Source organism: Pseudomonas sp. BF-R-24, assembly GCF_019947335.1.
GTDB classification, from domain to species: Bacteria; Pseudomonadota; Gammaproteobacteria; order Pseudomonadales; family Pseudomonadaceae; genus Aquipseudomonas; species Aquipseudomonas jessenii.
This window is the reverse complement of record NZ_JAGYGG010000018.1, coordinates 55986-113656: the sequence shown is the minus strand read 5'-3', so window position 1 is coordinate 113656 and position 57671 is coordinate 55986. Positions and strand designations below refer to the sequence as shown.

Genomic DNA, 57671 nt, shown 5'->3' with positions numbered 1-57671 from the left:
GCGGCGGCAATCAGGGTGCCGCCGGTGGCGATCAGGTCATCGAACATCACCACCGAATCCCCCTCGCACAGGCTGTCGGCGTGCACTTCCAGGAAGGCTTCGCCGTATTCGGTCGCATAGCCCTCGGCCAGCACGTCGGCTGGCAGCTTGCCTTGCTTGCGGAACAGCACCAGCGGCTTGTTCAACTGATAGGCCAGTACCGAACCGATCAGGAAGCCACGGGCGTCCATCGCGCCGATGTGGGTGAAGTCAGCCTCGACATAACGGTGGGCGAAGCTGTCCATCACCAGGCGCAGGGCCGTGGGCGACTGGAACAGCGGGGTGATATCGCGAAAGATCACGCCCGGTTTCGGGAAGTCGATGACAGGGCGGATGAGGGATTTGATGTCGAAGGAGTCGAAGACCATCGTCGTGGTGTCCTGGCAGGGCTGCAAACGACGCAGTATAACGGCGGCTGAACCGTTTCGCTCAGCCGCAACGTTTTGTTTCAGCCTTCCAGTGAGCCACCGGCCAGGGCGCACAGCTGGATCGGGTCGATAATCCGGATTTCCTTGCCTTCTGCCGCAATCAGCTCGTTTTGCTGGAAGCGGGTAAAGACGCGGGACACGGTTTCCACCGCCAGGCCCAGGTAGTTGCCGATTTCGTTACGCGACATGCTCAGGCGGAACTGATTGGCGGAAAAACCCCGGGCGCGGAAACGTGCCGAAAGGTTGACCAGGAAGGTGGCGATGCGTTCGTCGGCGGTCTTTTTCGACAACAGCAGCATCATCTGCTGGTCGTCACGGATTTCGCGACTCATCACCCGCATCAGCTGACGGCGCAATTGCGGCAATTGCAGGGCCAGTTCGTCGAGACGTTCGAAAGGAATTTCACACACCGAGGTGGTTTCCAGGGCTTGTGCCGACACAGGGTGCTTTTCAGTGTCCATGCCCGACAGACCGACCAGTTCGCTGGGCAGGTGGAAGCCGGTGAGCTGTTCTTCACCGGTGTCGCTCAGGCTGAAGGTCTTGAGGGCGCCAGAACGGACCGCGTAGACAGAATTGAAGGTATCGCCCTGACGGAACAGAAATTCGCCTTTTTTCAGCGGTCGGCCACGTTTGACGATTTCGTCCAGCGTATCCATGTCTTCCAGATTCAGCGAAAGTGGCAGGCAAAGAGGGGCCAGGCTGCAATCCTTGCAATGGGCTTGATTATGAGCGCGCAGTTTTACTGGCTCGGACATTTCTTCAATCCTTGTGGGAATTCACACATAAGACGTAAGGGTAACTCACCATAGGATATCGAGGCCAGTCTGGGGCGCTAGCTTGCAGAATTAGATTACCCGTGAAAATCGCTGGCGACTGTGTTGTTCCAGGTACGCGTCGAACACCATGCACACCGAGCGCACCAACAGTCGCCCTGCGGGCAGGATGGTGATCCTGTCGCGATCGAGTTCGATCAGCCCGTCTTTGGCCATATCCTGCAGTTGAGGCCAGAGTTCGCCGAAGTGGCCTTGGAAATCGATGTTGAAGGCCTGCTCGATGTCAGCGTATTCGAGACTGAAATTGCAGATCAATTGCTGGATGACCGCACGCCGCAGCCGGTCATCGGCATTGCACAGCAGGCCGCGGCTGGTGGCCAGTTGCATGGATGCGAGTGCGTTCTGGTACTGGTTCAGGTCGCTGCTGTTCTGGCAGTACAGGTCGCCGATCTGGCTGATCGCCGACACGCCGAGGCCGATCAGATCGCAATGACCGTGGGTGGTGTAGCCCTGGAAATTGCGTTGCAGGGTCGATTCTTCCTGGGCAATCGCCAGTTCATCGTCGGGCAGGGCGAAGTGGTCCATGCCGATGTAGCGGTAACCGGCGCCGATCAGTTGCTCGATGGTGCGCTGCAGCATTTCCAGTTTCTGCGCCGGTGTCGGCAGTTCATCGCTGTTGATGCGCCGCTGCGGCATGAAGCGTTCTGGCAGGTGGGCGTAGTTGAACACCGATAGTCTGTCCGGTTGCAGGCGGATGACCTCTTCCACGGTGCGGGCGAAATTCTCCGGTGTCTGTCTCGGCAGGCCGTAGATCAGGTCGATATTGATCGAGCGAAACTGCAAGGTGCGGGCGGCATCGATCACCGCGCGGGTTTCTTCCAGGCTTTGCAGGCGATTGACTGCACGTTGCACGGCCGGGTCGAGGTCTTGCAGGCCGATGCTGACCCGATTGAAACCCAGTTCCCGCAGCAGGCCCATGGTCGACCAGTCGGCCTCGCGCGGGTCGATCTCGATACCGTAGTCGCCGGAGTCGTCGTCCAGCAAATTGAAGTGTTTGCGCAAATGCGCCATCAACTGGCGCAGTTCGTCGTGGCTGAGAAAGGTCGGTGTGCCGCCACCGAAGTGCAGTTGCTCGACTTTCTGCGTAGGGTCGAGGTGGCAGGCGATCAACTGGATTTCCTGTTCCAGTCGCTGCAAGTACGGCTGCGCCCGCCCGCGATCCTTGGTGATGACCTTGTTGCAGGCGCAGTAATAGCAAATGTTCGCGCAGAACGGCACGTGCACATACAGCGACAACGGCCGTTGGGCTTTGCGGCTGTCGCGCAGGGCATGAAACAGGTCGAAGGTGCCGACCTGGCTGTTGAATTGCACGGCGGTCGGGTATGAGGTGTAGCGTGGTCCCGCCAGGTCATAACGGCGGATCAGATCGGTGTCCCAACGAATGGCGTCGAGCATCATGCGGGCATTCCCCCGGATAGGCTGGCAGTGTCAGCCACTTTATGCGAGGGCGGGGTGGGGCATCTTGATTTGCATCAAGGTCAGAATCTTTGTCGTTTGTGAGGGCCTCATCGCGAGCAAGCTCGCTCCCACAGGTTTTGTGTACACAGCGACTCCCCTGTGGGAGCGAGCTTGCTCGCGATGGGCGCGCCGCCGGTTTAATGCCCCATCAACCAATGCTGATGCGGCCCCGGCAACGTCCAGATGCCAAACAACATCACCAGCATCCCACCCGCCATCCGCACGCTGCGCTTGCGCAACAGTGCGGTGATGCGCTCGGCGGCAAGGCCTGTCGCCAGCAGCACCGGCCAGGTGCCGAGCCCGAACGCGAGCATCAACAATGCGCTGTCCAGCGCGTTGCCCTGGCTGGCCGACCATAACAAGGTGCTGTAGACCAGGCCGCACGGCAGCCAGCCCCACAGCGCGCCCAACAGCAGCGCACGCGGAACGTTCGACACCGGCAGCAACCGGTTGGCGACTGGCTGGATATGCCGCCACAGACCTCGACCGAGGCTTTCGATACGGGTCAGGCCGCTCCACCAGCCGGCCAGGTACAGGCCCATGGCAATCAGCAGCAAGCCGGCGAGGATGCGCAGGAACATCGCCGCCGGGCTGCTGGCCACGGCCCATCCGGCCAGGCCGATCAGCAGTCCGGCACAGGCATAGCTCAGAATCCGGCCCAGGTTATAGGCCAGCAGCAGACGAAAGCGGCGGCTGCGTTGCTCCTTGGGAATCGCCAGGGTCAGCGCGCCCATCAAGCCGCCGCACATGCCCAGGCAATGGCCGCCGCCGAGCAAGCCGAGGATCACCGCAGACACCAGCAGTGGCGTCAATTCAAGCATGGGGTGGGGCCTTGTCGTCCGTTTTGGCCGGTTGGCCGCTGGCCTCGTCGACGGCGGCGGTGTGGTTCGGGTCCTGGTCGTCGAACAGGATGCTGTGGGCCGGGCCGTCAAGGTCGTCGTACTGACCGCTGTCCACCGCCCAGAAGAAGATATAGACGGCGATGGCCACGATCAGCAGCGCAGCGGGAATCATCACGTAAAGAGCTGGCATCTGGACTCCATGCCCGCGCGGCTCAGGCCGGCAGCGGGCGGGTTTCTGGCGTGGTGCCGGGGGCGGGCGCGCTCGGCATGCGAGTCAGGCGCAGCGCGTTCAGCACCACGGTCAACGAACTGATCGACATGCCCACCGCCGCCCATACCGGAGTGATCCAGCCGAGGGCGGCGAAGGGCAACATGAGGCCATTGTACAACCCGGCCCACAGAAGGTTCTCGATAATGACCCGACGGGTGCGCCGCGCCAGGCTGAAGGCTTGCACCAGCGCGTCGAGGCGGTTGGACAGCAGCACGGCGTCGGCACTGGTTTTCGCCAGGTCGGTGGCCGAGCCCATGGCGACGCTGATATCCGCAGCCGCCAGCACCGGCACGTCATTGACCCCGTCGCCCAGCATCAACACCTTGCGACCTTCCTTGTGCAGTTGTTGCAGGACCTGCAGTTTATCGTCCGGACGCAAGCCGCCGCGGGCTTCATCGATACCCAGTTCCGCCGCCACGCTGGCGACCATCGGCGAGCTGTCGCCGGACAGCAGCAGCGTGCGCCAGCCACGGGCCTTGCACGCGGCGAGCAGCGCGGGCGCATCGGCACGCAAGCGATCATCGAGGACGAGCCAGGCCAGCGGTCCCTCGCTGTCGCCCAGTAGCAGCCATTGGCCGGGTTCTTCGGGCATCGATGACACCATGGCGCCGCTGAGTTCGCAGACAAAACCCGGTTGGCCGATACGCAGACGCCGCCCATCAACCAGCCCCTCCAGGCCAAGGCCCGGTGTGCTGTGGACTTCTTCGGCAGCCGTCGGCGCACGACCGAAAGCGCGGGCGATCGGATGTTCGGAGCGGTTTTCCAGGGCGGCGGCGAGGCTCAGGCATTGATCGCTGTCGAGCGCGCCGAGGGGGCGGATCGAGCGCAGCGCCAGGCGTCCTTCGGTGAGGGTGCCGGTCTTGTCGAAAATTACCGTGTCGATCTGGTTCAGGCCTTCCAGCACATGGCCGCGGGTCAGCAACAGACCGAGTTTGTGCAGTGTGCCGGTGGCGGCGGTGAGGGCGGTCGGCGTCGCCAGCGACAAGGCGCACGGGCAGGTCGCCACCAGCATCGCCAGCACGATCCAGAAGGCTCGCGAGGCATCCAACTGCCACCACAACAGGCCAATCGCGGCGGCAGCGATCAGCGACAACAACAGGAACCATTGCGCGGCGCGGTCGGCGATTTCCGCCAGGCGCGGTTTTTCGGCCTGGGCGCGATCGAGCAGGCGCACGATGGCCGAGAGGCGAGTGTCCTGGCCCAGGGCCTGGACCTCGACGGTCAGTGCGCCTTCGACGTTCATTGTGCCGGCGGTGACCGCGTCGCCGAGGGTGCGTGGTTGCGGCAGGTATTCGCCGGTCAGCAGTGACTCGTCGACACTCGACTGGCCGTCGAGGATCTTGCCGTCAGCCGGGAGAATGGCGCCCGGATGAACCAGCACCTGATCGCCGACACGCAGTTCACTGAGCAGAATGCGTTCGCTCTGGCCGTCGGCTGTCAATCGCAGGCACGAGGCGGGCAATAGATTCACAAGCTGCGCGGTGGCGGCGGCGGTGCGCTCGCGGGCGCGGCGTTCCAGATAACGCCCGGCCAGCAGGAACAGGGCAAACATGCCGACGGCATCGAAATACAGTTCGCCGACCCCGGTGATGGACGTCCAGATCCCGGCGATGTAGGCGCTGCCGATGGCCAGCGACACCGAAACGTCCATGGTCAGGTGGCGGGTGCGCAGATCGCGCATGGCGCCTTTGAAGAACGGCGCGCAGCTGTAGAACACAATCGGGGTGGTGAGGAACAGCGCGACCCAGCGCAGGATGGTGTGCAGTTCGGGGCTGAGGTCGATGTTGAATTCAGGCCAGGTGGCCATGGTTGCCATCATCGCCTGGAACCACAGCAGACCGGCCACGCCGAGCTGGCGCAGGGCCAGGCGGTTTTCGCTGGCCAGTTGTTCGCTGGCCCGGTCGGCCTGATACGGGTGTGCGGCGTACCCGATGTGACGCAGTTCGCTGAGGACCTGGCTCAGCGGCAACTGCCCATCGGCCCAGCGTACGTGCAGGCGATGGTTGGACAGGTTCAGGCGCGCTTCGGCTACCGCCGGCATGGTGCGCAGGTGTTTTTCGATCAGCCAGCCGCAGGCCGCGCAGCTGATGCCTTCCATCAGCAGCGTGGTTTCGGCCAGTTCGCCATCGTGGCGGACAAAGGGCTGCTGCACATCGGCGCGGTCGTACAGCGCCAGTTCATCCACCAGTTGCACCGGCAGCGCTTCAGGGTTGGCCGAGGCTTCGCTGCGGTGCTGGTAATAGCTTTCCAGGCCACCGGCGACAATGGCCTCGGCCACGGCCTGGCAACCCGGGCAGCAGAATTCGCGGGTTTGCCCCAGGACCGCAGCGGTGAAGCGGCTGCCGGCCGGGACGGGCAGGGCGCAGTGGTAGCAGGGGAGTGGGGTGGTGGTCATGGAGTATTCACTAGTACTGCTGAATCTCTATCGTCGGATAGGGCCTCATCGCGAGCAAGCTCGCTCCCACAGGGATCATGGGTGTACTCAGGTTCTGAGCACGGCGGTGATCAACTGTGGGAGCGAGCTTGCTCGCGATGCGCGAAGCGCGCTTTTACTTCTTCAGGTCTTCAGCACCTTGCAGCGGTTCGTCACCCAGCAACAGATCCTTGTCATGGCTGACCGGTTCCTCTTCGAACATGCGCCAGATGTGCTCGTCCTGAGTGCCAAGCAACTCGACAAAACGCCGGCCTTCGATCTTGTCGCTCAACTGGCCGATGTAGCGGCCCTGTTCGGTTTCGCTGCGGGTCAGGGTGATCTTGCGATCCTTTTCCGGCTGGGTCGGCGAGATCAGGTTCAGCTCCAGGGTCTTGGGCTGGCTGTCGCCGCTCAGGCGCAGGTCAACTTCGCCAGTCATGCCGTCGAGATGAACGCTGGCGCGCATTTTCAGGGTCTGGGCCAGCAGCTCACGGTCGAGGGAGCGGTTGATGCCTTTGCCGGCCTCGTAGTAGTTGTCGTTGACCAGGTTGTCCGGGTTGTTCACCGCGATGGTCACCATGGACAAGGTCAGGGCCACCGAGCAGGCCAGGATCCCGATGATGATCCACGGCCAGAGGTGCTTGTACCAGGGGCTTGCGGCATTTGCTGCGGGCATGTTCAGTTCTCTCAACGATTCTGTGGGCCGATGAACCGGCTCTTGGCTTCAATGTGGACGCTGTCGTCATCGGCGTCCTTGAGGATGAATTTCACCTCGTTGGTGCTCGACGGCAGTTTTTCCGGTGCAACGGACAGCTCGGCAGGCTGGCTGACGATCTCGCCGGCCGCGACCTTGATCTCGCGTCGACCCTGCAATTTGAGATCCGGCAGGCCGGATGCTTCGAGCAGGTAGGTATGGTCGCGCTGGTCTTTGTTCATGATTTTCAGGCTGTAGACGTTTTCGATCCGGCCTTCGGCGTTCTCGCGGTACAGCACGCGGTCCTTGCTGACATCGAAACCCACCAGCGCACGCATGAAGAATGCCGTCACCAGCAGGCTGATCATCGCCAGCAGCACAATGGCATAGCCAATCAGGCGCGGGCGCAGTTTATGGGTTTTCTGTCCGGACAGGTTGTGCTCGGTGGTGTAGCTGATCAGTCCGCGCGGGTAGTCCATCTTGTCCATGATGGCGTCGCAGGCATCGATGCAGGCGGCGCAACCGATGCATTCGATTTGCAGGCCGTCGCGGATGTCGATGCCCGTCGGGCAGACCTGGACGCACATGGTGCAGTCGATGCAGTCACCCAGGCCCTGGGCCTTGTAGTCGATACCTTTTTTACGCGGTCCACGGCCTTCGCCACGGCGCGGATCGTAGGAAACGATCAGGGTGTCCTTGTCGAACATCACGCTCTGGAAGCGTGCGTACGGGCACATGTAGATGCACACCTGTTCGCGCAACCAGCCGGCGTTGCCGTAAGTGGCGAGGGTGAAGAAACCGACCCAGAAGTACGACCAGCCATCCGCCTGGCCGGTGAAAAATTCGAATACCAGTTCGCGGATCGGCGAGAAGTAGCCGACGAAGGTCATGCCGGTAACGAAGCCGATCAACAGCCACAGGCTGTGTTTGCTGAACTTGCGCACGAACTTGTTAGCGCTCATCGGCGCCTTGTCGAGCTTGATGCGTTGGTTGCGGTCACCTTCGGTGACTTTTTCGCACCACATGAAAATCCAGGTCCAGACGCTTTGCGGGCAGGTATAGCCGCACCAGACCCGTCCGGCGTACACGGTGATGAAGAACAGGCCGAAGGCGGCAATGATCAACATGCCGGACAGCAGAATGAAATCCTGAGGCCAGAAGGTGGCGCCGAAAATGAAGAACTTGCGCTCCGGCAGGTTCCACCACACGGCCTGATGACCGCCCCAGTCCAGCCACACCGTGCCGAAATACAGCAGGAACAACAGGGCTCCGCCGGTCATCCGCAGGTTGCGAAACAGGCCGGTGAAGGCGCGGGTGTAGATTTTTTCCCTGGAGGCGTAGAGGTCGACGCTGTTGTTCGCGTTCTTGGTGGGTGGAGTGACGTCGTGTACCGGAATCTGGTTGCTCATCATTGCATCCCACGGCAGTGGAAAAATGCCTCGGTCAGTACGTGCCGACCGCGGTCAAAAAGGGGTGTTGCAGTGGCGCAATGATACGCCTGTCGCTCTAGCCTGCGGGTGCGACCTTTGGTCGCGTTGGGAGAAAGCCGCGGATGGTGTAGCGAATGTAACAAAACATGATGCAGGTCAATTGACATCCGCAGTATAGCTGCCCGGTTGTCGGGCATCGACGCCATCAGGTCCTCCGATGGCGTCGCGGCGGTTTTATTTAACCGGAACGGTATGGCTGGCAACCGGATTGCGCCAGTCATTGCCGGCGATGACGTTGACGGTGAGGTGCTTTCTGTCGGGGGAAAAACTGGCCGACAACCAGCTTTGCCTGGTCGCCGAGCCACTCATGAAGAGTGGCGTATCACCATAGATGTAGTTGCTGGCCGGGTACCTTCCGTTCTGCCTGTTTGCATCGGCGGAAAACACGGCGGTCACGCGATAGTCCTCGAGCATCCGGGAAAACCTCATGATTTCGCGCTCCTGGACCGGCCAGTTAAACGGCTGGTGCAAGTTCAGCAGAATGATTTTGCCCTGGGCACGAGCACGTTGCAGGTCGCGCTCCAGCCAGTCCAGTGAGGCGCTGATCTCGTAGGCGGTCGTATTGAAAAGCGACTGAGTGGAAAAGTTGACGGAGTACGTGGGCTCGTTGTGCAGTTGGACCAGGTGAACATCGCCGTAGTCCCTGGAATACGCTAGGCTGCCGTACCAGGTCTTCGTGAAAACAGATGCCCTGGCGGAAAGGTCCATGGTGGCGACTTTGCCCCAGTAGCGATTCTTCAGGTCTTCGACGCTCCCGGCGGCGCAATCGGGGCAAGCTGCGACATTGAAGTCATAGTCGTGATTGCCCAGGCCAAAGTCGTAAAGGTTGTTGAGTTTGTCTTGCAGTACCGAATGGACGTAGGCGCGTTCTCCGGGATGCCCGGAAGCGGTCAGGTTGCCGTTGATCATCACCGGGACGGTGGCAGCTCCCCCAAGTTGGTTCCTGAAGTCGGCGATGCTGCTGTACTGGGCGTTGATCAGCCATTTTGATCGCGCTTCCTTGTCGGCTGCGGATTCGTGTTCTTTGTTATCGGATTTTTCACTGGAGGGATACTTCGGTTCCGCAGCAAACACCAGGTGTTGTGGCTGGGATTGGCTGGCCATCGAGTACATGACGGGAACACCGGTCAATACCAGTAAGAAAAGTAGTTTGCAGCTATTTGAAATGCTCATGGAAGTCCATTTCCGTTTTGTTGAAGTTGGTTGTCTTACAGTTCGGGGGTTGTCGAAATAGGTGAGTGTATGTGGCGGTTTTTGCCGAAGCAATCTGGCGTTGATGTTTAGTTGATAAGACATGTTTCCGCGATTGACTGGAAATTTGCTCTATTGGTTTTGTTGTTTGGTTTATTTGTGTGGTTGATTAGTGTCTGGCGGGACGCCGCTACTGCGGAGTAACTATTAATCGTTGATGAAATGGATTTTTATGAACTTACATGGAAAATATGGTCTGCTGGTGGCGACTGCATTCTCGTTGCTATGTCCCCTGCTCCTTGCCGTTGCAGCAACCGAAACACCGAAGCATCTGGTTCTGGTCTCGGATCCGCAGTACCCCTGGACCGATCTCACCGATGAAGGACTTCCAGGCAACGATGCGCGTGCGAAGGAGTTGGTAGAGTTGCAATATTCCGACATTGCAGATTTCAGGAGGCACAATGGCGGTGCATCCCGTATACCCGTGATGATCAATGGCGATATCACGGCGTTCGGTCATGGTGGTGAACGCTCGTATATGAAAGAGGTATTCGAGAGGAAACTTGAAGGTGTTTATGATTATGGGCTGGGTAATCATGATTACGCGAATAACGTTGACGACTGTTTTCTGAATAATTGCGCCGCGGGCAGTATCGTCGAACTCAAGGAACGTTATTGGGGGAAGGCCGATTCAATGGATCTTGGAATTAGAAGCTCAGGTCTGGGGAAGATTTATTATGGCAGTCTTGCCTATTCGAAGAACTTCGGTGATGTGCATATGGTGCAGTTGCATAACGAACCGACCTAAGCTGTGGAGTTTTCGTCCGGAAATCCACTGGGACCGACCGCTTTTGAGATCACGCCTGCACTCGATTGGCTTGAGCGGGATTTAAGAAGTGCCCGCCAGCAGGGCAAGATCATTATTCTTAATATGCACAAGGTGTATGACTGGAAAGGAACGAGTGAGCAGATCGCCAGGTTTCAGCAGATGATCGAAACGTACCGGGTGACGGCGATTTTTGGTGGACACGATCACTGGGGTGCCGGCAGCTGGTTCGATTGGGGAAAATCTGAGCGTTTTGGTTATGTGCCCGTATTTCTTAGCGGTTCGGCTTCTCAGCAAACGTATCTTATTGCCAGCTTTTCCGATGATAAGCAGTCGCTCGCCATTAGCGTTGTTAGAGGCAATAACTGGCCAAGTCGCAAGGTCGTCCAGACGATACCGGTCATGAAATAGGTATCAAGAACAAAACGGCCCCGCCAATTCACATTGGCGGGGCCGTTTTTTGTTGCTTCAAGCGTTTGCCTTACTCGGCGTCCGCTGCCTTCTCACCGTGAGACAGGCTGTAGACGTAAGCGGCCAGCAGGTGAACCTTGTCGTTACCCTGCATTGCCTCTTGCGCAGGCATCTGGCCCTGACGGCCGTAACGGATGGTCTGCTGCAGTTGAGCGAAGCTCGAGCCGTAGATGAACGCTGCCGGGTGAGTCAGGTCAGGTGCGCCCATCGCTGGCGTACCCTTGCCTTCCGGACCGTGGCACGCCACGCAGTTGGTGGCGAACAGTTTCTGCCCGGCAACCGGGTCGGCCTTGGCGCCTTCCGGCAGCTTGCGGCCATCGAGGTTGGTCAAGACAAACGCGGCCACGTCGGCCACGCCTTGCTCGCCGATCACTTCAGCCCACGCAGGCATCACCGCGTGACGGCCGCCCATGATGGTGGTCTTGATGGCTTGCGCGTCGCCGCCCCAGCGCCAGTCGGCGTCGGTCAGGTTAGGGAAGCCGTAGGCGCCCTTGGCGTCGGAACCGTGGCAAACCGAGCAGTTGGAGGCGAACAGGCGGCCACCCATCTTCAGGGCTTGCGGGTCCTTGGCCACTTCTTCGATTGGCATGGCCGCGAACTTGGCGAAGATCGGACCGAACTTGGCGTCCGACCTGGCCATTTCCTTTTCCCACTCGTGAACGCCGGTCCAGCCGGTCTGGCCGTTGGCGAACGGGGTCTGCTTCTCGTTGTCGAGGTAGCCATAACCCGGCAGCAGGCCTTTCCAGTTACCCAGGCCCGGATACAGAACCAGGTAGCCCAGTGCGAAGATGATGGTGCCCACGAACAGCATGAACCACCATTTCGGCAGCGGGTTGTCGTACTCCTCGATGCCATCGAAGGAGTGCCCGACGGTCTCGTCTGTCTGTTCGGTGCGCTGGCCCTTGCGGGTCGACAGCAGCAGCCAGGTCAGGGAAAAGATCGTACCGAGACTGAGGACTGTGACGTACAGACTCCAGAATGTAGTCATTCTTTGTTACTCCTAGAAGCTTGCTCGACGTGCTTGATGGCTTCGGGATCATCCGCAAAAGGCAGCAAGGTCGCGTCTTCAAACTCAGACTTGCGCTTGGGGCTGAATACCCACAGCGCCAGACCGATGAAGGCCACCATCACAACGACGGTGCCCAGGCCACGAATCATCCCGATATCCATTTAGATCACCGTTTGCTTTTGATGATGGTGCCCAGGCCTTGCAGATAGGCCACCAGCGCGTCCATTTCGGTTTTGCCCTTCACAGCATCCTTGGCGCCGGCGATGTCTTCGTCGGTGTAAGGGACGCCGAGCGTGCGCAAGACTTCCATTTTCTTGGCGGTGTCTTTGCCGTCGAGCTTGTTTTCCACGAGGAACGGGTAGGCCGGCATTTTCGACTCAGGCACCACGTTGCGCGGGTTGTACAAGTGCGCACGCTGCCAGTCATCGGAGTAACGACCGCCGACGCGGGCCAGGTCCGGACCGGTACGCTTGGAACCCCACAGGAACGGGTGGTCCCAGACGCTTTCACCGGCGACCGAGTAGTGGCCATAGCGTTCGGTTTCAGCACGGAACGGGCGGATCATCTGCGAGTGGCAGCCGACACAACCGTTGGCGATATAAACGTCCCGGCCTTCCAGTTCAAGGGCGGTGCGGGGCTTCATGCCCTCGACCGGCTTGTTGGTGACATCCTGGAAAAACAGCGGAACGATCTGGGTCAGGCCGCCGATGCTGACGGCGATGACCATGAAGAAGGCCAGCAGGCCAATATTCTTCTCGACTGCTTCATGCTTCATCAGTGAGCTCCAACTACGGCAATCTGTTCGGCGGCTTTGGCTTCAGCCGGGTTCGAGGCGCGTACGGTACGGAATACGTTGTAGGCCATGAACAACATGCCGGTGGCGAAGAACGCACCGCCCAGGGCACGGACGATGAAGCCCGGGTGGCTGGCTTGCAGCGCTTCGACGAACGAGTAGGTGAGGGTGCCGTCATCGTTGATTGCACGCCACATCAGGCCCTGGGTGATGCCGTTGACCCACATCGAGGCGATGTAGAGCACGGTACCGATGGTCGCGAGCCAGAAGTGGGTGTTGATCAGGCCGGTGCTGTGCATCTGCGCACGACCGAACAGTTTCGGGATCATGTGGTAGATGGCGCCGATCGAGATCATCGCAACCCAGCCCAGAGCGCCGGCGTGTACGTGGCCGATGGTCCAGTCGGTGTAGTGCGACAGGGAGTTGACGGTCTTGATGGCCATCATCGGGCCTTCGAAGGTCGACATGCCGTAGAACGCCAGGGAGACGACCAGGAAGCGCAGGATCGGGTCGGTGCGCAGCTTATGCCAGGCGCCCGACAGGGTCATCATGCCGTTGATCATGCCGCCCCAGCTTGGTGCCAGCAGGATGATCGACATTGCCATGCCCAGGGACTGAGCCCAGTCCGGCAGCGCGGTGTAGTGCAGGTGGTGCGGACCGGCCCAGATGTACAGGGTGATCAGCGCCCAGAAGTGCACGATCGACAGGCGATAGGAGTAGATCGGACGTTCGGCCTGTTTCGGCACGAAGTAGTACATCATGCCCAGGAAGCCGGTGGTCAGGAAGAAGCCCACGGCGTTGTGGCCGTACCACCACTGGATCATCGCGTCCGTCGCACCCGAGTAGGCCGAGTAGGACTTGAACAGGCTGACCGGCAGCGACATGTGGTTGACGATGTGCAGCATCGCGGTCACGACGATGAACGCGCCGTAGAACCAGTTACCCACATAGATGTGCTTGGTCTTGCGCTTGACGATGGTGCCGAAGAACACCAGACCGTAGGTGACCCAGACAATGGCCAGCAGAATAGCCAGGGGCCATTCCAGTTCCGCGTATTCCTTGGTGGTGGTGAAACCCATCGGCAAGGTAATGATCGCGCCGACGATCACCGCTTGCCATCCCCAGAAGGTGAAGGCGGCGAGGCTGTCGGAAATCAGTCGCGTTTGGCAGGTTCGCTGCACGACGTAATAAGAAGTGGCAAACAGTGCACATCCACCGAAGGCGAAAATCACCAGGTTGGTGTGCAACGGGCGCAGGCGTCCAAAGCTCGTCCATGCCAGACCGAAGTTCAACTCCGGCCAGACCAGTTGCGAGGCGATGAAGACACCAAGCCCCATGCCAAGGATCCCCCAGACCACCGTCATGATGGCGAACTGGCGGACTACCTTATAGTTATAAGCAGTCGGACTGATTGCTGTGCTCATTCTAAGGTTCCACGGTTTGGGTGTTTTATTAGGATTAAAAATCGGCCGCAAGTATGGAGAAAGCAGGGGGTCATTGCAACGCGCCATGACCTGGGTCAATGCTTTCAAAAGCTGATTCTGCGGCCTTTCCATGCGCCGCGTAGGGACAAAATTGCCCGTGGGCAAAACGTCCCGGCGGACTGATCAGGCGAGGGGGTCAGGTCGGATGTAACGCGGTGTGTTCAAACGCAACGTTTGGCTGACCGAAGGCAACTGGCGCGACAGCCGGTATCTACCAGCCTTTGCGGCCTGTCATCGGGCAGATTCGTCGAACACATCGTTCAGGGTCGACCTGGAACCGGCACCGGCCAGTCCGCATCGGGGGAAGCTTAGACTCGAATCCGGGGTTCCGAAAGAAAGTCTGTGCGAGGGTGCGACAATGGGTCGCAAAGGGGCAGGGAACTGCCGCATCCGGGAGAATGCGGCAGCAGAGCGGTCGGAATTTATTTGCGGTTGTCTTCAGCCTGCAGGCGCTCGGTATTCAAACCGTGGGACAGGCTGTACACATACGCAGCCAGCAACTGCACCTTATCGTTGCCGAGCAGTTCGTTCTGCGCCGGCATATGACCTTGGCGACCATGCCGAATCGTCTGTTCAAGCTGCGTCAGGCTTGTACCGTAAATGAAGCCGGCCGGGTGGGTCAGGTTCGGTGCGCCCATGGCTTCAGTGCCCTGGCCGTTAGCTCCGTGACAGGCGACGCAGGTGGTGCTGAAGGCTTGCTGTCCGGCTTGCAGGTCGGCTTTGCTGTCGGTAGGCAATGGCAGCTTGGCCAGGCCATGGCGCACATACGCAGCGACGTTTTTCACACCGTCCTCCCCCAGGACTTCACCCCAGGCCGGCATCATCGCCATCCGGCCGCCCATGACGGTGGTCTTGATGGTTTCCGGGTTGCCGCCCCAGCGCCAGTCGCTGTCGGTCAGGTTGGGAAAGCCGAATGCACCCTTGGCGTCCGAGCCGTGGCACACCGAGCAGTTGGAGGCAAACAGGCGGCCGCCCATTTTCAGAGCCTGCGGGTCCTTGGCCACTTCTTCCACGGGCATTGCCGCGAATTTGGCGAAGATCGGCCCGAACTTCGTGTCAGCCTTGGCCATTTCCTTTTCCCATTCGTGCACCCCGGTCCAGCCGTTTTCGTAGCCGGGGAGGATGCCTTTCCAGTTGCCCAGGCCCGGATAGAGGATCAGATAGCCGACGGCAAACACCAGGGTGCCAACGAACAGCATGAACCACCATTGCGGCAACGGATTGTCGTACTCCTCAATACCGTCGAAGCTGTGGCCCATGGTCTGGTCGACACTGCCCTTGGTTTCGCCCTTGCGGGTGCTGAGCAGCAACCAGGTCAGGCCGATCAGGCTGCCGATGGTCAGTACGCAGATCCACGTACTCCAGAAGGTGGTCATGGCCGGGTACTCCTTGTTGCTGATTCTTCAGTGATGTCGGGTTGTGGCTCGTCGGCGAACGGCAACAGGCGCGCTTCGGCGAATTCCGGGCTGCGCTTGCCGTTGAATACCCACAGTGTCAGGCCGACGAAGGCCACGAACACCACGACGGTGCCGAGGCCGCGGATCATCCCAGTGCTCAATTCGATCTCTGTAAAAGACAGGGGCATGGCTCACCTCTTGCTCTTGATGGCAGTGCCGAGCACTTGCAGGTAGGCGACCAATGCATCCATTTCGCTCTTGCCCTTGAGTGAAGCGACGGCGCCGGTGATGTCTTCGTCGGTGTACGGTACGCCCAGGGTACGCATGGCCTTGATCTTGGTTTCGGTATGACTGCTGTCGACCGGGTTGGCCACCAGCCACGGGTACGCCGGCATCTTCGACTCCGGCACGACGTTGCGCGGGTTGTACAAGTGCGCGCGGTGCCAGTCATCGGAGTAGCGCGCACCGACACGGGCCAAGTCCGGCCCGGTGCGTTTCGAGCCCCATAGGAACGGGTGATCCCACACGCTTTCGCCGGCCACGGAGTAATGCCCATAGCGTTCGGTCTCGGCGCGGAACGGACGGATCATCTGCGAGTGACAGCCGACACAGCCTTCGCGGATATAGATATCGCGACCTTCCAGTTGCAGCGCGGTGTAGGGCTTCATGCCTTCCACCGGTTTGTTGGTCACGTCCTGAAAGAACAGCGGGACGATTTGGGTCAGGCCGCCGATGCTCACGGCCAGGATCATCAGTAGCAGCAACAGGCCGACGTTTTTCTCGATAGTTTCGTGTTTCATGGCGGACTCCTCAGGCCATCTGCGCGGCAGCGGCGACTTCGGCAGGCTGCGAGGCCCGCACGGTGCGCCAGGTGTTGTAGGCCATCAGGAACATGCCGCTGAGGAAGATCGCGCCACCCACCAGCCGCACGACGAAGCCTGGGTGGCTGGCCACCAGGGTTTCGACGAAGGAGTAGGTCAGCGTGCCGTCCTCGTTCACCGCACGCCACATCAGGCCCTGGGCGATGCCGTTGACCCACATCGAGGCGATGTACAGAACGGTGCCGATGGTGGCGAGCCAGAAGTGCGCGTTGATCAGGCCGATGCTGTGCATCTGCTCGCGTCCGAAGACTTTCGGGATCATGTGGTACAGCGCGCCGATGGAGATCATCGCCACCCAGCCCAAGGCGCCTGCGTGTACGTGGCCGATGGTCCAGTCGGTGTAGTGGGAGAGGGCGTTGACCGTCTTGATCGCCATCATCGGCCCTTCGAAGGTCGACATGCCGTAGAACGCCAGCGACACCACGAGGAAGCGCAGGACGGGGTCGCTGCGCAACTTATGCCAGGCACCCGAAAGGGTCATCATGCCGTTGATCATACCGCCCCAGCTCGGCGCCAGCAGGATCAGCGACATCACCATGCCCAGCGACTGCGCCCAGTCCGGCAGCGCCGTGTAGTGCAAGTGGTGCGGACCGGCCCAGATGTAAAGGGTGATCAGCGCCCAGAAGTGCACGATGGACAAACGATAGGAGTACACCGGACGTTCGGCCTGTTTCGGCACGAAGTAATACATCATCCCGAGGAAACCGGCGGTGAGGAAGAAGCCTACGGCGTTGTGCCCGTACCACCATTGCACCATCGCATCGGTGGCACCGGAGTACAGCGAGTAGGACTTGGTGAAGCTGACCGGCAGTTCCATGTTGTTGACGATGTGCAGGATCGCCACGGTGACGATGAACGCACCGAAGAACCAGTTACCGACATAGATGTGCTTGGTCTTGCGCTGCATGATCGTGCCGAAGAACACGATGGCGTAGGCGACCCAGACAATGGTGATCAGGATGTCGATCGGCCATTCCAGCTCGGCGTATTCCTTGGAGCTGGTGTAGCCCAGCGGCAGGCTGATGGCTGCCAGCAGGATCACAAGCTGCCAGCCCCAGAAACAGAACGCGGCGATTTTCGGCGCAAACAATTGGGTCTGGCAGGTGCGTTGCACCGAATAGAACGAACTGGCAAACAACGCGCAGCCGCCAAAGGCGAAGATCACGGCGTTGGTGTGCAGTGGGCGCAGGCGGCCGAAGCTGGTCCACGGCAAATTGAAGTTGAGTTCGGGCCAGACCAACTGGGCAGCGAGAAAAACCCCGAGCCCCATGCCGACGATGCCCCACACCACCGTCATAATGGCGAATTGGCGGACCACCTTGTAGTTGTAGGCGGTACTGATAGAAGTGTTCATGGTTCCCCATCCACGGTTCAGCCGAAGTGAGCGCGCAGCGCAAGGCAGTGCACCCTTCGGCCGGAGTTATAGGCAGACTAAAAGCGAGGCAAGCATGGACAAAGGGCACAAGGCCGGTATTGACGGGGATCAATGGGCGCAGTGCGTACGGGATCATGGATGGTTGTGGAATGCCGCCGCTGGCAAGGCTGCGGCGACGCTGATCCTCGCCCATGGCGCCGGCGCACCGATGGACAGCGACTGGATGAGCGACATGGCTGCACGCCTCGCCGCTCAAGGCGTCAACGTGTTGCGCTTCGAGTTTCCCTACATGGCGCAACGGCGCCTCGATGGCGGTAGACGCCCGCCGAACCCCGCGCCGAAACTGCTGGAATGCTGGCGTGAGGTGTATGCCCAGGTGCGACGCCATGTCACTGGGCCCCTGGCCATCGGCGGCAAGTCCATGGGCGGGCGCATGGCCAGTCTGCTGGCGGATGAGTTGGGCGCGGATGGGCTGGTGTGCCTGGGTTATCCGTTCTATGCGGTGGGCAAACCGGAGAAGCCACGGGTTGAGCATTTGGCGGGGCTGAAGACGCGGACCTTGATCGTGCAAGGTGAGCGCGATGCGTTGGGCAACCGGGAGGCGGTCGAGGGTTATGCGCTATCGCCGGGTATCGAGGTGTTCTGGCTGGTGGCGGGGGATCATGACTTGAAGCCGCTGAAGGCTTCGGGGTTTAGCCATGAGCAGCATTTGGCGGCTGCGGCGCAGAGAGTGGCTGCATTTCTTCAGTGAGATTTTTAATGCCCTTGAGGGCCTCTTCGCGAGCAAGCCCGCTCCCACAGTTGACCGGGTTCTAACAGAAAAATACGGTCGAATGTGGGAGCGGGCTTGCTCGCGAATGCGACCTGCCAGGCAACATCACTTTCAGAGTGGCAATAAAAACCCGGAAGCTTCTACTGTCCGGGTTTTTTATGAATCAACCACAATCAGCGGTTAAATCGCTCCACCAACGAGTACTGGGTATTGGCAGTCTTGGTCAGCTCTTCACTCAGCAACGCCGAGTTCTGCGCCTGTTCCGAGGTCTGGTCCGCCAGTTCCGAAATGTTGCTGATGTTGCGGCTGATCTCTTCGGCCACGGCACTTTGCTCTTCGGTCGCGGCGGCGATCTGGGTGGTCATGTCGGTGATGTTGGCCACCGCTTCGCTGATCCCCACCAGCGCCTGGTCCGCTTCCAGTACCCGCGCCACGCCTTCTTCCGCCTGACGATGCCCGGCTTCCATGGTTTGCACGGCAGTGCCGGCGGTGTGCTGGAGCTTGGCGATCAGCGCGTGAATCTGCCCGGTGGACTCGCTGGTGCGTTGCGCCAGCTGACGGACTTCGTCGGCCACCACCGCAAAACCACGACCCATCTCGCCGGCACGGGCCGCTTCGATGGCGGCGTTCAGGGCCAGCAGGTTGGTCTGGTCGGCGATGCTTTTGATCACGTCGACCACGCCACCGATTTCGTTGCTGTCCTTGGCCAGTTGGGTCACGGTCACGCCGGTTTCACCAACCACCACCGACAGGCGCTGGATGGCTTCGCGGGTTTCCCCGGCGATGTCACGACCACGACCGGTCAGGCGATTGGCTTCCTGGGTGGCATCAGCGGTGCGCTGCACATGGCTGGCGACTTCCTGGGTGGTCGCGGCCATCTGGTTGACCGCGGTGGCCACTTGCTCGGTCTCGACCCGTTGACGTTCCAGGCCGCTGGAGCTGTTGTGCGCCAGGGCGTCGGACTGTCGGGCCTGATCGGTCAGGTGTTCGGCCGTGTCCTGCAGACGCGTCAGGCAGGTTTTCAGGCGTGCTTCCTGACTGAGGATGGACATTTCCAGACGCGCCTGGGCGCCGCGACTGTCGGTGTACATCTGTGCGATCAACGGATCGGAGGTGGTCTGCTCGGCCAGGCGCAGCAAACGCTTGAGGCCTCGCTGTTGCCACTGGAGGCCCATCAGGCCCAGTGGCACCGAGAGCCCCGCAGCCAGGGCAAACCCCCAGTGGGAGTTCAACGAGGCACCGATCATGAAGCTCAATTGGCTGACCAGAATGAACGGCAGCCAGTCCTGCAGCATCGGCAACCATTTATCCGAGGAGGGAACAGCCGACTTACCCTGGTTGATGCGCTGGTAGAGCGCTTCGGCACGGCGGATCTGCTCGGCGGTGGGCTTGACCCGCACCGACTCGTAACCGATCACCTGATTGCCTTCGAAGATCGGTGTCACATAGGCGTTAACCCAGTAGTGATCGCCGCTCTTGCAGCGGTTCTTCACAATGCCCATCCAGGGCAAGCCTTGCTTGAGCGTGCCCCACATGTGCGCGAACACCGCTGCCGGCACGTCGGGGTGACGCACCAGGTTATGCGGCGCACGAATCAATTCCTCTCGGGAAAACCCACTGATCTCAACGAAAGCATCGTTACAGTAGGTGATCATGCCCTTGGCATCGGTGGTGGAAATCAACCGTTGCTGAGCGGGGAAGGTTCGTTCGCGTTGTGTAATAGGCTGGTTGTTACGCATGGCGTTTTCAATCCGTGAGGCTTTGACAGGGTGTCGGCGGGGGAGGGGATTTGTTGAGTTTATTTTTCAGATGAGGGGCGAGAGGTCGACTTAAATGTGCATGGGAACAGATTTTTTCGCATTAGAGGTGCTCACCCAATAGGTGATTTCGCCAGCAGGAGTCCTCCAAAGCCTGCGTCTGACATTTACGCAGAGTCAGACCAATCACTCTCTCATTTTAGAAACGACGTTGATGCCGAGCACAGGGGCGAGATGCGTCCGATGCCCAGATACAGAAGTCGATGAGATGTGTACATCGTGATCCATGGACCGCTTAGCATTAACCAATCTCGTGTTTACCGAATGATCTGTGGGATAATTCGACTTCGCTGAGTCGCAATTTGAGTACCGCACCTAAGTAAGTGCTTTACATTCTTTGCACTCAAACTGAAATCAGGGAACATCATCGAGAGGATGTAAACCCCTCCCGAAAATTATGGATAGGTTTTGATCATGGCTAATGGCCCTATTTTAATCACTGGGGGTGCCGGATTTATTGGTTCCCACCTGACAGACGCATTACTGGCTAAAGGTTACGCTGTTCGGGTCTTCGATGATTTGTCGACCGGTAAACGCTGCAATCTCCCGCTAAATAACTCTTCGCTTGAGTTGATTGTGGGAGATGTTGCTGATGCCGGTGCCGTTGCTCAAGCAATGGTTGGATGTCAGGCGGTTGCACATCTAGCTGCAGTGGCTTCAGTTCAGGCTTCGGTTGATGATCCGGTACGGACCCATCAAAGCAACTTCGTTGGCACGATGAACGTTTGTGAGGCTATGCGCCAAGCCAAAGTCAAACGCGTTGTATTTGCCTCGAGTGCAGCGGTGTACGGAAATAATGGTGAGGGTTTCCCAATCGATGAGGAAACACCAAAAGCGCCATTGACTCCCTATGCCTCGGACAAGCTGGCGAGCGAGCATTATCTCGATTTCTATCAGCGCCAACATGCACTGGAGCCCGTAGTATTTCGCTTTTTCAATATTTTTGGCCCGCGCCAGGACCCATCTTCACCGTATTCTGGCGTAATCAGCATATTTAGTGAGCGAGCTCGGAAAGGACTGCCTATCACCATTTTCGGCGACGGTGAGCAAACCCGAGATTTCGTATACGTAGAAGACTTGGTTAACGTGTTGGTGCAAGCGATTGAGGTGCCGCAGGTTGAGATAGGCGCAATCAATGTCGGAATGAATCGCGCGACGACACTTAACCAAATGCTCGATGCTTTAACTGAAGTATTGGGAGAGCTGCCACCTATCAATTATGGCCCGGGCCGCTCGGGTGATATCCGGCATTCGCGAGCGAACAACAAGCGGCTATTAGAGCGATTCAAGCTTCCTGAGCAGACATCGATGAGCGTTGGGTTGGCAAGGCTGCTGGCTAGCAATTAAAAACGCTTAGAGAGGCATCACCATTGAGCTGGCTAGGTCTTCAGGCGACGTAGCCAGCCAACTCATAAGCCTCGATAGTTTCAATTAACAAAGAGTGGGAGCGCGCTGGTTCCCGAAAAACATCAGCTAGCGCTTCACGACGCCAGCTCGGAAGCCTTTTTGAACTTGGTGTTCCGATACCCGCGCCACGCCAGAATCACCAACATACCGCACGTCACGCCCGTGGCATTGGCCAACATGTCACCCAGGGACGCAGTACGCAGCGGCATGAGGCTCTGTTCCAACTCAATCACCATCGAGCCCACCAACGGCCAGAACAACAACCAGATCAACCGCGTGCCGGGGAACGCCAGATAGGCGCTCACCGTCAGGCAGGCGAAACCTGCCCAGTGATGCAGCTTGTCCTGGTTCTCGAACACCTGAGGCACCGGCTCGCCGCGCATCCCGGCGAAACACAGCACCAGCAAGATCACGAAAAACGCCAGTTTGGGCAGGGCTTGCAGGACTCGCTGCTTCATTCGGTGACCTTGTAGAAGTTGTTGTGGAACAGGTCGATGTTGCGACGCTCCGTCAGGGAATACAGCGAGTAGCTGCGCGCCAGTGCGGCACCACCGTCACGGGTCAGCGGCGTCCACGCCAGGCTGGCACGGCGGGTGGTGGAGCTGGCCATCAATTCGTCGAACGGAATCGAGAAGTAAATGCCTTTGCCGAAGCTACCTTCGCCGTACTCTTCCTTGGTCGCATTGGTCACCGTCATCCAGCCACCGAAACGCACGCCATTGTTGAATTCACGGGACAGGTCCAGGGTAACCCCGTAGTCCTTGGCCAGATAACGTCCAACGCTGACCGCACCGAGAATGTCCTGGAACGAACTGCGATAGTAAAGCGTGGCATTGCCGGTGATGGTGTCGTAGTCACGCAGACCAAAGCCCTGATCGAAGTCACGCTGCTTGACCCAGTTCATGTCCACACCCACGGCCCAGCGTTCGCCCATCGGACGATACAGCGCTTCGCCACCGACACCGGCGAACATCGATTCCAGATAGCCGCCGTACAGCATGCCGTAAAGGTCCTCATCCAGCTGTTTGACCTTGTTCATCTGGAAGGTCGGCATGGTGACTTCCGAAGTCGTCATGTACTGGCGCAGGTCGGTACGCACACGTGGCAGACCGCTAGGTGCGTCGTACTTGAACTTGTCGAAGTTGTTCGCCAAGTTCGCGCTCAGGGTGCCGCTCCACCACAGATCAGGCTTGAAGCGATACTCGCCATTCAAGTCCGCACTGAACTGGTACAACAGGAACCCGTCGGGGCCGCCGACGTTTTGCTTGTAGCCCAGACCCAAGCCATAGCTGAGCGGGTCAGGCTTTTGCTCGAACAGGGTCTTTTCCTGATGCGGTACCGGGACGTTCATCTCGGTCACCCGACGCAGGTCTTCCAGCGGACGATCCTCTTGCACCACTTCACGGAAGGTATCGCGAGGCACGCTGACTTCCTCGACCGGCAGGCTGTAGCGCGTGTCGACCATGGTGAACCAGTCGATTTCGTCGTTGACGCTGTTGTCCAGAATGCGCGAAGCGCGGCCGACGGCTTTCGGCGTATGGAAATAACGCCCTTGCTCGCCATAAACAATGACTTCGGAATCCCGCTGGGTGATGCGCGAAACCGTGTAGCCCGCGTTGGTTTGCAGGCGCTTGGCGACACCCGCCCACTGCACATCTTGCGGCGCGACCATGGGTTTGGTGTCCGACACAGGTTCAGGCTTCGGGTCGAAGCTCTTGGTCGGCGCCTTGCGGGTGGCGAAGTTGGTGTGCATGGTGATGCCGAACATCGCGGTGTTGCCGCGTTCCCAGGCAGCGTGCAGATCGATCCAGTCGTTGGCTTTGAAGACGAAGCCGAGGTTGATTGGCGAGTCCTGGACCTGGTTGTTGTTCTGCGGTTCGTGCTGGTAGTCGTTGCCTTCGTATTCGAGCTTCAGAGACAGTGGGTCCCAGGGCGTTTGGTAAGTTACGCCGCCAAAGAAGGAGGGCGAACCGCGGAAGTACTGGTTGCCGTTGAAGTCACCCGCCTGACTAATGTTGGTATTGGGACGTTCATCGAACTTGTCGTCGAGCCAGCCCAACGGATTGTCCATGTCACCACGATTGCCAATGTAACCCCATGCCAGGCCCAGGCTCAGGTCAAAATTGCCAAAGCGTTTGTTGCCGACAAAATATTCGCTGGAGAACAAGCCGGTACCACCAATGTCACGCGCACCCAGCGCCACTTGCGGCATCCAGTGAGACTCTTCGAGCAGGCGCACTTTGGCGTCGATTGCCTTGTCCTTATAGCTTTGGTTGCCACTCAAATCTTCCGAACCATAATCGCGGTTGGTAATAGCGGTGTAGCGGAACGAACCCTCCAACCAATCGAACGGCTGAAAGGACACGCTATAACGACTGTAAGGATCGGTACGGTTAGCGTTCAGTGACAACTCACCCGCAGGCGCCATGCGCGCAGTAGGTGTTTGCAGCAGCCCCACACCACCAAAGTCACTCTGGGTATAACGCGGTTCTGCCCCCGCCCACGTACTGCAACCCAGCAACAAGCAAGGGATCAAGTGATACTTCATGGCTTAACCTCCAGCAATGGCTGGGTGGCAATGAAGGCAGCCAGTTCGGTATTCAGATCAGGCGTGCGATCGCCTTGTTTGCTGTAGTGCACCGGCACGTAAATGCGTGCGCCTGGGGCAGGTGGTACGGATGTGGTTTCGTTCCACAGAGCCACGCCATCCTTGAATACCCGGCCGTCAGGCTGAATCACGAACAGCCAATCGGCGTCAGCGTTTGGATCGCGTGGGCAAGCCTTGAGATAGTCAATCGCTGCTTGTAACGGTTGGAACGGCAATTCGCACTCACCCAGTACCGCACCTTCGACCCGAACCGTGGTTGGGCGAGGCGGGTAAAGCAGCACATCGCCGTCACTCAGGAAGCGATTATTAACGCGGTTCAATTCCACCTGCACCGGGTCAAGTTGGGCGACCTTGCGTCCTGTCACCGGCATGGCCTGCACCTTTTCGCGAAGGCTCGCGGCAAGTGCCGCCAACCCAGCCTGATCGCCCACAAGCGCATTACTGTGCAAGGTCGACAGATCGAAAAGAACACCAACCTTGAGACGCTCTTGCGCATCACGCAGAGGGGTATGCAGCCAGGCGGCCCCGAGCAGATAAGCCTTGGGGCTTACCTGAGCCTCCAGCAGCACGTCATGCAGGCGCGTGCCGTCCACAATCGAGTAATGTCCGGGCTTGGCGGCATCGCCCTGCACCGTGACCAGCGAGTCAGCATTTGCGGCAAAAGTCATGAGCAGGCTGCAGCAAAGCAGCCAGGAAGAGCGAAAAATCATTGCACTACCGGCTTATTCGGGCGCACTTGAACAATGCGTAGGGGCAATTCGGGGGTCAGGTGTTGCTCGCTGGCCATGATGAAACCATCGGCGGGGTCGACCCAGTAGCGGTTCTGCGCGGTGAAGCCCAGGCCGTCCATTGAGATATCTTCGTCCACGCGCAATAACTCCACGTCGCGGTCGAGAATGTGCACGGTCTCCAAACCCTTCCTGTTGAAACGGCTGGTCACGCTGACACCCATTCGATAACCGTCGTTAAAGTCCACCTGACGTCGGGTTTGCAGGCCATCGGGAATACGGTGCAGTCCGGTCTTGAACGGGGACACGCCGTCGAAGCGAGTGCCATCCAGATTGTCGTTGAAACCGACACTGCGAATGGCCAGGCCGTCCTCGAGCATCAGGATCTGGCGAGTCGAGGCCATCCAGAAGCCCACGCCATCCTGCAGACGCACTAACGCCATCACGGCTTCACCCGTAGGGGCCGCGATGGTGATCTGGTAGTAAGGCGTTGCATCGACCTGCCGGCGAGTCAGCTCCAAGGGCTCAGGCCCTTCGAACGCGGCCTTCAGCGTGTCCATGGAAGCGGTCATCAACGGATTGCAGGCGCTCACCAGCAAGGAGGCCACCGCCAGGGTGGCCAGTCGCAGAAATTTCACAAGAATTCCAAATCTTAGTTTTCGCTGCCCATGTCATCTTGAATAGCAACACCCGTACGCAGCAGGTTGGCAGTTGGGAAGACCTGGCTGATAAAGCGGTTCCAGCGGGTGACATCGGCCGGGCCGACATAAACCACATCCTGGGGCTTCAGTTTGAACTTCTGGGCAAGGGCAAACGCAGACGGCGACTTCAAGTCGATCTGGAACACCTTGACTGGTTCGTCTGCCAGATTCTCAACTCCACGGATTACATAAACCTCCTTGCCGCTGGAGGTTTCCTGACGTAGGCCGCCAACACTGCCAAGGGCATCGGTGAGATTCATGTTGCTGCCCTTGAAAACAAGCGGACGGGCTGCAGTGACTTCACCTAACAGATAGACCTTTTTCTGGTCGTTGTAGGGCAGGTGCAATTGGTCGCCGTCTTTCAGGTAGAGATTGTGCAGGTTCGAGTTCTTGCGATTGAGCGCGTCGAGATCGATCAGGTATTCACGGCCGTCGCGCTTGAGCACCAGTCCGGAAATATCGGCAGTGCCGGTTTGTACTGAGCCTTGGCCAACAGCGTCCAACAGGCTCAAAGGCGTGTTGGTGATCGGCAACTGGCCAGTTTTACCAAAAGCCCCCGAGAGGATCACTTTCTGACTGACAAAACGCAGGACGCTGACATCCACCTGGGGTTCGGCAACAACCTTGGCCAGGCGTGAGGCAATGATTGAACGCAGTTCGTCAATGGTTTTGCCGGCTGCTTCGATGGTGCCTACATAGGGGTAGAAGAGCGTGCCATCCGGGCGAATCAGGCGTCCGTTTGCTTCAATTTGCTGCTGTGGACCGGACGGAGCAGTCAGCTCGGGGTGATCCCAAACGGTGATGTAGACCAGGTCGCCAGCACCAAGCCGGTACTCGGCCGGTTGATAGCGCAGCAGCTCCGGGGCTACCACGTTGGAGTGGTCTGCCGCCGCCTCAATAGCGACCAGCTTCGGTGTAATCGGAACCAGCTCAATACGGCTGCTTTCCGGCGAACCTTCACGTACCAGATTACCCGTGTCCATGTGCTGACCAGGGGAGAAAATGCAACCTTGCAGGGTCAGGCCAACCAGCATGGCCAAGGGAAGCGCGCGATTCATTGTAGAAATTGCTCGAAGGGAATAGGCAAAACAAAACCTCCCAGCAAGGCTGGGAGGTTAGCGTATCGAACTTTAAGCGGGGGTCTGTTACCGAGTGGTACCAGTAGTGCCGGTAGTACCAGTGGTGCCGGTAGTGCCTGGGGTACCGTCGTTACCGCCGCCGCCACCGCTGTTGGAAGCAGCAACGCCAGCAGCGATTACGCCAGCGCCGATTGCCAGACCAGTACCGACGGTTACACCGCCAGCGATTGGAGTGGACAGGGACAGGCCAGAAGTTGCATCAGGCGCTGTAGCGGCGGTGGTAGGGGTTTTTGCTGGTGCGGTTCCAGCAGCCATCAATGGCAGGCTGATGGAGGTAGCGAGGGCGATGGCCAGTAGCTTTTTCATGTTCATGCTCCTTGAAGGAATAATCCTTGGGGGTTATTGGGTTAAGGGTATTGCAGGAAGTGTCTGAAATGCAAGCTAGCATGTCGTTTCGAAACTAAGATTTTTTGCTTGCGATGCTAGCGAAACGCAAATTTTCTACTTATTTTCCTTTTGCGCCTCCTACACGCATAGACGACGATGCAGCAGCGTTGAAAAATGTGGTACTTAAGGTTTTGACTTATGACCGATGCGTTGACCCGTACCTAGAGCTTCAGCGTGATTGGTCAATTAGGGATGTAATAGACTGGAGGAGATTCTGAATGTGGCGGCACGTTTAACTGTCCCGATTAAGCAGTCAGGTCCACTCGGAGGGGCAGTCTTTCTTCCAGTCCTTGAAAGCAGTCTCCAATGTGTAAACATATTGATAGTCATTTTCGATCAGGTAAGTGGGGAGAATGTTGTTCGAGCGAGTGAGCTTTTTGATTCTCACCGGACTAAAAGGATGTGTTATGCCTAAAGGTCTAGCAATAAAGTCAATGCAATAAGCGGCGACCAAGAGAAAAAGTGATGGGATATTGGGGGGGGTTCGCCGTAAACCTGCGACCTTACATACAGTTTCTGTGTACTCTTGAATTGATGGGCCAGGATTCATTGACATATTAAATAGTGAAAAATTTTCTTGCTGTATTTTTTGTCGATCTAAAACCCAAACTAATGCTTCGCATAGTTCCTTCACATATGTCCCAGCTTTTCTGGTGCCACGATTGCCTGTGTAGAAAAAATATCTGTGTATAACGGCCTTTATCAGTCTGGAAACATTGCCACCTTCACCAGGGCCGAAGACAACACCCGGTCTAACGATAACCAGATTTCTTTCATTTTTGTTTTTTGCAAGCCAAATCTTGTGGATGTTTTCCGCGACTAGCTTAGAGCTTCCATAGGGTGTCTTCGGGGTAGGTAATGACTGTTCGTCTCTTCGGGATTCGCTAGGGCCATATGGAGAAATTGAACTAGTAAAAATAATTTGGTTGCAACTTACCTTCTCCGCCCAAGAACAAACATTCTCCGCTCCTAATAGATTTGTTTCGAAATATTCGAAGTCCTTGTGGCCTGGTTCTCTATGGACGGCAGCAAAGTTTGCTGTTAGCTCTATTTGCTCCTCTGGGATCCATTCTATTGATTGGCGGACATCGCCTCTTATTTCGATTATCCGAGGTTCGTCTTGTACTAATTTTTTTCTGTAAGGAAAAGGTTTGTCAGCGACTTGCTCTCGATCATATAAGTAGATTTTGTTAAATCCTATGCCGAGCAGTTTTTTTGCGAAAAATACACCAATAAACCCTGATCCACCGAAAATTACTGCGGTTCTCATACTGCTCCTTTTAGGTTTCGCATCCCATTGTTATGCTTAAGCTTGGAATATAGTGAAATGGTAGACTTGGTCATAATGTCGGACGTGAAATATTTTTGGAAGCGCTCTCGCCCCTTCACGCCCATCTGTTTGAGTGTATTCTGATCGATGGCGGTTAAGGCATTTGAGATGTTATCAATATCCGACGTGTCAAATAGCAAGCCTGTTTGGCCGTGATCGACTGCTTCCGATAAGGATGTGCAATTACTGGCTAGTACTGGAATGCCCAAGCTCATTGCTTCCAGTACAACCATAGGAAAGCCCTCCCAGCGACTTGGTAGAATAAGCGCATCTGCGTGAATAAAGTATGGTCGTAGTTGCTCAGACTTCATCCAACCGAGGTAGTTGATGTTATCTAGTTTTGCGGAGTCATGCACTTCGTTTGAGCTAATCCCCGCTACTGTCAAGTGTATGCTTTTGTCATCTATCCTTCTCATTGCGGAAAGTAAAAGATCAAAGCCTTTCGCGGCATCAAGTCTTCCAGCAAAGAGATAGTTTTTTATTTCTTTAGCACCAGTGTAAGGAGAGTTTTGAGTGCTTGTGGATGCCTCAATGATAGGTGTACCGTTGTGGATAACCACTATTTTATTAGGGTTTATTCCAGAGTTGATAGCTGAATTTTTTTCATAGTTACTGACGCAAATTATCTTATGAGTCGCTAGAGATAGAAGAACTTCAAGATAAGAAAAAATTTTTCTTTTGATATTAGAGCCTTCCATTAGGAATGAAAATCCGTGAGGGCAATAAACGATTTTTGGTCTTCTAAACGGAAGCATGAATAATAAAATCAGACGCCCAAGTATGCCTGCAAAAGTGCTGTGGATGTGCACAATATCAGGCTTTTGCTGCCACACGGTCTTAGCGAACGCAGAGCAAAAATTATACAAGGACTTTATATTGCGGCCAGTGCGTTCGTATGTGCGAAAAGTCTCTTTAGGTATTGTGGTTAAAGTGGATTCTAATGTTTTTGGAATCACGCAAGCTAATGAAGAAATACTAGTGTCTGCAATTTGGTTTGTTAATAATAAGTGCAAAACAGTTGCAGTTCCGCCTATGTCGATTTCGGTAGCATGAACAATTTTCAAAATAAACTCCTAGAAGGCTAGTGCTCTTGAATTTTAGAGACATCCAATTATTGCGAGCACATTGTCAGTGAGGAAATCGCTAGATTTGCTGCAGTAGAATAGGGGGAATTTATAAAAATTGTTCACCACCGAAGCAGAAGCGTAAAGAACTATGAATAAAACACCTAAGACCCGAATGGTATTGCTTTTCCTTGTATAAATATAGATCGAAATATAGAAGACAGAAATAACGAGGAAGTAGAGGTAGTATCTTGCGAAAAAGTCGGTAATTTGCATGACGAAAAACAACAGAAGCGATATGTACGCGGTTAAGGCATACAGCGAATCTAGTGCCGTTATTTCTTTTGTTGTTGTCTTCTGGGCCTTTTGAGCTAATCGCGATCCTAATTTCGTTCTAGTAAATAATACAATTGCCAAGATTACGAAGAAAGTGATTTTGGCAATGCCGCTTTCCTCACTTACAAGGTCGACATATAGGCTTCTCTTTTTTTCAAGATACTCCCAGGAAAATGAGAACATATTCATAACGTATGAGACTGTAAAGCCTGCAATGTATGAGCAGCAAAAAAACAACACAGTGCTTTTCAAACTTAAACGAAGGATTAAACCTCGAATTAGTATGTAGGGGGCGAGAGCAAATGCAGAAAAATGCGAAAAAATCGCAAGTAGCATAAATAAGTACTTTCTTCTACTTTGTTCGGAGATAACTATGAATATAAAGGAAAGCGCGAGTCCCTGCCTGATAGTATTTCCAAAAACATTAAAAAATACAGATGAGGACAAGAAGAACAGCATAAATGCAAGTGATGCGCGTTGATTGATTCTAATAGCGCCGATGGCCAATAAAGTAAAAGATACGAGAAATATAAGCGCGAAAGCTTCGTCGCTAGGGCCAAATAATTGCGCTGCTACTTTGATTATAAAAAACGAAACAAACTCAGGTTGTGTCGAAATAGATTGTAAAAAGTCACTCCTTAAGAACTGATACATGAACTCTAAGTAAAGTTTTTTATCATTGCCGGCAATTGCTAGCCCTGTTTTAGTTGAGATATATGGCGTGAGTACGATAGCTGTTAGGCTAATAATAAGTGTAACTATTAATCGTGCATTTTTCTCTGATGTGGCTAGGTAGAGTGAGCCGCTTGCCATTAGCAGCCAAATCGTAATAAATGGTTTGAATAGAAAGAAAAGTACAAGAATCGCGAGGGCTGAGAGTAGAGTATATGTAAGGCTCTTCTGGCTGCGCGTATATGCTGTGGAATGCATCATCACTGCTCTTCTAGTTCTTGCGCTATGTATGAATTAATACCTGATTTTTCGATCACTGCCTGCCAATCCAAACCAGTGAAAGCACTAAATTGATCTTTCCATGAATCAAGTTTGCTAAAGAGGTTTTTTGAGAAAATGGCGTCGTCAGCGATTAATGCAGGGTATTTTAAAGTGTTAATTGCCATCATGTTTGATGGGCTGTCGTTGCATATAATCGTTTTGCCCAGTGCAGCGTACTCAATAAATTTAGTAGGCATCTGGTGATCATACGGATATTTTTTAGGTATTCGGCAGATGGTGTAATCACTATTTTTGACAATGGCTAAAGCTTGCCTTTGTGTTATTTTTCCAGTGAATTTTACACCGGGCGAGTCTTTGAATTTCGTATAAATTTCTTCTTCTGAATTTCCTACCAAGACAAAGGTATCGTCTTCTCGTCTTGATTTTATAAAAGCATCTATAACTAAATCCATGCCTCTTTCTTTTGTTATCTCTCCGATATAGCAGAAAGTTCCTTTTGGCAATGATTCGTCTTCGCTGATTTTATAAATCCAACTGGGGACGCCCATGGGTAAATATATGCTGGGGGCGTCATCTTTGAAATTCATGACTCTTTCTATGATTTCGTTCTGAAAGATTCTTAAATTAGGCTTTTGCATGCTAATGCGTTTGATTGCATCTTTTATTTTGGGGAATTTTCCCACTGACAATGATCTGTAGTCATGTATCAAGAACCTCGACTGAATGGATTTTGGGTAAAAACCCATAATGCACCAAACGAGATAATCCGATTTATTTGAAATGGAATTGTACTCAACAAGTGTTCCATCGATGACTCTAGTGCGATCGCCAAAAAAATCTTTGTATGCTGCTATTTCTGGATACGCAGCTTTTCCTGGGTGCAAGATAAATATTTGCATATTTTCTGCGTACTCCTGTAATGGGAAATGATGTTTAGACTATGATGTTCTGAACTAGAATGCTAATGCGTATATTTAAAATTTTAATTTTCCGAGTGTGCAGAGATACAAGCCCAGTCTTGTTGCATCCTTGATACTAGCCCGTGCAAGCAAGGAATTAAAAACGGACGAAAAATATAGTTTTTTTCCATTTTTAGGGTCGGTAGTAAACCTTTTCATTAGTTCAGCATTTGATGTTAACTCTTTCGTTATTTTAGATAGAGATTTTTTTAGAGCTGATCCGTTTTTTTGAATGAGTTCACAATCTGTAGAAACTTTATGAAGGTGGCCTTTGACTAGTTCAATTTGTGCATAGAGTTTTGATATGTCATTGTAGTTTTTCGTTTCAGTGATTGATTCTAGGTTCTTAAAGTAAAGGTACAAAGGTTCATTTACCCTAGTGCATGAGTTCGCGTAAGCAACAGCGGTAAAAAGATAAAGAACATCTTCTGCGAATGTTAATCGCTCCTCTATGAAGGAAAGCTTTTGAAACGCACTGGTTGCAAGGCTTCTCGAATACATTTTTCCTGGAGTTCCCCAGCTTGCATTAGAGGTATCACAAAATACAGACTTCAAAATGGTACTCGGTTGAAAGCAGTCAGCGGGGAGGCTGCGTTTCAATGAGGTTAGTGGTGGTTCTGGAAATATTTCAACCCCAAAAAAAATAATGTCTGCAGCGTGAGTTTTGACCTGTTCATGCAGTCGACTTAGTGCTCTGCTTTTTAAGCAGTCATCAGGGTCAAGGAACACAATGTACTTACCCCGCGCAGCTTCAACACCCATCTTTCTAGCTAGAAATGTGCCTTTGTTGCACTGGTTGTAAAGGACTCTAACTCTTGAATCTCGAGCTTTAAAAGTGTCGGCGATTTCTATCGATTGATCGTTGCCGCAGTCATCGACAACTATTATTTCAAAATCACTAAATTCTTGTTCAAGGCAAGAGTTTATGCATCTTGCAATGTATTTATCAACATTAAATGTAGGAAGAATTATAGAAAAAAACGGATTTTCTCTTGATGATGTTATTGACATTTTTTTTCCAGAATTTTTATCTTAACGAATCTTCCAGGTACTGTTTTGATTGTGCTCTTAACTGGGAAAGTGTGATTTCTACATCGGAGTAGTCAATGGCGTTCGAGACTATATTCCTAATATCTGCTTGTGAGTCTTCCGTAATTAACCTTGACTCAAGGCTCAATAGATTTAGCAATGAAGAAAATCTTGATAGACCACGGTCTTTATTTGCGACTACTATAAAATTTTTATTGAAGATAATCGAAAAAACCATCCCGTGAAAAGAATCCGTTATCACAAAATCTGCTGCTGAGAAATGGCCAATCCATTGTTGCACATTGAATTTTGGCCGCTTTTCTTGCGGCTCGTAGATACTAGAAACTTCATACGACTCACCTAACACATCTAGTGTTTTTGTTAAAAGGCTGTTTTTTATCTTGTTCTGATCTAGTGTGTAATTTAGCAGTATTTTTTTAGAGGATTTTACGGGTTGAACAAGCAGTGCTTCAAAAAAGCTCTTCTCGACCAATAACGTTGGGTCTAAAACATGTTCGCATCGTGGACTGTCAAAAACCTCGCGGCAGATATCAACGCCGACTGTCTCTCTCGTTGAAATTGCATCGAAACCTTTTAGTAGTTGTGTAACTTCTTCAATTTTTTCAGGTGCTTGCCAATGGTCTTTGCCAAAAGATGCTGCATATGAGATTTTTTTTGTTTTAGGATTTTCTATAAAGTCTAAAAAGTAGGCGCTATAAGAGCCGTCGTCAATGTAATCCATTCTCCAGACTTGATCACTTCCGACTATGATGGCGTCGAACTCTGACTCAAGGGTAAATTTTTTTAATTGATCTACATTGTTGATTGGAGAGGTTTGATTCGGGAGGTGCTTTTTAATAAAGGATTTATGGTGTTTATTCTTTAGGTGGTTTGATCTGTGGTTTTTAAAATTTTGGAGTGGTATTAATTCAAGAATACCAACTAAAAGTCTTTTCCAGGTTGGTCGGAAAGCGTTTTTTTGAATAATTTTGACGTTGTGATTTTTACTTAAATAACTATATAAGGCTACTGCTTGAAGGATTCCGCCATAGTTATTCTTCAAAGGTAGGGTTAACAGTCCAATTTTTTTCATCTGGATTCTTCATGAGAGTTTGGCTCGACTGTTACTTGGTAGTAGTCAAGCGTATTCATTTCTTGGCTTTAGTGAGGCGTGTTTTTTTGAGGAGATAAGTCGGCGAATACATAGTTTCTGTTGGCTCTCAGAAATAAGCTGGCTAAAACCGAAAAGGATATAACGAGTGACGCTGCCCCGGCGTGTACGCCAAGAATAGGAATTAGCGAGGTAGTAGCTATAACGCTAATTGCGGCGGTCAGCCCCATGTACTTTATTTTTTTTAACATGTAGGTGCCGGTAATCAGAGTTGAGCCAGCACTGCTAGCAATATAAAAAATTGGGATAACCCAGATTAAGTAGTTTATTATTTTAATAGATTCTTTATATTTATTTCCAAATACATATTCGATGAGGTAAGGGGTTATTAAGTACATGCAAAACGCGATGAGCAACCCAATAGCCCCCATCGCATAATTTCCAATTATGTAGGTTTTATAGAGAAGCGCGCGGTCTTGATGGGCCCAACGGTGCATTTTGGGGAGCAAGAACTTTTGATAAATTATTCCCGGTAAAATGGCAGCTGCTGTTATCAGAGTGAAACCTACGCTGAAATTTCCGGCTGTTTCTGCGCCCAAGTAATGATTTATTAATACAATGCTAAATTGAAAATATATAAGGTGGAAAAGTCCAGATACACCAAATGGCCACGACTCTTTGAATATTCTACCAGTAGTTATGTTTCTTTGTGTTAAGTCATGTATATCTCTGTGTTTGTGGCCTTTTAGCTTGATCTTTCCTTTTTTTAAGTTGCTAATTTTTGCTATTGCAAATGGTGCCATGAGTATCGCTGTAAAAGCGAATATTGCAGATATAACAACTTCGTTGATTTGAATGCGAAATATCAAGGTTGCAATCGCGAGAAGGGTGAGTTTTAAAACAGATTGCGTTAACTGCCAAAGGGAAAGAAGAGTGTAGTTTTCTTCAAGCTGAAAAATGCTGCCGATTAACTCAGTGAAAAGATTCGGGAGAATTATAAAAGACATCAATGTTGCGGCAAGTATTAAACTGGTCGTTTTTTGAGTTGTGAAGGCTAGCGCTATCAGGAAGATCCAGGTTGTTAGTGTGCTTATTGTGACGAATCGAAGTGTTGCAGGTACCCATTCCATTCCATCCCAGCCATATTTTCCGAATGTTTTTAATAGGTACTGGGAAACACCAAAGCCACTTAGCGGAGCAAGAGTAGAAGTCAGAAAAAAAATAGAGGAGTAATTGCCAAGAACTTCAGGGGAGACATTTCGAGCAATTAGGATGTGTGTAGCAAAACCTAACCCTGAAGCGATTAATGATCCCAGGGATAAAATCATTAGATAGAATGAGTTTTTTTTGTACGACACGAATTTTTTGCCAGTTTATTGATTGGGCGTGCAGTCAGTTCTTACCATTTATTAAGTGGTCGCTCACATGTTGGTGTACTGAATTGCAATTTCGTTTTGTGCTCTGCGTTCTGATTTTGGCACTACTGCTCCTTCTGCAGGATATCCAATAGCTAGATACATGATGATCCTTTCATGATCAGGGATGCCACCAACAATATGGGCTTGGTTATCGGCAGTTGGTGAAACGCACCAGTTTAAGCAACAGGAGGAAATGCCTTTACTCTGCAGGGCGAGAATAAGGCTCATACTCAACAGGCCGCCGTCGATGAAAGGCTGGTTTCTCTCGCTTCCGTCAAAAAAGTATCGGGTGTCAGAAGTGATTATTAATAGAGTAGAAAGAAGGTGTCCAAATCCGCGGTTTCCGTTTTGGAAAGTTAGTAGTTTTGTTATTTGGTCAGGGTCTTCATATATTCGAACTTTGCAGGTTTGTCTATTGCAAACGCTTGGGCTTAAGTTGGCAATATTAATGCATTCTTCGATAGTTTCAGTTTCCACTTTTTTTGGAAGGTAATTTCTAACGCTTCTACGCATAACCATTAGGGTTGAGAACTCTTCCCATAACAGATTGTTTGGTTTTGAAATTGGGATGGGGGTTTTAAATTGATTTGGTGATTCCAGGTTTGCTGCTAGTATTGTTTCTATTTTTTCTTTTAGAGACTGATCTGATGTGCTTGGTAAAGGTGTGTTAGCTATGAAGTCTCTATAGGCTCTTAATGTTTCTATGGCCCCGAAATATATAGGGTTCGCCGTTTTAAACCCATTTTCATTCCAGCGGTTTATAAGTGTAATGGTAGCAATGGCAGGTTGCTCACCAAAAAACCGTTTTGGTCCCGGCATGCATAAGCCTTTTTCCAGTTTGTGATACTGAAAAATTAGTTCTGAACTAAGTTTTCCATAATCAGCGGTGGTGGCTGGCCAATTCATGTATTTCCAAGATGTTTTTATATCTCGGAGATAATAACTTATTTTTATTATGCGTTTTGTATAAGGGATTACGCTGGGTGCAAATCTACGTAGTGCTTTTTTGACTGTATTAAGAGGAGATATGCTCATGAGGTCTTAGTTTTCTCAGCAATATACGTTAACCGATCGTCATTTCTGGTTGGATAAATAGCTGCGGAGACGCGCCGCTAATCGCCTAGTGAGAGCGTACAGAGTGGACTATTTTCAGATCAGTTACAGAAATTCGACTAATAAATGTTTTTTGACAAGAGAGTAAAAGGCGTTTTAATCAATATCTTGATGTCCAGCCACAATGACCAGTTATTGATGTAAGCCAGATCTAGCTCTACACGCTTTTCCATTTTGTCGATTGTTTCGGTTTCGCCGCGATAGCCACTGATTTGGGCCAATCCGGTAATGCCCGGTTTGATTCGGTGGCGAGCCATGTACGCGTCGATTTTTCCTGTGTAGTAATCGTTGTGAGCGACGGCGTGAGGGCGGGGGCCAACCAGCGACATACGACCCTGAAGAGCGTTGAAAAGCTGTGGCAATTCGTCTAGGGAGGTACGGCGGATGAATTGACCGACCCGGGTTATTCGCGGGTCGTCTCGGCTAGCCTGTTTGACCTCATGGTCGTCATGGAGCCGCATCGAACGGAACTTCCAGACCTTGATGATCTTGCCGTTCCAGCCATGGCGTTTCTGTTTGAACAGGATGGGGCCAGGGGATGAGCATTTGACGGCGATGGCGGTGGCCAACAATACCGGGCTGAGGAGAATGATCGCAATGAGTGCGACGGTCCGGTCCATTATCGCTTTAGAGGCAGCGGCGGTGGGGTAGGACGTCAGTGGGCTCTCGTTCAAGTGAATGGCGGGAAGGCCTTCGATATCACTTACGGAGTGGTTGAGCAGGATCAGGCTTTGCAGATCTGGGGTCCAGATGACGTCGACGCTGGAGTCCAGCAGGTCGATGTACAGGCCTTCGATCTGCTCGGCTTCTGTCAGCGGCAATGCGATGTAGAGGCGCCGAATCTGGTGGGTTGCGATCAGGTCCCGCAGGTGGGCAAGGCTGCCAATCACCGGGTACAGGCCATTGCTGGGCGAGGGTTGGTCGTCCGCGGCTACCAGGCCAACCAGTGGTTCGTTTCTATTGCGAACCAATTTGTCCGCGAGTTCTTGGGCCAGGTCGCCGGTGCCGATAATCAGCGAGGTGCGGGCGGCTTGCAGCTTTTGCTGGTAACGACGGGAGAGGTTGTGCAGCGGCACATAGAGGCACGCTTGAAGTGCGAAACCGCCGAGCGCGAGGCCAATAATAACTTCGCGGGAAAAAAGCTCACTGGTTTTGGTGATAAACGCCACGACGGTCAAGCCGGAGAGTAGCAGCAGCCAGCCAGCCAACAATCGGCCTAGTCCTACCAAATAACCATGGTGTTTATGGTAGACCTGCATCATGGAGTAGGAGGGTACCGAGCCGAGCAGTATGAATGCCGCGAGTATCCGGTAGTGGGCTTCGACTTCCCCGGTCTTCATGGTTGCCAGTGCACAGAGCAGGAGGATGAGTGCGCAGATTGCGCCAAGCCATTGGGTCCAGAACGTAAGACCGCGACCGACTGGTAGCGTGGTGTTGCGCTTGCGAATCAAAATAATGTCCCTTGCGTCGATTTGGACATAGCCTTCCTGGGCATGCCTGCTGTCTGGAGTGTTCGCGCCATGCAGCTTTGGTTGCTGTTTGAGCCTCTGGCACAAACCGGTCTGTGTCGTGGCGTTTCCCTTATCCGTGACAGGGAACGCACTCGCCTTGGCCAATATCAAGGTTTTGGGCACGCTACCGCCCCAGGATTGACCGTTGGTTTCCTGAGAACGTGCGCCGTGGGTGCGACGAATGAGCCGATGCGCGAGCGCTGGCAGTTTATTTTGGGGATGAGGGAGTCAATCGGGCAGGCCGAGCCATGCCTCAGCAGAGGACTATGCGTCTGTTCCTTGACGGCGGCACAACGGGGGGGCTGTGCAAGGCATCCTGCCGGAGTGAAGTGGTTAACCTCAGCCGAGGGTGCATTCTACTGAATTCGTAGGAAAAGTGAAGACGAATTTGTAGGATGGATCCAATAAAAGCGGCGTTTTTATTGGGCGAGGAGCGGTTTTTAGCCAGATTTGCTGTGGTTCGGGCATGGTTCGACATTGCAAGCAATTTCAGCGCTCGCAAGTCAGTCGTTGGTGTTTATTTTTGTTGTTTTAGGTGAGCAAAACGATAGGGGTGATCAGGTTTTTTCTATTGCGTCAATCGGGATGCTGAGGGTGTGTTCGCGGTGCAAGAGCTGGAGCAGGATCACGATGCGTTCGGCACCGTCGCGGGCCAGGAAAATCGCTTCCAGTTCCTTATAGCTGCCGCGGTTGATGCGCACCCTGTCGCCGGGTTCGAATGCTGCGGACGCTACGGGAGCCTCGTTGAGTTGCTGTTGCAATTGCTCGATGAGATCGTCAGCGACCGCAATCGGTAGTTTGCCGAACGTCACCAGTTGGTTGACTCCGCGGGTAGAGCGGATCGGGTGCCAATTATCGTTGAGTTGGTCGAGCTGGATAAAAAGGTAGCCGGGGAAGAGAGACTCCACTGACGTGCTGCGGCGACCGCGCTGAATACGTTCGATCCGTTGAGTTGGTCGGTAGCAAGTGAAGCTCTGGCGAATCAGGTTTTCCTCGGCGCGGGCATCTTGCCGGGGTTTGCACTGGATCAGGTACCAGCGTGGGGGAGGATGCGGGCGAGGCATGCTAAGGGCTCTCATGGGTGAATCAGGGCAGCGGCGCTGCCCTGATGTCCGGTGTCACTTTTTGTCCGAGGCGTATTCGTATTGATAATAGCTGTAGCTGCCGTAGCCGTACGCCGAAGCTTTGCGTTCCACGGCGTTGAAAATCGCACCCTTGACCACGATGCCGTTCTGTTCGAAGCGGCGCTTGGTCACTGCGATCTCTTTGGCGGCGTTTACGCCGAAACGGGTCACGATCAGGCTTGTACCGGCCTGACGGCCCACCAGAGCGGCATCGGTCACTGCGAGGATTGGCGGGGTGTCGATGATCACCAGGTCGTACTGGCTGCTGACTTGCTCCAGGAACTGGGTGAAGTTGCTGTGCATCAGCAGTTCGGATGGGTTAGGTGGGATCTGACCGCGGGTGATGACGTGCAGGTTGTCCACTTCGGTGGAGTGGGTTGCCTTGTTCAGGTCAATTTTTCCGGCGAGCAGGTCGGACAAACCGTTGCTCACGTCCATGCGGAACATTTTGTTCAGGTAGCCTTTACGCATGTCGGCGTCGACCAGCAGTACCTTTTGTCCGGTCTGGGCAATGATCGCGGCCAAGTTGCACGAGACGAAGGATTTACCCACGGCCGGGCTTGGGCCGGAGATCATCAGGATGTTGTTCTTCGCTTCAAGGGTCGCGAAGTGCAGGCTGGTACGCAGGCTGCGCAACGATTCGACGGCGAGGTCGGCGGGGTTGTTGACGGCGAGCAACAGTGAGCCAGTAGAAGCGCGGCTGTTGCCCTTCAACGTACCTTCAATCTGGGACTGGCCCTTGCTGAGAGGGATCGACGCGTAAACCGGGATGCCGAGTTGTTCGATGACCTCTGGGTCTTCGACGCCGCGATTCATCATCTTGCGGATCAGAACGAAAGCTACGGCGACCAGCCCGCCAAGCAGGGTAGCAATCAGCACGATTAACGCTTTTTTCGGCTTGACCGGTTTTTCTATGTTCGCGTCTGCGGAATCGATCACCCGAACGTTGCCGACTGTGCCGGCGCGGACGATATCCAGCTCTTGGGTTTTGTTAAGCAGTTGGGTATATATTTCAGTGGTGACTTGCATGTCACGCGCTAGGCGTAGTAGTTCCTGCTGGGTTTCAGGCAGGTTTTTGACCTTCTTTTCCAGCGCGCGCTTTTGTTGATCGAGTTGACCCATTTGAGTCATCAAGGCCTGATAGGCTGGATGTTCTCGGGTGAATCGATGTTCCATCTCAGCTTGCTTGAGCTTCAACTCCGAGATCGCAGTTTCCAGGGCGACGATCTGATCCAGTACAGCCTTAGTCTCGATGGTGATATCTACAGAGCGCGCGCTGGTCTGATATGTATTCAACTGGCCTTCGGCCTTTTCGAGTTGTTTGCGCACGTCCGGTAGCTGGGTCCGCAAAAAGTCCAAGCTTTGCGCAGCTTCAGCAGAGCTTCGCTGGACGTTCTGCAGCACGTAAAGTCGAGTGATTTCGTCCAGTACTTTGGTGGCCAGAATTGGATCTTCATTTTCTAGAGATAACCCGATGATGCCGGATTCTTTGCCGCGCTCGTTAGCTGCCACGTCCTCCTGATACTGAAGAATGGTATTGAGGCGACGCTGCTTAATGACGTTGAACAGTGCACCAGCATTAGCATTTAGCGTTGCAACTTGCAGCTTGAAACCATTTTGCTCGACTTTTTCCCCTACTTGACCACGAACGAGTACCTCGTCGTTATCATTCAACAAGGTGAAAGCAACACCGCCTTCCGCGCGTAGAATCAAAGGCTCACCTAAGTAAACATCTGGCACTTCCAGCTGAAAAATGTTGAGCTTTTCCCCGCCCCACGTGAAGCTGTTCATGCCAAACGTCGGCGTGGCCACCTCGTTTTCACTGACAGGCTCAAAGCGCCGGCTGAGAAAATGACCGATCAACGGGAAGTAATTTGGCTCAATGAGGATGTCGAGATTGAGGTTTTCGACAGCCTTACCCAGCACAGCTCGGGACTTGAGCAGCTCAATCTCGGTTACTGCCGGGGATGTACCACCGAACATATCGCTCATTTCCGCCATGCCGCCCAAGGCCGCAGCCATGCCGCCTTTTTTCTCTTCAACCTGCACCAGCGCATTCGCCTGATAAATCGGCGTCGACAACAGTGCATAGGCAACACCCACCGCGCAAAAGAACGCAGTGATGCCAACAATGATCCATTTGCTATCGATCAAGGTGCCGAAGAGTGCGAGCAGATCGATGGCGTCATCGTCGTCGCGGTGTTCCTGGATGGGGAGGCTGTTTGGGCTTTGCATGCGGGGTACTTTTACAAGGGGTGATTATAGTTTTTGCGACCAGCTGTCGACGCCTTGCGTCATCAGTTGGTAGACGTGTTCGAAGGCGACCTTCTGTTGGCGATAGGGGTCGGGGATTTCCTGGTTGTTCTGCCACTTGCCCAGCAGGAACGTTTTGCCCTGTGCTTCCGGCGCCATTTGCACGATGCGTTTAACGTGGCCTGTTTCCATGGTGAGGATCAGGTCAGCCTGTTGCAGCAGTTCGCGGGTCAGTTGCCGGCCTTTGTGGTCCGGGTGGTCGCCATTGTGTTCGCGCAAGACTTCCAGCGCGGTGCTGTCCATGGGTTTGTCCACCAGGGCGTGGATGCCCGCTGAACTCACATCAATGCCGCGCTCGGCCAGTCTGCTTTTCAGCAGGGCCTCGACGGTGGGGCTTCGGCAGATGTTGCCGATGCAAACGACCAGGATTTTATTGAACATAGGGGCTGCGCAAGTTGCGATATCAAGTGTGAAAACCGCACAGGCAGAAGGAAGGAGAGGCGTCTGGATTCCGTTCCCGCGCAACTGTACGGCTATCTCCGGTGGCTAACTGCTACCGGGGCCATTTTAAAAGCGTGCACTCTAGTGGTGTAGGGGGGGAGGGTCAAGGCTCGGCTGTTACTTTCTGTCATACGGTTGTTTGGTTCGTCGCGGTGACTATCCCGCCATCGGGTAGGTGAACAGTGCGAAGTGCATCAGGTTCAAGCCGAAGTGGCTGAGGATGGCTGCGCCCAATCCACCGAAACGGTAGGCGAGGCCGTAACCGGCCCCGGCCAGACTCGCCAGTACCACCCATTGCCAGCCAGCCCCGGCGTGGGCCAGGCCGAAGATCAGGGACGCCAGCAGCAGGGCGAGGGTTTCACCCTGGGGCAGGGTTTTCATGATCCGGCTCAGTCCGCCCTGGATATAGCCGCGAAACAACGCTTCCTCGACCAGGGTTACCAGCAGCAGGTTGTTGAGCATCCATAGCCAGGCCTGGTCCGGCCATTTCGGCGCCCAGGCGATAATGCCCAGCAACAGTGCACCGCCCAATGCCAGCACGGCGCTCAACGCCAATGACAGCACGGTGGCATATAGGAAGGAGCGCAACGAGCAGCGACCGACAATCCATGGGCAGGCCAACAGCAGCCAGAAGCCGATCAGGGGTTTATCCAGGTTCAGGAACATGGAAAACGGCACGGCGTTTTCGCTGAAACGCTGCAGAGCAATGCCGCGACCGTTATGGAAGCCCGGTAGCCAGTGCAATGCCAGGGCTAGCGCCAAGGCGATGAACAGGCCGTGGCCGAGGATGCGTAGACCAGGGATTACTTGTTGGCGAACGGTGAGGCCTGCGATCAACAGCAGCATTACCGAGATTGCCGCCAGCCAATCGAGGTGACCGTGGGTCAGCGCCAATCCGTAGCCGAGGCAGAGCAGGGCCAGAAAAGTCCATGGCAGGGCAAGCATGTAAAGTCCTTGTGTCGGGATTACGCTGTGCACCCCTAATCCCCTGTGGGAGCGAGCTTGCTCCGGGCGGCGTTCTGACGATGACGGAGTGTCAGGCAACATTGATGCTGAATGTATCGACCGATCGCGAGCAAGCTCGCTCCCACAGGTTGTGTGTCGGACACAATATTTGGGGCGATTCCATTTCAAGTGGCGCGCGATTATAGGGATGTAGGCGACATAAACAAAAACACCGCCCGAAGGCGGTGTCTGTCTGTGTATTGCTCATCAGTTACGAAGCAATCAACTGCCGCAACACATAATGCAGAATCCCTCCGGACTTGAAGTACTCCACCTCATTCAACGTATCGATGCGGCACAACACCTCGATCTTCTCGCGGCTGCCGTCTTCGCGGGTGATGACCAGCGTCAGGTTCATCCGTGGCGTCAGCTCGACGCCGGTCAAGCCAAGGATGTCGAGGGTTTCACTGCCGTTGAGCTTCAGGCTCTTGCGGTTCTGATCCAGCTTGAATTGTAACGGCAGCACGCCCATGCCCACCAGGTTGGAGCGGTGAATCCGTTCGAAGCTTTCGGCGACGACCGCTTTCACCCCCAGCAGGTTGGTGCCCTTGGCCGCCCAGTCGCGACTCGAGCCGGTGCCGTATTCCTGGCCGGCGATCACCACCAGCGGCGTGCCCGAAGCCTGATAGCGCATGGCGGCGTCGTAGATCGACATTTTTTCCCCGGTGGGAATGTAGCGGGTGTTGCCGCCTTCTTCGCCGCCGAGCATTTCGTTGCGTATGCGAATGTTGGCGAAGGTGCCGCGCATCATTACTTCATGGTTGCCACGCCGCGAGCCGTAGGAATTGAAGTCCCGCGGTTCCACGCCTTTGTCGCGCAGGTATTGCCCTGCCGGGCTGTCGACCTTGATGTTGCCGGCCGGGGAGATGTGGTCGGTGGTCACCGAGTCGCCGAGCAGTGCGAGGATCCTGGCGCCGCTGACATCCTTGACCACGGGTGCTGGGCCGCCGATGTCGTCGAAGAACGGCGGGTGCTGGATGTAAGTCGAGTCGTCCTGCCAGACATAGGTCGCCGCCTGCGGAACCTTGATCGCCTGCCATTGTTCGTCACCGGCAAACACTTCGGCGTACTCCTTGTGGAACATGGCGGTGTTGACCTGATTCACGGCGTCGGCAATTTCCTTGCTGCTTGGCCAGATGTCCCTCAGGTACACCGGTTTGCCGTCCTTGCCATCGCCAAGCGGCTCGCGGCTGAGGTCGGTGCGCACCGTGCCGGCCAGCGCATAGGCCACCACCAGCGGCGGGGAGGCCAGCCAGTTGGTTTTCACCAATGGATGCACCCGGCCTTCGAAGTTGCGATTGCCCGAGAGCACGGAGGCCACGGTGAGGTCGGCTTGCTGGATGGCTTTCTCTATGGGCTCCGACAGCGGCCCCGAGTTGCCGATGCAAGTGGTGCAGCCATAGCCGACCAGGGCAAAGCCCAATTCATCGAGGTACTGGGTCAGGCCGGCCGCCTTGTAGTAGTCGGTGACCACTTTCGAGCCGGGGGCCAGCGAGCTCTTCACCCAGGGTTTGCGTTTCAGGCCTTTTTCCACGGCCTTCTTCGCCACCAGCCCGGCGGCCATCATCACGCTGGGGTTGGAGGTGTTGGTGCAGGAGGTGATCGCGGCGATGACCACGGCGCCGTTTTTCAGGCGATAGGTCTGGCCTTCGTAATCGTAATCCGCTTCGCCGGCCATATCGGCATTGCCGACGGCAACACCACCACCGCCTTCACTTTCCAGGCGGCCTTCTTCCTTGCTGGTGGGCTTGAATTGCAGGTCGGTGAAGTCGCTGAACGCTTGCGCGACATTCGGCAGCGTCACCCGGTCCTGCGGGCGTTTCGGCCCTGCGAGGCAGGCTTCGACGCTGCCCATGTCCAGCGCCAGGCTGTCGGTGAACACCGGTTCCTGGCCGGGCAGGCGCCACAGGCCCTGGGCCTTGCTGTAGGCCTCGACCAGTTGCACCGTTTCCAGGGTCCGGCCGGACAGGCGCAGGTATTCCAGCGTGATGTCGTCCACCGGGAAGAAACCGCAAGTGGCGCCGTATTCCGGGGCCATGTTGGCGATGGTCGCGCGGTCGGCCAGGGGCAGGTCGGCAAGGCCGTCGCCGTAGAATTCGACGAATTTGCCCACCACGCCTTTCTTGCGCAGCATCTGGGTCACGGTCAGCACCAGGTCGGTGGCGGTGATGCCTTCCTTGAGCTTGCCGGTGAGTTTGAAACCGATGACTTCGGGAATCAGCATCGACACCGGTTGCCCGAGCATCGCTGCTTCCGCCTCGATACCGCCGACACCCCAGCCAAGCACGCCGAGGCCATTGATCATGGTGGTGTGGGAATCGGTGCCAACCAGAGTGTCCGGGAAGGCGTAAGTGCGGTCGTCCTCGTCCTTGGTCCAGACCGTGCGGCCGAGGTATTCAAGATTCACCTGGTGGCAGATCCCGGTGCCCGGCGGCACCACGCTGAAATTGTCGAAGGCGCTCTGGCCCCAGCGCAGGAACGCATAGCGCTCGCCATTGCGCTGCATTTCAATGTCGACGTTCTGCTCGAAGGCGCTGCTGCTGGCGAACTTGTCGACCATCACCGAGTGGTCGATCACCAGGTCCACCGGCGACAGCGGGTTGATCCGTTGCGGATTGCCGCCAGCCTTGGCCATCGCCGCGCGCATCGCGGCCAGGTCGACCACCGCCGGCACGCCGGTGAAGTCCTGCATCAGCACCCGCGCGGGGCGGTACTGGATCTCGCGGTCGGAACGACGCTCCTTGAGCCACGCGGCCAGTGCCTTGAGGTCGGCACCGGTGACGGTTTTTTCGTCCTCCCAGCGCAGCAGGTTTTCCAGCAGGACTTTCAACGACATCGGCAACTTGTCCAGATCACCCAGGCTTTTGGCGGCCTCGGGCAGGCTGAAGTAGTGGTAGGTCTTGTTGCCGACTTGCAGGGTCTTGAGCGTATTCAGGCTATCGAGGGACGGCATTGCAATCACTCCTTTGAGTCCACACGGCTACGGACTGAGGGGATGGGCAGAACATTAAACCTAGCTCTGTTTTCAGTAGCTGGCTAATAACCGGGCTCTATCGGCAAGCTCCAGCTTCCGATCTCGGCTATCATGCGCCGGTTTTCGTGACAGGCTTTGCTTCAGGGCAAGCGGTCTCTCTTTGTGGGAGCGAGCCTGCTCGCGATGGACGTTAACGATAACGCGTGTTTCCTGAATAAACGCGCCGCCCTTGAGTCCATCGCGAGCAGGCTCGCTCCTACAGGGTCCAGGAGTATTAATGAACACCCTCTTTATGCATTGCCGGCCGGGCTTCGAAGGCGAAGTCTGTTCCGAGATTTCCGACCTCGCCGCGCGCTTGAACGTGGCCGGTTATGCCAAGGCCAAGGCCGCCACGGCTTGCGCCGAATTCGTCTGCACCGAAGAAGACGGCGCCGAGCGCCTGATGCGCGGGCAGCGTTTTGCCGAGCTGATCTTCCCGCGCCAATGGGCCCGGGGGATTTTCATCGATCTGCCGGAAACCGACCGCATCAGCGTGATCCTTGCGCATATGGCGGACTTTCCTCTGTGCGGCAGCCTGTGGCTGGAAATGGTCGACACCAACGACGGCAAGGAACTGTCGAACTTCTGCAAGAAATTCGAAGTGCACCTGCGCAAGGCGCTGATGGCGGCCGGCAAGCTGGTGGAAGATGCCCACAAGCCGCGTTTGCTGCTGACGTTCAAGAGCGGCCGTGAAGTGTTCATGGGCCTGGCGGAGTCGTACAACTCGGCGATGTGGCCGATGGGCATTCCCCGTTTGAAGTTCCCCCGCGAGGCGCCGAGCCGCTCGACCCTGAAGCTGGAAGAGGCCTGGCACCACTTCATCCCGCGCGACCAGTGGGACGAGCGCCTGCATGGCGACATGACCGGTGTTGACTTGGGGGCCGCCCCTGGTGGCTGGACCTGGCAACTGGTCAACCGTGGCATGCTGGTCACGGCCATCGACAACGGCCCGATGGCCGAAAGCCTGATGGACACCGGTCTGGTGCAGCACTTGATGGCTGACGGTTTCACCTTCAAGCCCAAGCAACCGGTGGACTGGATGGTCTGCGACATCGTCGAGAAGCCGGCGCGCAACGCCGCGATGCTGGAAGAGTGGATCGGCGACGGCCATTGCCGCGAGGCGGTGGTCAATCTCAAGCTGCCGATGAAACAGCGCTATGCCGAAGTGAAGCGTTTGCTCGAGCGCATTGCCGATGGCTTCAAGGCCCGGGGTATCAAGGTCGAGATTGGCTGCAAGCAGCTGTACCACGACCGCGAGGAAGTGACCTGCCATTTGCGCCGACTGGACGTGAAGAAACCCAAGTCCCGCTGAAACACCGCAATCCCCTGTAGGAGCGAGCCTGCTCGCGATGGACCTGAGAGCACCACGGGGTGTCAGGTCTCCCGCGTCATCGTTGACGACCATCGCGAGCAGGCTCGCTCCTACAAGGGTACGGCGTTATGCCACAGATGACGTTACACCCGGCAATGCGCGACAATGCCGGCCAGCTTCAGGAGTGAATCATGAGTGAAATGCTTGATACGCCGGTAGACGGCACCCTCGACGCCACCGGCCTCAATTGCCCCGAGCCGGTGATGATGCTGCACCAGCACATTCGTGATCTGGTGCCCGGCGGCCTGCTCAAGGTGATCGCCACTGACCCGTCGACCCGTCGCGATATTCCCAAGTTCTGTGTGTTTCTCGACCATGAACTGGTGGCACAGCACGAAGATGAGGGCACCTACCTCTACTGGATTCGCAAGAAGTCTGTTTAAGCAACAACCCCCCTGTAGGAGCGAGCTTGCTCGCGAAGATAACGAAGGCGCCGTTGGGCATCTGGTTTTTGCGCGTTATCGTTCACGACCTTCGCGAGCAAGCTCGCTCCTACAGGGTTGTGGCGCTCAACCCTGGCTGTTACGAATCCGCCGGCGCGCACTGAGCGTCAGTCGGATCGACAGCATCAGCGCCGCACAGCTCAAGCCGGCAATCAACCCTTCCCACAGCCCGCTCGGGCCGCTGGCCGGACCGAACCAATCGGTCAGTCCCAGCACGTAGCCGACCGGCAGGCCGATGCCCCAATAGGCGAACAAGGTCAGGATCATCGTCACCCGAGTGTCCTGGTACCCACGCAGCGCACCGGCGCAGATCACCTGGATGGCATCGGAAAACTGATACAGCGCGGCATACACAATCAACATCGACGCAATCTGGATCACGGCCTTGTCAGGCGTGTAGATCGAGGCGATAGGTTCGCGCAGGAGCAGGATCAGTGCCGCCGAGAACGCCGCGAACACCAGTGCCGCGCCGAGCCCGACCTTCGCCGCGAAGCGCGCCTGCCAGGGATTGCCGGCCCCCAGTGCCTGGCCGACCCGCACGGTCACCGCCATGCCCAGCGAGTAAGGAATCATGAACAGCAACGAGCTGATATTCAGGGCGATTTGATGCCCTGCCACCACGGTGGAGCCGAGACTGCCGATCAACAGGGCGATGACCGCGAAGATGCTGGACTCGGCGAAGACGGCGATACCGATCGGCAGGCCAATGCTGACCAGGCGCTTGATCACGGCCCATTTCGGCCGGTCGAAGCGCACCAGCACACGGGTGCGGGCATAGAACGGGGCCCAGAAGGTCCAGCCGGCCATGCTCAACGCCATGAACCACATCACGATGCCGCTGGCCCAGCCGCAACCGACGCCGCCCAGGGCCGGTGCGCCGAAATGGCCATAGATCAACGTGTAGTTCAGCGGGATGTTCAGCAGTAGCCCGCACAAGCCAATGACCATGCTCGGGCGGGTCCGACCCATGCCATCGCTGTAGCAGCGCAGCACGTAATAGAACGCCATGCCCGGCAAGCCGAAGGCGATTCCGTGCAGGTAACCCATGCTCGGCTCGATCAATTGCGGATCGACTTTCATCCAGTGCAGGATCGGTTCGGCGCCGAGCAACAGGCCGCTGCCGATCAACCCGACACACAATGCGAGCCACAGTGCCTGGCGTACCAGCGGGCCGATTTCGTCAAACTGCCCGGCGCCAAAGCGTTGCGCGACCTTGGGTGTGGTTGCCAGCAGGACGCCGGACATCAACAGGTAGACCGGAATCCAGATCGAGTTGCCCAGGGCCACCGATGCCAGGTCCCGTGGGCTGACGCGGCCAGCCATCACCGCATCGACGAAGCCCATGGCCGTGGTGGCCAGTTGCGCGATCATGATCGGCAGGGCCAGGCCGAGCAGGCCCTTGAGTTCCAGGCGAACCGGGGTCGTGCGTGGGGCGGCGGTAGTGTCAGTCACGGAATTCACAAGCGAAGCGTCCAGAGGTTTTGATGCGCAGGGCTGCGCATTCTACGCGTTGACGCTTCGGTCAGGAAAAGACTGTGTTGGGTATTTGTAATCGCTCCGCTCTCCCTGTAGGAGCGAGCTCGCTGGCGATGGATGTGAGGGCACCGCGTTCATTCAGGCAGCCCTCGTTATCGTTAACGCCCATCGCGAGCATGCTCGCTCCTACACAGAGATGAATTCTGCGCCTACACTGCCAACCCGCCAAAGGAGCCTGCCATGCTGATTGTTGCCGACGAAAATATCCCTCTGCTCGATGCCTTCTTCGAAGGCTTCGGTGAAATCCGCCGGGTACCGGGTCGCGCCATCGACCATGCCACGGTCGAGCAGGCCGATGTGCTGTTGGTGCGCTCGGTGACCAACGTCAATCGCGCGCTGCTCGAGGGCAGCAAGGTGCGCTTTGTCGGTACGTGCACCATCGGCACCGATCATCTGGACCTGAATTACTTTCAGCAGGCCGGTATCACCTGGTCCAGTGCGCCGGGCTGCAATGCCCGTGGTGTGGTCGACTATGTGCTCGGCAGTCTGCTGACCCTGGCCGAAATCGAGGGTGTCGACCTGACCCGGCGTACCTACGGCGTGGTCGGTGCCGGCGAAGTGGGTGGACGCCTGGTCAAGGTATTGCAAGGCCTGGGCTGGAAGGTGCTGGTGTGCGATCCGCCACGGCAAACTGCGGAAGGTGGAGACTACGTCAGCCTCGAGCAGATCATCGACGAGTGCGACGTCATCAGTCTGCACACGCCATTGACTAAACAGGGTCAGCAATCGACCTGGCATTTGTTCGATGAAAAACGCCTGAACCAGCTCAGGTCCGGCACCTGGCTGATTAATGCCAGTCGCGGGCCGGTGGTCAACAATGCAGCGCTGCGCGACGTGCTGCTGGAGCGCGAAGACCTGCAAGCGGTGCTCGATGTCTGGGAAGGCGAGCCTGAAGTCGATGTGGCGCTGGCCGAACTCTGCGTGCTGGCAACGCCACACATTGCCGGTTACAGCCTCGACGGCAAGCAGCGGGGCACCGCGCAGGTTTATCAGGCCTATTGCGATTTCATTGGGCAGCCAGCCCGGGTCAGCCTGGGCGATTTGCTGCCGGCGCCGTGGCTGTCGCACGTGACCCTCAATGCGCAAAGCGACCCGGCCTGGGCGTTGGCGATGCTGTGCCGTGGCGTGTATGACCCGCGACGTGACGATGCGGACTTCCGTCGCAGTCTTGTCGGCAGTGTCAGCGAGCAACGAGCGGCATTTGATGTGTTGCGCAAGAATTATCCTTCGCGCCGTGAGATCGACGGATTGCAGGTGCGGATCGAGGGGGATGCGCCTGAGTTGCAGAGGATTGTGGCGGCGTTGGGGGCAACGGCAGCCTGATAGACCGCGGTGGCCCCTTCGCGAGCAAGCCCGCTCCCACACAGGATCTATATGCACCACAAATCCCATGTAGGAGCGAGCCCTGCTCGCGATGGTCGTCAACGATGACGCGGGAAACCTGACACCCCGTGGTGCTCTCAGGTTCATCGCGAGCAAGCTCGCTCCTACAAAGAGGGGGTAATTGCCTTTTTTGCCGGCCATAAAAAACCCGGCCAACAATGGGCCGGGTCAAGAAGACGGTGGCTATATCACTTTTGTTCGGCAGGTTTGACCAATCGCTTATCCAGTTCGCTGCAAGCTTTCTGGATCATTTCTTCAGTGATCGGTACTTCGCGACCCTGCTCGTCAATAATCGAGCAACCCAGAGACTGGTCTGGTTGCGTGCGGATCACTTGAATCTTGTCATCGCTGCTGTGTTGCAAGGACATGGCCTGTCTCCTCATCAGGTTGTTAGCTTACTGTAGAACCGCCAGGTGACCGGGCTATGACAACTCCCTGCGATCTTTCCGGGGGGACAGAACCAGTCCAGCAGAAATGCCTTCGCGTGGCTACCCGAACTTTAGACCAATAGTGTCTAGCCTCTAGTGTTGGCGGACATAATTAACCCGACTCATTGTGATTTACAGCAAGCCACCCCATTGAGCGGTATAGGCTGACCCTAATGACTGCCTTGTCCAGGATGATTACGATGCTCTCTGCCCGTCACCGCCGTGCCATTCGCCTGGCCAGTCGCTTCATCGCGCCATATCGCTGGCAGGCCTTTGGCGCCTTGCTGGCGTTGATCGTCACCGCTGGCATCACCTTGTCCATGGGGCAAGGCATCCGCCTGCTGGTGGACGAGGGGTTCATGACCCAGTCACCGCATCTGCTCAATCAGTCCATCGGTCTGTTCATGTTACTGGTGGCGGGATTGGCGATCGGAACCTTTGCACGGTTTTACCTGGTGTCGTGGATCGGCGAGCGCTGCGTCGCCGATATCCGCCGCAACGTGTTCAATCATCTGATTTACCTGCACCCGGGGTTTTACGAAGACAATCGCAGCTCGGAAATCCAGTCCCGCCTGACCGCCGACACCACGCTGCTGCAATCGGTCATCGGTTCTTCGCTGTCATTGTTCCTGCGCAATTTGCTGATGGTGATCGGTGGGATCGTCCTGCTGTTCATCACTAACCCCAAACTCACCAGCATCGTGGTGGTTGCCTTGCCCCTGGTGATCGCGCCGATCCTGATTTTCGGACGCCGGGTGCGTAACCTCTCACGCCTGAGTCAGGACCGGATTGCCGATATCGGCAGTTATGTGTCCGAAACCCTGGGGCAGATCAAGACCGTGCAGGCCTACAACCATCAGGCCCAGGACGAGCGACGGTTTGCCGTGACGGTGGAAGAGGCGTTCAACACCGCGCGCAAGCGCATCTTCCAGCGGGCCTGGCTGATTACCCTGGTGATCGTGTTGGTCTTGGGTGCGGTCGGGGTGATGCTCTGGGTTGGTGGCATGGACGTCATCGCCGGGCGAATTTCCGCTGGCGAGCTGGCGGCGTTCGTGTTCTACAGCCTGATTGTCGGCAGCGCGTTCGGTACGTTGAGCGAAGTGATTGGCGAGTTGCAGCGGGCAGCCGGCGCGGCCGAGCGGATTGCCGAGTTGCTGCGTTCGGAAAACATCATCCTGCCGCCGGTGGCGGGCGCGGTGAAGCTGCCGGAGCGGGTCAATGGCCAACTACAACTGCACAATGTGCGTTTTTCCTACCCGTCGCGGCCGGAAAATTATGCTGTCGACGGGTTGAGCCTGACCGTCAATGCCGGTGAGACGCTGGCGCTGGTCGGACCATCGGGGGCCGGAAAATCCACGGTGTATGACTTGCTGCTGCGTTTTTACGACCCGGCCGAGGGGCGCATCCTGCTCGATGGCGTGCCGTTGACTCAACTCGACCCGCTGGACCTGCGTCGCTGTTTTGCCCTGGTGTCGCAAACCCCGGCGATGTTTTTCGGCAGCATTGAAGAAAACATTCGCTACGGCAATCCGCAGGCGACGTTGGCCGAGGTACAGGAAGCGGCAAAAGTCGCTTACGCCCATGACTTTATCGAAGCCATGCCCAATGGTTACCAGACTCATCTGGGGGACGGCGGCCTCGGCTTGTCCGGCGGCCAGCGCCAACGCCTGGCCATTGCCCGTGCGCTGCTGGTGGACGCGCCGATCCTGCTCCTGGACGAAGCCACCAGCGCCCTTGACGCCCAAAGCGAACACCTGATCCAGCAGGCGCTGCCGACACTGATGAAAAACCGGACCACCCTGGTGATCGCCCATCGCCTGGCCACGGTGAAAAACGCCGACCGAATTGCGGTGATGGACCAGGGGAAACTGGTGGCGGTGGGCACGCATCTGGAGCTGATTGCCAGCAATGCGTTGTATGCGCGGTTGGCGGCGCTGCAGTTCAGTGATGGATTGATTAACGCCGGGGAACTCTTGTAGGAGCGAGCCTGCTCGCGATGGTCGTCAACGATGACGCGGGATGCCTGACACCCAGCGGCACTCTAATGTCCATCGGGAGCAGGCTCGCTCCTGCAGTGATCATTGATCGTCGAAATACCGCTCATGCCAATCCACGATCGGCTGCGGTGAGTTGAGCTTCTCGCCATAGATCACCGAATACGACAGCACGTTTTGCACGTATTGGCGGGTTTCGTCGAACGGAATGCTTTCCACCCACACGTCGAAACTCAAGTGATCGGCACCGCGCAGCCATTGGCGCACTCGGCCCGGGCCGGCGTTGTAGGCGGCGGAGGCGAGGACGCGGTTGCCGTTGAACTGGCTGTGCACCTGGCTCAGGTATGCGGCGCCGAGCTGGATGTTCTTGTCCGGGTTGAACAGTTGCTGTGGCGAGCTATAGGGAATGCTGAACTTGCGTGCGGTTTCCTTGGCGGTGGCGGGCATCAGTTGCATCAGGCCCGAGGCGCCGACCCCGGAGCGGGCATCTTCCATGAAGGCGCTTTCCTGGCGAGTGATGGCGAACGCCCAGCTCGGATGCAGGCCGCGATTCTTCGCTTCACGCACCAGCGTGTTGCGGTGGGCCATCGGGAAACGGATATCCAGATCGTCCCAGTACTGCGCCTGGCTGATGGTGCGAATGGCCGGGAAGTACCATTTCAGGTCGTAGGCCAGTTTGGCCTGGGCGACCATTTCGTCGCGGCTGAAGTGACGGCTGACGTGGTACCACTCGCGGCGCCCGTCGACGATTTGCCCGCGAGCGTGGAACTCCAGGGCACGACGTATGCCGGGGGTGTTGCGCACTTTGTTGATCAGCGCCTGGCTCATCACCAGCGGCTTGTTGTTCAGCGAATAGGGTGACTGCGAGCGATCCGCCGCGAGGAACCCATAAAAGTCGCGCTCACGAGCCACGCTTCGATAAAGGGTCTGGGCTTCCGGGTTCTGCGGTTGCGCCAGCTCCAGGGTGCGGGCCTGCCAGTAACGCCAGCGGTTGGTGGTGGCCAGGTCCTGGGGCAGGCGGCGGGTCAACTGATAGGCATCGTCCCAGCGTGCCAGGCGCAGGAGCAGGCGCAAGCGCCATTCGGAAACCGTGTTGTCGCGCAGTTCCGGATCGTATTTGGTCATGACGTCCAGGGCTCGACTGTCGAAACGTTTGGCGAGGGTCAGCCCGATTTCCCGGGCGATCGCCACTTTTTCATCCCGGGAGAAATGCATGCTGCTGGCGTAACCGTCGAGCAGGTTCATGGCCCTGTCCGGGTCCTGACGAGCCAGGCGGCGCAGGCCGAGGCTGACCACATCGGACATGGCTTCATCGGCCGGGGTGAAGCGTGACGGCTGGTTGAGCAGTTCCGGTTTCTGCTCCACGTCCACCAGCAAGCGACCGCGAGGGGCGAGGGTGGTCATGCCGTTGATCAGGCTGTTGGCCAGGGGGTAGTTGCGTGCCTGGGCGGCGAGTTTCGCGCGTTCCCAGCGTTTTTGCTCGGTCAACTGGCCATCGGCGGCCCACATGCCGAACAGGGCATCGCAGGCTTCGGGCTGGGATTTACCGGTCAGCCAGAGCTTTTCAGTGTTGGCGTAACCTTCGGCTTTGAGGTTGTGGCTGATCTGGTACTGCGCATTCAGGCAGTCCAGTTCGGTGAAGTTCATTTTCGGGTCGTAGTACTTGACGAAGGTCGCCCAGTCGCCCCGTTCCGCCAGCCAACGCAACCAACGCAACTTCATCCAGTTGGCCTGGGGCAGGTCGCCGTGTTCGGCGAGGAATTTCTCGATTTCGGCGTTGCTCGCGGTTTTCAGGCGCGCTGTCAGCTCGTCGTACGCCAGGTAGGGTTCCAGCGGATAATCGGCGAGGGCCTGGCTGTAACGGAAATACGGGCCGCTATCGCCCTTGGCCAGGGCGCGCTTGGCTTCATCGTAATACTGGCGTTGGGTGGACAGGTCCACCGCCTGGGCGGATTGAACGGCAGCGGCAGACAGTAAAAAAGCAGATAAAAGATTGAAAAGGCGACTGCGCATGAGACGTCCGGGCAGAGAAAAATCATGACAAGCGCGGGCCAGGCCCGCGCTGAATTGTCTGTAGCTTAGCCTTTTGCCAGCAGCCGGTGAAAGCTTTGCGGGTCTTCCCGCATCAGTTCGCAACATTTGTCATGCAGAGTGCTACGAGAGTGAAATTGCCGGCCTTCTGAAGCCTCAAGTCAGGTAGAATGCGCGCCCGGTTTTTGGAGAAGCTCATGACCCTGCTCAAATTCAGCGATGTGTCCCTTGCTTTCGGCGCTATGCCGTTGTTGGACAAGGTGTCCTGGCAGATCGCCCGTGGTGAGCGGGTGTGCATCATCGGCCGCAACGGCACTGGCAAGTCCAGCATGATGAAGCTCGTCAAGGGCGACCAGAAGCCCGATGACGGCTCCGTTTGGCGCGCACCCGGGCTCAAGATCGGCGAATTGCCGCAAGAATTGCCGGTGGCCGACGAGCGGACAGTGTTCGACGTGGTGGCCGAAGGCCTGGACGGCGTTGGCGCCTTGCTCGCCGAATATCACCACCTGAGCCAGAACATCGTCACTGACGCCGATCTGGACAAGCTGATGCACGTCCAGCACGACCTCGAAGCCCGCGATGGCTGGCGCTTGCAGACCCTCGTCGACAGCACTTTGAGCCGCCTGCAACTGCCGGCCGACAAGACCCTCGCCGAGTTGTCCGGCGGCTGGCGTCGTCGCGTCCTGCTGGCCCAGGCCCTGGTGTCCGAGCCGGACCTGCTGCTGCTCGACGAACCGACCAACCACCTGGACATCGGTGCCATCGCCTGGCTTGAAGAGGCGCTGAAGGATTTCCAGGGCGCCGTGCTGTTCATCACGCACGACCGTTCTTTCCTGCAGAACCTGGCAACCCGCATCCTCGAACTGGATCGCGGCGGCCTGATCGACTGGAACGGCGACTACGCCAGTTTCCTTGTGCACAAGGAAGCCGCGTTGGCGGCCGAGGAGACCGCCAACGCGCTGTTCGACAAGCGCCTGGCCCAGGAAGAAGTGTGGATTCGCCAGGGCATCAAGGCCCGTCGCACCCGTAACGAAGGTCGTGTACGTGCGCTCAAAGCCTTGCGTGTCGAGCGCAGCGAGCGTCGTGAGCGTACCGGCAAGGCCAATATCCAGCTGGAAACCGCCGACAAGTCCGGCAAGCAGGTCATGGTCCTTGATAACGTGAGTTTCGCTCACCCGGACGGTCCGTTCCTGATCAAGGACTTCTCCATGGTGCTGCAGCGCGGCGACCGTATCGGTCTGCTCGGCGCCAACGGTACCGGCAAGACCACCCTGCTGAAGCTGATGCTCAGCGGCTTGCAGCCGACCAGCGGCAAAGTGGAAGAGGGCACCCGGATCGATGTCGCCTACTTCGACCAGTTGCGCCATCAGCTGGATCTGGAAAAAACCGTGATCGACAACGTGGCCGAAGGTCGCGACTTCATCGATATCGACGGCCAGAGCCGCCACGTGCTGAGCTACCTCGGCGACTTCCTGTTCAGCCCGCAGCGTGCCCGCACGCCAGTCAAGGCGCTTTCGGGTGGTGAGCGTGCCCGTCTGTTGCTGGCCAAGCTGTTCAGCAAGCCGGCGAACCTGCTGGTACTCGACGAACCGACCAACGACCTCGACGTCGAAACCCTCGAGCTGCTGGAAGAGGTCTTGCTGACCTTCAACGGCACCGTACTGATGGTCAGCCACGACCGGGCATTCCTCGACAACGTGGTCACCAGTACCCTGGTCTTCGAAGGTGAAGGCAAGGTTCGCGAGTACGTCGGTGGCTACCAGGACTGGCTGCGCCAGGGCGGCTCGCCGCGTCTGCTGGGCGTGACCGAGAGCAAGTCCGGCAAGGCAGACCTGAACTCCGCGGTGGTGAAGGCCGAGCCTGCGCCGGTTGCGGCAGCTGTCGAAGCGCCAGTGGCGAAGAAAAAGCTCAGCTACAAATTGCAGCGCGAACTGGAGGCGTTGCCGGGGCAGATCGAGGCCATGGAGCAGCAGATTGCCGCCGTTGAAGCACAGATGGCGGATGCCGGCTTCTATCAGCGTCCGGCGGCCGAAACGGCTGCGGTGATTGCTCAGCTGGAGCAGTTGCAGGCTGAACTCGACATCATGGTCGAGCGTTGGGCCGAGCTGGATGCCTGATTGATCCGGTAACAAAAAAAGCCCGGCGTTCAGTGATGAACGCCGGGCTTTTCATATGAAATGCAATCCCCCTGTAGGAGCGAGCCTGCTCGCGATGAACCTGAGAGCGCCACGGGGTGTCAGGCTGCCCGCGTCATCGTTGACGACCATCGCGAGCAGGCTCGCTCCTACAGGGGGGTGTTGTCAGCTTTT

General features: G+C 56.1%; 49 protein-coding genes and 2 pseudogenes (2 of these 51 cut by a window edge). 8 read left to right on the top strand and 43 right to left on the bottom strand.

Going from position 1 to position 57671, the window contains the following annotated elements:
* The 9 genes from KGA98_RS16235 to KGA98_RS16195 all read right to left on the bottom strand — a co-directional run.
* Positions 1-407 carry the 5' portion of an adenine phosphoribosyltransferase gene (locus tag KGA98_RS16235; protein ID WP_027921719.1) on the bottom strand. The gene continues 142 nt to the left of window position 1, outside the view, so the window shows 407 of its 549 coding nt (coding positions 1-407); the start codon lies at positions 405-407; the stop codon falls past the left edge of the window.
* A gap of 80 nt (positions 408-487) precedes the next feature.
* A complete protein-coding gene (gene fnr, locus KGA98_RS16230) occupies positions 488-1222 on the bottom strand; it encodes a fumarate/nitrate reduction transcriptional regulator Fnr (protein ID WP_223502788.1) in 735 nt (244 codons plus the stop codon).
* A gap of 90 nt (positions 1223-1312) precedes the next feature.
* Positions 1313-2695 (bottom strand): oxygen-independent coproporphyrinogen III oxidase, encoded by a 1383-nt coding sequence (gene hemN, locus KGA98_RS16225; protein WP_223502796.1) that lies wholly within the window; start codon positions 2693-2695, stop codon positions 1313-1315.
* A gap of 200 nt (positions 2696-2895) precedes the next feature.
* On the bottom strand, positions 2896-3579 hold the full coding sequence (locus tag KGA98_RS16220) for a sulfite exporter TauE/SafE family protein (protein WP_154946542.1): 684 nt from the start codon (positions 3577-3579) through the stop codon (positions 2896-2898).
* Positions 3572-3790, bottom strand: coding sequence for a cbb3-type cytochrome oxidase assembly protein CcoS (gene ccoS / locus KGA98_RS16215; protein ID WP_056721958.1), 219 nt, complete (start codon positions 3788-3790; stop codon positions 3572-3574). Before ccoS ends, KGA98_RS16220 begins: the two co-directional genes overlap by 8 nt.
* A 22-nt stretch (positions 3791-3812) precedes the next feature.
* A complete protein-coding gene (locus tag KGA98_RS16210) occupies positions 3813-6266 on the bottom strand; it encodes a heavy metal translocating P-type ATPase (protein ID WP_223502787.1) in 2454 nt (817 codons plus the stop codon).
* A gap of 154 nt (positions 6267-6420) precedes the next feature.
* Entirely contained in the window at positions 6421-6960 is a 540-nt protein-coding gene (locus KGA98_RS16205) for a FixH family protein (protein ID WP_057715675.1), read from the bottom strand.
* Positions 6961-6971: 11 nt separating this feature from the next.
* Positions 6972-8387: a cytochrome c oxidase accessory protein CcoG gene (gene ccoG / locus KGA98_RS16200; protein WP_090454077.1), complete on the bottom strand. Its 1416-nt coding sequence runs from the start codon at positions 8385-8387 to the stop codon at positions 6972-6974.
* A 255-nt stretch (positions 8388-8642) separates the two neighbouring features.
* Positions 8643-9641, bottom strand: a complete 999-nt coding sequence (locus KGA98_RS16195; RefSeq protein WP_150812398.1) for a metallophosphoesterase family protein — start codon at positions 9639-9641, stop codon at positions 8643-8645.
* A gap of 250 nt (positions 9642-9891) precedes the next feature.
* Between KGA98_RS16195 and KGA98_RS28690 the strand changes: the two are divergent.
* Positions 9892-10896: pseudogene (locus KGA98_RS28690) on the top strand (metallophosphoesterase family protein).
* A gap of 70 nt (positions 10897-10966) precedes the next feature.
* Here KGA98_RS28690 and ccoP (KGA98_RS16185) read toward each other — a convergent pair.
* From ccoP (KGA98_RS16185) to ccoN (KGA98_RS16150), 8 genes are all read right to left on the bottom strand, one after another.
* Positions 10967-11944, bottom strand: a complete 978-nt coding sequence (ccoP, locus tag KGA98_RS16185) for a cytochrome-c oxidase, cbb3-type subunit III (RefSeq protein WP_150812399.1) — start codon at positions 11942-11944, stop codon at positions 10967-10969.
* Positions 11941-12126, bottom strand: a complete 186-nt coding sequence (locus tag KGA98_RS16180; protein ID WP_003175465.1) for a CcoQ/FixQ family Cbb3-type cytochrome c oxidase assembly chaperone — start codon at positions 12124-12126, stop codon at positions 11941-11943. Before KGA98_RS16180 ends, ccoP (KGA98_RS16185) begins: the two co-directional genes overlap by 4 nt.
* 5 nt (positions 12127-12131) lie before the next feature.
* A complete protein-coding gene (gene ccoO / locus KGA98_RS16175; RefSeq protein WP_009042961.1) occupies positions 12132-12740 on the bottom strand; it encodes a cytochrome-c oxidase, cbb3-type subunit II in 609 nt (202 codons plus the stop codon).
* A complete protein-coding gene (gene ccoN / locus KGA98_RS16170) occupies positions 12740-14182 on the bottom strand; it encodes a cytochrome-c oxidase, cbb3-type subunit I (protein ID WP_008050393.1) in 1443 nt (480 codons plus the stop codon). Before ccoN (KGA98_RS16170) ends, ccoO (KGA98_RS16175) begins: the two co-directional genes overlap by 1 nt.
* A 482-nt stretch (positions 14183-14664) precedes the next feature.
* Entirely contained in the window at positions 14665-15618 is a 954-nt protein-coding gene (ccoP, locus tag KGA98_RS16165) for a cytochrome-c oxidase, cbb3-type subunit III (RefSeq protein WP_150812400.1), read from the bottom strand.
* Positions 15615-15827 carry a cbb3-type cytochrome oxidase subunit 3 gene (locus tag KGA98_RS16160; RefSeq protein ID WP_223473374.1) on the bottom strand — a complete coding sequence of 71 codons (213 nt, stop codon included), beginning with the start codon at positions 15825-15827 and terminating at the stop codon, positions 15615-15617. Before KGA98_RS16160 ends, ccoP (KGA98_RS16165) begins: the two co-directional genes overlap by 4 nt.
* Before the next feature lie 3 nt (positions 15828-15830).
* A complete protein-coding gene (gene ccoO / locus KGA98_RS16155) occupies positions 15831-16439 on the bottom strand; it encodes a cytochrome-c oxidase, cbb3-type subunit II (protein ID WP_057715669.1) in 609 nt (202 codons plus the stop codon).
* A 10-nt stretch (positions 16440-16449) separates the two neighbouring features.
* The gene (gene ccoN, locus KGA98_RS16150) at positions 16450-17874 is read right to left on the bottom strand and encodes a cytochrome-c oxidase, cbb3-type subunit I (RefSeq protein ID WP_102668942.1); all 1425 of its coding nucleotides are present in this window, start codon (positions 17872-17874) and stop codon (positions 16450-16452) included.
* A 94-nt stretch (positions 17875-17968) separates the two neighbouring features.
* On the opposite strand from ccoN (KGA98_RS16150), the gene KGA98_RS16145 reads away from it, so the two are divergent.
* On the top strand, positions 17969-18646 hold the full coding sequence (locus KGA98_RS16145) for an alpha/beta fold hydrolase (RefSeq protein WP_223502786.1): 678 nt from the start codon (positions 17969-17971) through the stop codon (positions 18644-18646).
* A 194-nt stretch (positions 18647-18840) separates the two neighbouring features.
* Here KGA98_RS16145 and KGA98_RS16140 read toward each other — a convergent pair whose 3' ends face one another.
* On the bottom strand, positions 18841-20406 hold the full coding sequence (locus KGA98_RS16140; RefSeq protein ID WP_159389584.1) for a methyl-accepting chemotaxis protein: 1566 nt from the start codon (positions 20404-20406) through the stop codon (positions 18841-18843).
* 492 nt (positions 20407-20898) lie between these two features.
* Between KGA98_RS16140 and KGA98_RS16135 the strand changes: the two genes are divergently transcribed.
* The gene (locus KGA98_RS16135; protein ID WP_223502785.1) at positions 20899-21831 is read left to right on the top strand and encodes an NAD-dependent epimerase/dehydratase family protein; all 933 of its coding nucleotides are present in this window, start codon (positions 20899-20901) and stop codon (positions 21829-21831) included.
* Between the two features lie 134 nt (positions 21832-21965).
* Here the strand turns inward: KGA98_RS16135 and KGA98_RS16130 are convergent, their stop codons facing one another.
* From KGA98_RS16130 to acnA, 20 genes are all read right to left on the bottom strand, one after another.
* A complete protein-coding gene (locus KGA98_RS16130) occupies positions 21966-22349 on the bottom strand; it encodes a teicoplanin resistance protein VanZ (protein WP_223473527.1) in 384 nt (127 codons plus the stop codon).
* Positions 22346-24439: a YjbH domain-containing protein gene (locus tag KGA98_RS16125; RefSeq protein WP_223502784.1), complete on the bottom strand. Its 2094-nt coding sequence runs from the start codon at positions 24437-24439 to the stop codon at positions 22346-22348. The genes KGA98_RS16130 and KGA98_RS16125 overlap by 4 nt, the downstream gene beginning before the upstream one ends.
* Positions 24436-25167, bottom strand: a complete 732-nt coding sequence (locus KGA98_RS16120; protein ID WP_223502783.1) for a capsule biosynthesis GfcC family protein — start codon at positions 25165-25167, stop codon at positions 24436-24438. Before KGA98_RS16120 ends, KGA98_RS16125 begins: the two co-directional genes overlap by 4 nt.
* Before the next feature lie 38 nt (positions 25168-25205).
* Positions 25206-25865, bottom strand: a complete 660-nt coding sequence (locus KGA98_RS16115; protein ID WP_223502782.1) for a YjbF family lipoprotein — start codon at positions 25863-25865, stop codon at positions 25206-25208.
* 14 nt (positions 25866-25879) lie between these two features.
* Positions 25880-26986 (bottom strand): polysaccharide biosynthesis/export family protein, encoded by a 1107-nt coding sequence (locus KGA98_RS16110; protein ID WP_218542918.1) that lies wholly within the window; start codon positions 26984-26986, stop codon positions 25880-25882.
* A gap of 87 nt (positions 26987-27073) precedes the next feature.
* Positions 27074-27373, bottom strand: coding sequence for a hypothetical protein (locus KGA98_RS16105; RefSeq protein ID WP_223502781.1), 300 nt, complete (start codon positions 27371-27373; stop codon positions 27074-27076).
* Between the two features lie 334 nt (positions 27374-27707).
* Positions 27708-28724, bottom strand: coding sequence for an NAD-dependent epimerase/dehydratase family protein (locus tag KGA98_RS16100; RefSeq protein WP_223502780.1), 1017 nt, complete (start codon positions 28722-28724; stop codon positions 27708-27710).
* Positions 28721-29848, bottom strand: a complete 1128-nt coding sequence (locus KGA98_RS16095) for a glycosyltransferase (RefSeq protein WP_223502779.1) — start codon at positions 29846-29848, stop codon at positions 28721-28723. The genes KGA98_RS16100 and KGA98_RS16095 overlap by 4 nt, the downstream gene beginning before the upstream one ends.
* A 33-nt stretch (positions 29849-29881) precedes the next feature.
* The gene (locus KGA98_RS16090; RefSeq protein ID WP_223502778.1) at positions 29882-31117 is read right to left on the bottom strand and encodes an EpsG family protein; all 1236 of its coding nucleotides are present in this window, start codon (positions 31115-31117) and stop codon (positions 29882-29884) included.
* Positions 31117-32037 (bottom strand): glycosyltransferase, encoded by a 921-nt coding sequence (locus KGA98_RS16085; protein ID WP_223502777.1) that lies wholly within the window; start codon positions 32035-32037, stop codon positions 31117-31119. Before KGA98_RS16085 ends, KGA98_RS16090 begins: the two co-directional genes overlap by 1 nt.
* 75 nt (positions 32038-32112) lie before the next feature.
* Entirely contained in the window at positions 32113-33108 is a 996-nt protein-coding gene (locus tag KGA98_RS16080) for a glycosyltransferase family 2 protein (protein ID WP_223502776.1), read from the bottom strand.
* Positions 33109-33124: 16 nt separating this feature from the next.
* On the bottom strand, positions 33125-34219 hold the full coding sequence (locus tag KGA98_RS16075) for a polysaccharide pyruvyl transferase family protein (protein WP_223502775.1): 1095 nt from the start codon (positions 34217-34219) through the stop codon (positions 33125-33127).
* 68 nt (positions 34220-34287) lie between these two features.
* A complete protein-coding gene (locus KGA98_RS16070; RefSeq protein ID WP_159389598.1) occupies positions 34288-35595 on the bottom strand; it encodes an oligosaccharide flippase family protein in 1308 nt (435 codons plus the stop codon).
* 63 nt (positions 35596-35658) lie between these two features.
* Positions 35659-36561 (bottom strand): nitroreductase family protein, encoded by a 903-nt coding sequence (locus KGA98_RS16065; RefSeq protein WP_159389599.1) that lies wholly within the window; start codon positions 36559-36561, stop codon positions 35659-35661.
* Between the two features lie 266 nt (positions 36562-36827).
* On the bottom strand, positions 36828-38219 hold the full coding sequence (locus tag KGA98_RS16060; protein WP_223502795.1) for an undecaprenyl-phosphate glucose phosphotransferase: 1392 nt from the start codon (positions 38217-38219) through the stop codon (positions 36828-36830).
* A 617-nt stretch (positions 38220-38836) separates the two neighbouring features.
* The gene (gene rfaH, locus KGA98_RS16055; protein WP_223502774.1) at positions 38837-39343 is read right to left on the bottom strand and encodes a transcription/translation regulatory transformer protein RfaH; all 507 of its coding nucleotides are present in this window, start codon (positions 39341-39343) and stop codon (positions 38837-38839) included.
* Positions 39344-39397: 54 nt separating this feature from the next.
* Positions 39398-41638, bottom strand: a complete 2241-nt coding sequence (locus KGA98_RS16050; RefSeq protein WP_223502773.1) for a polysaccharide biosynthesis tyrosine autokinase — start codon at positions 41636-41638, stop codon at positions 39398-39400.
* Positions 41639-41662: 24 nt separating this feature from the next.
* Positions 41663-42097, bottom strand: a complete 435-nt coding sequence (locus KGA98_RS16045; RefSeq protein ID WP_007974078.1) for a low molecular weight protein-tyrosine-phosphatase — start codon at positions 42095-42097, stop codon at positions 41663-41665.
* A gap of 216 nt (positions 42098-42313) precedes the next feature.
* Positions 42314-43102: a CPBP family intramembrane glutamic endopeptidase gene (locus KGA98_RS16040; protein WP_223502772.1), complete on the bottom strand. Its 789-nt coding sequence runs from the start codon at positions 43100-43102 to the stop codon at positions 42314-42316.
* Between the two features lie 271 nt (positions 43103-43373).
* The gene (gene acnA / locus KGA98_RS16035) at positions 43374-46115 is read right to left on the bottom strand and encodes an aconitate hydratase AcnA (RefSeq protein ID WP_223502771.1); all 2742 of its coding nucleotides are present in this window, start codon (positions 46113-46115) and stop codon (positions 43374-43376) included.
* Positions 46116-46413: 298 nt separating this feature from the next.
* Here acnA and rlmM point away from each other — a divergent pair, with 298 nt between their 5' ends.
* Positions 46414-47487, top strand: coding sequence for a 23S rRNA (cytidine(2498)-2'-O)-methyltransferase RlmM (rlmM, locus tag KGA98_RS16030; protein ID WP_223502770.1), 1074 nt, complete (start codon positions 46414-46416; stop codon positions 47485-47487).
* A 6-nt stretch (positions 47488-47493) separates the two neighbouring features.
* On the opposite strand, the pseudogene KGA98_RS28685 reads toward rlmM, so the two are convergent.
* Positions 47494-47580, bottom strand: a pseudogene (locus KGA98_RS28685) (outer membrane lipoprotein carrier protein LolA); the annotation flags it as partial.
* A gap of 98 nt (positions 47581-47678) precedes the next feature.
* Here KGA98_RS28685 and tusA point away from each other — a divergent pair.
* The gene (gene tusA / locus KGA98_RS16025; protein ID WP_056721984.1) at positions 47679-47930 is read left to right on the top strand and encodes a sulfurtransferase TusA; all 252 of its coding nucleotides are present in this window, start codon (positions 47679-47681) and stop codon (positions 47928-47930) included.
* A gap of 126 nt (positions 47931-48056) precedes the next feature.
* Here tusA and KGA98_RS16020 read toward each other — a convergent pair whose 3' ends face one another.
* Positions 48057-49451, bottom strand: coding sequence for an MATE family efflux transporter (locus tag KGA98_RS16020; protein ID WP_057715662.1), 1395 nt, complete (start codon positions 49449-49451; stop codon positions 48057-48059).
* A 255-nt stretch (positions 49452-49706) separates the two neighbouring features.
* Between KGA98_RS16020 and pdxB the strand changes: the two genes are divergently transcribed.
* Positions 49707-50849, top strand: a complete 1143-nt coding sequence (pdxB, locus tag KGA98_RS16015) for a 4-phosphoerythronate dehydrogenase PdxB (protein WP_223502769.1) — start codon at positions 49707-49709, stop codon at positions 50847-50849.
* Between the two features lie 248 nt (positions 50850-51097).
* On the opposite strand, the gene KGA98_RS16010 is transcribed toward pdxB, so the two are convergent.
* Complete coding sequence (locus KGA98_RS16010) at positions 51098-51277, bottom strand: PA1571 family protein (protein ID WP_150812426.1); 180 nt, start codon at positions 51275-51277, stop codon at positions 51098-51100.
* Positions 51278-51528: 251 nt separating this feature from the next.
* On the opposite strand from KGA98_RS16010, the gene KGA98_RS16005 reads away from it, so the two are divergent.
* Positions 51529-53316 carry an ABC transporter transmembrane domain-containing protein gene (locus KGA98_RS16005; protein ID WP_223502794.1) on the top strand — a complete coding sequence of 596 codons (1788 nt, stop codon included), beginning with the start codon at positions 51529-51531 and terminating at the stop codon, positions 53314-53316.
* A 99-nt stretch (positions 53317-53415) separates the two neighbouring features.
* Here the strand turns inward: KGA98_RS16005 and KGA98_RS16000 are convergent, their stop codons facing one another.
* A complete protein-coding gene (locus KGA98_RS16000) occupies positions 53416-55344 on the bottom strand; it encodes a transglycosylase SLT domain-containing protein (RefSeq protein WP_223502768.1) in 1929 nt (642 codons plus the stop codon).
* A 215-nt stretch (positions 55345-55559) separates the two neighbouring features.
* Here KGA98_RS16000 and KGA98_RS15995 point away from each other — a divergent pair, with 215 nt between their 5' ends.
* Positions 55560-57479, top strand: coding sequence for an ATP-binding cassette domain-containing protein (locus KGA98_RS15995; protein ID WP_008022990.1), 1920 nt, complete (start codon positions 55560-55562; stop codon positions 57477-57479).
* Between the two features lie 183 nt (positions 57480-57662).
* On the opposite strand, the gene KGA98_RS15990 is transcribed toward KGA98_RS15995, so the two are convergent.
* A protein-coding gene (locus KGA98_RS15990) for a universal stress protein (RefSeq protein ID WP_046041383.1) crosses the window boundary here: on the bottom strand, positions 57663-57671 show its 3' end. The gene runs 432 nt beyond the window's last position; only the last 9 of its 441 coding nucleotides appear in the window; the start codon falls outside the window, past its right edge; its stop codon occupies positions 57663-57665.

What these genes read in the sequence shown, in the direction of transcription:
- KGA98_RS16065 (WP_159389599.1), bottom strand. Translation starts at nt 36,561, where the DNA reads ATGAATTGGCCAGCCACCACCGCTGATTATGGAAAACTTAGTTCAGAA.
- KGA98_RS16210 (WP_223502787.1), bottom strand. Translation starts at nt 6,266, where the DNA reads ATGACCACCACCCCACTCCCCTGCTACCACTGCGCCCTGCCCGTCCCG.
- KGA98_RS16125 (WP_223502784.1), bottom strand. Translation starts at nt 24,439, where the DNA reads ATGAAGTATCACTTGATCCCTTGCTTGTTGCTGGGTTGCAGTACGTGG.
- ccoP (WP_150812399.1), bottom strand. Translation starts at nt 11,944, where the DNA reads ATGACTACATTCTGGAGTCTGTACGTCACAGTCCTCAGTCTCGGTACG.
- ccoP (WP_150812400.1), bottom strand. Translation starts at nt 15,618, where the DNA reads ATGACCACCTTCTGGAGTACGTGGATCTGCGTACTGACCATCGGCAGC.
- ccoO (WP_009042961.1), bottom strand. Translation starts at nt 12,740, where the DNA reads ATGAAGCATGAAGCAGTCGAGAAGAATATTGGCCTGCTGGCCTTCTTC.
- KGA98_RS16100 (WP_223502780.1), bottom strand. Translation starts at nt 28,724, where the DNA reads ATGAGAACCGCAGTAATTTTCGGTGGATCAGGGTTTATTGGTGTATTT.
- KGA98_RS16130 (WP_223473527.1), bottom strand. Translation starts at nt 22,349, where the DNA reads ATGAAGCAGCGAGTCCTGCAAGCCCTGCCCAAACTGGCGTTTTTCGTG.
- KGA98_RS16090 (WP_223502778.1), bottom strand. Translation starts at nt 31,117, where the DNA reads ATGATGCATTCCACAGCATATACGCGCAGCCAGAAGAGCCTTACATAT.
- fnr (WP_223502788.1), bottom strand. Translation starts at nt 1,222, where the DNA reads ATGTCCGAGCCAGTAAAACTGCGCGCTCATAATCAAGCCCATTGCAAG.
- KGA98_RS16120 (WP_223502783.1), bottom strand. Translation starts at nt 25,167, where the DNA reads ATGACTTTTGCCGCAAATGCTGACTCGCTGGTCACGGTGCAGGGCGAT.
- acnA (WP_223502771.1), bottom strand. Translation starts at nt 46,115, where the DNA reads ATGCCGTCCCTCGATAGCCTGAATACGCTCAAGACCCTGCAAGTCGGC.
- KGA98_RS16180 (WP_003175465.1), bottom strand. Translation starts at nt 12,126, where the DNA reads ATGGATATCGGGATGATTCGTGGCCTGGGCACCGTCGTTGTGATGGTG.
- tusA (WP_056721984.1), top strand. Translation starts at nt 47,679, where the DNA reads ATGAGTGAAATGCTTGATACGCCGGTAGACGGCACCCTCGACGCCACC.
- KGA98_RS16075 (WP_223502775.1), bottom strand. Translation starts at nt 34,219, where the DNA reads ATGAAAAAAATTGGACTGTTAACCCTACCTTTGAAGAATAACTATGGC.
- KGA98_RS16205 (WP_057715675.1), bottom strand. Translation starts at nt 6,960, where the DNA reads ATGCCCGCAGCAAATGCCGCAAGCCCCTGGTACAAGCACCTCTGGCCG.
- KGA98_RS16080 (WP_223502776.1), bottom strand. Translation starts at nt 33,108, where the DNA reads ATGTCAATAACATCATCAAGAGAAAATCCGTTTTTTTCTATAATTCTT.
- ccoO (WP_057715669.1), bottom strand. Translation starts at nt 16,439, where the DNA reads ATGAAACACGAAACTATCGAGAAAAACGTCGGCCTGTTGCTGCTACTG.
- KGA98_RS16140 (WP_159389584.1), bottom strand. Translation starts at nt 20,406, where the DNA reads ATGCGTAACAACCAGCCTATTACACAACGCGAACGAACCTTCCCCGCT.
- KGA98_RS16040 (WP_223502772.1), bottom strand. Translation starts at nt 43,102, where the DNA reads ATGCTTGCCCTGCCATGGACTTTTCTGGCCCTGCTCTGCCTCGGCTAC.
- KGA98_RS16195 (WP_150812398.1), bottom strand. Translation starts at nt 9,641, where the DNA reads ATGAGCATTTCAAATAGCTGCAAACTACTTTTCTTACTGGTATTGACC.
- KGA98_RS16005 (WP_223502794.1), top strand. Translation starts at nt 51,529, where the DNA reads ATGATTACGATGCTCTCTGCCCGTCACCGCCGTGCCATTCGCCTGGCC.
- KGA98_RS16010 (WP_150812426.1), bottom strand. Translation starts at nt 51,277, where the DNA reads ATGTCCTTGCAACACAGCAGCGATGACAAGATTCAAGTGATCCGCACG.
- hemN (WP_223502796.1), bottom strand. Translation starts at nt 2,695, where the DNA reads ATGCTCGACGCCATTCGTTGGGACACCGATCTGATCCGCCGTTATGAC.
- KGA98_RS16045 (WP_007974078.1), bottom strand. Translation starts at nt 42,097, where the DNA reads ATGTTCAATAAAATCCTGGTCGTTTGCATCGGCAACATCTGCCGAAGC.
- pdxB (WP_223502769.1), top strand. Translation starts at nt 49,707, where the DNA reads ATGCTGATTGTTGCCGACGAAAATATCCCTCTGCTCGATGCCTTCTTC.
- KGA98_RS16085 (WP_223502777.1), bottom strand. Translation starts at nt 32,037, where the DNA reads ATGCAAATATTTATCTTGCACCCAGGAAAAGCTGCGTATCCAGAAATA.
- KGA98_RS16050 (WP_223502773.1), bottom strand. Translation starts at nt 41,638, where the DNA reads ATGCAAAGCCCAAACAGCCTCCCCATCCAGGAACACCGCGACGACGAT.
- ccoG (WP_090454077.1), bottom strand. Translation starts at nt 8,387, where the DNA reads ATGAGCAACCAGATTCCGGTACACGACGTCACTCCACCCACCAAGAAC.
- KGA98_RS16135 (WP_223502785.1), top strand. Translation starts at nt 20,899, where the DNA reads ATGGCTAATGGCCCTATTTTAATCACTGGGGGTGCCGGATTTATTGGT.
- KGA98_RS15995 (WP_008022990.1), top strand. Translation starts at nt 55,560, where the DNA reads ATGACCCTGCTCAAATTCAGCGATGTGTCCCTTGCTTTCGGCGCTATG.
- ccoN (WP_008050393.1), bottom strand. Translation starts at nt 14,182, where the DNA reads ATGAGCACAGCAATCAGTCCGACTGCTTATAACTATAAGGTAGTCCGC.
- KGA98_RS16000 (WP_223502768.1), bottom strand. Translation starts at nt 55,344, where the DNA reads ATGCGCAGTCGCCTTTTCAATCTTTTATCTGCTTTTTTACTGTCTGCC.
- KGA98_RS16145 (WP_223502786.1), top strand. Translation starts at nt 17,969, where the DNA reads ATGGACAAAGGGCACAAGGCCGGTATTGACGGGGATCAATGGGCGCAG.
- KGA98_RS16110 (WP_218542918.1), bottom strand. Translation starts at nt 26,986, where the DNA reads ATGAATCGCGCGCTTCCCTTGGCCATGCTGGTTGGCCTGACCCTGCAA.
- ccoN (WP_102668942.1), bottom strand. Translation starts at nt 17,874, where the DNA reads ATGAACACTTCTATCAGTACCGCCTACAACTACAAGGTGGTCCGCCAA.
- ccoS (WP_056721958.1), bottom strand. Translation starts at nt 3,790, where the DNA reads ATGCCAGCTCTTTACGTGATGATTCCCGCTGCGCTGCTGATCGTGGCC.
- KGA98_RS16160 (WP_223473374.1), bottom strand. Translation starts at nt 15,827, where the DNA reads ATGCCCCTGTCTTTTACAGAGATCGAATTGAGCACTGGGATGATCCGC.
- KGA98_RS16220 (WP_154946542.1), bottom strand. Translation starts at nt 3,579, where the DNA reads ATGCTTGAATTGACGCCACTGCTGGTGTCTGCGGTGATCCTCGGCTTG.
- KGA98_RS16105 (WP_223502781.1), bottom strand. Translation starts at nt 27,373, where the DNA reads ATGAAAAAGCTACTGGCCATCGCCCTCGCTACCTCCATCAGCCTGCCA.
- rfaH (WP_223502774.1), bottom strand. Translation starts at nt 39,343, where the DNA reads ATGCCTCGCCCGCATCCTCCCCCACGCTGGTACCTGATCCAGTGCAAA.
- rlmM (WP_223502770.1), top strand. Translation starts at nt 46,414, where the DNA reads ATGAACACCCTCTTTATGCATTGCCGGCCGGGCTTCGAAGGCGAAGTC.